This window comes from Bradyrhizobium sp. USDA 4501 (genome assembly GCF_054062115.1).
Map to the genome: position 1 here is coordinate 621,164 of NZ_JBSSEX010000001.1, position 54,898 is coordinate 676,061.

The 54,898-nt window shown below is 65.4% G+C and carries 55 protein-coding genes and 1 riboswitch (2 of these 56 cut by a window edge); of the genes, 21 read left to right on the forward strand and 34 right to left on the reverse strand.

Annotated elements, in window-relative coordinates:
• Both hutH and hutI read right to left on the reverse strand, forming a co-directional pair.
• Positions 1-126: the beginning of a histidine ammonia-lyase gene (gene hutH / locus ACVWZM_RS02945; protein WP_456851792.1), read on the reverse strand. The gene continues 1,434 nt to the left of window position 1, outside the view; only the first 126 of its 1,560 coding nucleotides appear in the window; it begins with the start codon at positions 124-126; the stop codon falls past the left edge of the window.
• A complete protein-coding gene (hutI, locus tag ACVWZM_RS02950) occupies positions 123-1,337 on the reverse strand; it encodes an imidazolonepropionase (RefSeq protein WP_057015915.1) in 1,215 nt (404 codons plus the stop codon). The genes hutH and hutI overlap by 4 nt, the downstream gene beginning before the upstream one ends.
• 85 nt (positions 1,338-1,422) lie before the next feature.
• Between hutI and ACVWZM_RS02955 the strand changes: the two genes are divergently transcribed.
• The 5 genes from ACVWZM_RS02955 to ACVWZM_RS02975 all read left to right on the forward strand — a co-directional run bounded on the left by ACVWZM_RS02955 (position 1,423) and on the right by ACVWZM_RS02975 (position 6,246).
• A complete protein-coding gene (locus ACVWZM_RS02955) occupies positions 1,423-2,781 on the forward strand; it encodes a formimidoylglutamate deiminase (RefSeq protein WP_456851795.1) in 1,359 nt (452 codons plus the stop codon).
• Positions 2,778-3,521, forward strand: coding sequence for a histidine utilization repressor (gene hutC, locus ACVWZM_RS02960; RefSeq protein WP_456851797.1), 744 nt, complete (start codon positions 2,778-2,780; stop codon positions 3,519-3,521). Before ACVWZM_RS02955 ends, hutC begins: the two co-directional genes overlap by 4 nt.
• 146 nt (positions 3,522-3,667) lie before the next feature.
• Positions 3,668-4,612: an ABC transporter substrate-binding protein gene (locus tag ACVWZM_RS02965; protein WP_057015912.1), complete on the forward strand. Its 945-nt coding sequence runs from the start codon at positions 3,668-3,670 to the stop codon at positions 4,610-4,612.
• 78 nt (positions 4,613-4,690) lie between these two features.
• Positions 4,691-5,464 carry an ABC transporter permease gene (locus tag ACVWZM_RS02970; protein WP_456851799.1) on the forward strand — a complete coding sequence of 258 codons (774 nt, stop codon included), beginning with the start codon at positions 4,691-4,693 and terminating at the stop codon, positions 5,462-5,464.
• The gene (locus ACVWZM_RS02975) at positions 5,461-6,246 is read left to right on the forward strand and encodes an ABC transporter ATP-binding protein (RefSeq protein ID WP_057015944.1); all 786 of its coding nucleotides are present in this window, start codon (positions 5,461-5,463) and stop codon (positions 6,244-6,246) included. The genes ACVWZM_RS02970 and ACVWZM_RS02975 overlap by 4 nt, the downstream gene beginning before the upstream one ends.
• 116 nt (positions 6,247-6,362) lie before the next feature.
• On the opposite strand, the gene ACVWZM_RS02980 is transcribed toward ACVWZM_RS02975, so the two are convergent.
• The 7 genes from ACVWZM_RS02980 to urtA form a co-directional block, all read right to left on the reverse strand.
• Positions 6,363-6,710 (reverse strand): FmdB family zinc ribbon protein, encoded by a 348-nt coding sequence (locus ACVWZM_RS02980; RefSeq protein WP_456851801.1) that lies wholly within the window; start codon positions 6,708-6,710, stop codon positions 6,363-6,365.
• 101 nt (positions 6,711-6,811) lie between these two features.
• A complete protein-coding gene (fmdA, locus tag ACVWZM_RS02985; protein ID WP_456755616.1) occupies positions 6,812-8,041 on the reverse strand; it encodes a formamidase in 1,230 nt (409 codons plus the stop codon).
• 28 nt (positions 8,042-8,069) lie between these two features.
• Entirely contained in the window at positions 8,070-8,759 is a 690-nt protein-coding gene (urtE, locus tag ACVWZM_RS02990) for an urea ABC transporter ATP-binding subunit UrtE (RefSeq protein ID WP_050400072.1), read from the reverse strand.
• A gap of 12 nt (positions 8,760-8,771) precedes the next feature.
• Entirely contained in the window at positions 8,772-9,527 is a 756-nt protein-coding gene (urtD, locus tag ACVWZM_RS02995; RefSeq protein ID WP_057015909.1) for an urea ABC transporter ATP-binding protein UrtD, read from the reverse strand.
• 12 nt (positions 9,528-9,539) lie between these two features.
• On the reverse strand, positions 9,540-10,676 hold the full coding sequence (urtC, locus tag ACVWZM_RS03000) for an urea ABC transporter permease subunit UrtC (RefSeq protein WP_057015908.1): 1,137 nt from the start codon (positions 10,674-10,676) through the stop codon (positions 9,540-9,542).
• A gap of 17 nt (positions 10,677-10,693) precedes the next feature.
• A complete protein-coding gene (gene urtB, locus ACVWZM_RS03005) occupies positions 10,694-11,620 on the reverse strand; it encodes an urea ABC transporter permease subunit UrtB (RefSeq protein WP_076833517.1) in 927 nt (308 codons plus the stop codon).
• Positions 11,621-11,791: 171 nt separating this feature from the next.
• The gene (gene urtA / locus ACVWZM_RS03010; RefSeq protein ID WP_057015907.1) at positions 11,792-13,054 is read right to left on the reverse strand and encodes an urea ABC transporter substrate-binding protein; all 1,263 of its coding nucleotides are present in this window, start codon (positions 13,052-13,054) and stop codon (positions 11,792-11,794) included.
• A 169-nt stretch (positions 13,055-13,223) separates the two neighbouring features.
• Between urtA and ACVWZM_RS03015 the strand changes: the two genes are divergently transcribed.
• Both ACVWZM_RS03015 and ACVWZM_RS03020 read left to right on the forward strand, forming a co-directional pair.
• Positions 13,224-16,592, forward strand: coding sequence for a hybrid sensor histidine kinase/response regulator (locus tag ACVWZM_RS03015; protein ID WP_456851803.1), 3,369 nt, complete (start codon positions 13,224-13,226; stop codon positions 16,590-16,592).
• A complete protein-coding gene (locus ACVWZM_RS03020; RefSeq protein ID WP_076833513.1) occupies positions 16,582-17,508 on the forward strand; it encodes a response regulator transcription factor in 927 nt (308 codons plus the stop codon). Before ACVWZM_RS03015 ends, ACVWZM_RS03020 begins: the two co-directional genes overlap by 11 nt.
• A 53-nt stretch (positions 17,509-17,561) precedes the next feature.
• On the opposite strand, the gene ACVWZM_RS03025 is transcribed toward ACVWZM_RS03020, so the two are convergent.
• Positions 17,562-18,557: an AraC family transcriptional regulator gene (locus ACVWZM_RS03025; protein ID WP_057015905.1), complete on the reverse strand. Its 996-nt coding sequence runs from the start codon at positions 18,555-18,557 to the stop codon at positions 17,562-17,564.
• A 131-nt stretch (positions 18,558-18,688) separates the two neighbouring features.
• Between ACVWZM_RS03025 and ACVWZM_RS03030 the strand changes: the two genes are divergently transcribed.
• Both ACVWZM_RS03030 and ACVWZM_RS03035 read left to right on the forward strand, forming a co-directional pair.
• A complete protein-coding gene (locus ACVWZM_RS03030) occupies positions 18,689-19,225 on the forward strand; it encodes a carboxymuconolactone decarboxylase family protein (protein WP_057015904.1) in 537 nt (178 codons plus the stop codon).
• Positions 19,226-19,262: 37 nt separating this feature from the next.
• On the forward strand, positions 19,263-19,769 hold the full coding sequence (locus ACVWZM_RS03035) for a YkgB family protein (protein ID WP_057015903.1): 507 nt from the start codon (positions 19,263-19,265) through the stop codon (positions 19,767-19,769).
• Positions 19,770-20,335: 566 nt separating this feature from the next.
• Here ACVWZM_RS03035 and cobF read toward each other — a convergent pair.
• From cobF to cbiE, 6 genes are read right to left on the reverse strand one after another with little or no spacing between them, the layout of a single operon-like run.
• Positions 20,336-21,085 (reverse strand): precorrin-6A synthase (deacetylating), encoded by a 750-nt coding sequence (cobF, locus tag ACVWZM_RS03040; RefSeq protein ID WP_456851805.1) that lies wholly within the window; start codon positions 21,083-21,085, stop codon positions 20,336-20,338.
• 7 nt (positions 21,086-21,092) lie between these two features.
• Positions 21,093-21,821, reverse strand: coding sequence for a uroporphyrinogen-III C-methyltransferase (cobA, locus tag ACVWZM_RS03045; RefSeq protein WP_057015901.1), 729 nt, complete (start codon positions 21,819-21,821; stop codon positions 21,093-21,095).
• On the reverse strand, positions 21,818-23,128 hold the full coding sequence (locus tag ACVWZM_RS03050) for a cobyrinate a,c-diamide synthase (RefSeq protein WP_456835219.1): 1,311 nt from the start codon (positions 23,126-23,128) through the stop codon (positions 21,818-21,820). Before ACVWZM_RS03050 ends, cobA begins: the two co-directional genes overlap by 4 nt.
• The gene (gene cobM / locus ACVWZM_RS03055; protein WP_076833501.1) at positions 23,125-23,922 is read right to left on the reverse strand and encodes a precorrin-4 C(11)-methyltransferase; all 798 of its coding nucleotides are present in this window, start codon (positions 23,920-23,922) and stop codon (positions 23,125-23,127) included. Before cobM ends, ACVWZM_RS03050 begins: the two co-directional genes overlap by 4 nt.
• On the reverse strand, positions 23,919-24,287 hold the full coding sequence (locus tag ACVWZM_RS03060; protein ID WP_253624102.1) for a cobalamin biosynthesis protein: 369 nt from the start codon (positions 24,285-24,287) through the stop codon (positions 23,919-23,921). Before ACVWZM_RS03060 ends, cobM begins: the two co-directional genes overlap by 4 nt.
• Positions 24,284-25,465: a precorrin-6y C5,15-methyltransferase (decarboxylating) subunit CbiE gene (gene cbiE / locus ACVWZM_RS03065; protein ID WP_076833500.1), complete on the reverse strand. Its 1,182-nt coding sequence runs from the start codon at positions 25,463-25,465 to the stop codon at positions 24,284-24,286. Before cbiE ends, ACVWZM_RS03060 begins: the two co-directional genes overlap by 4 nt.
• On the opposite strand from cbiE, the gene ACVWZM_RS03070 reads away from it, so the two are divergent.
• Positions 25,464-26,213: a cobalt-precorrin-6A reductase gene (locus ACVWZM_RS03070; RefSeq protein WP_076833498.1), complete on the forward strand. Its 750-nt coding sequence runs from the start codon at positions 25,464-25,466 to the stop codon at positions 26,211-26,213. The two genes, cbiE and ACVWZM_RS03070, sit on opposite strands and share 2 nt — an antisense overlap.
• On the opposite strand, the gene cobJ is transcribed toward ACVWZM_RS03070, so the two are convergent.
• From cobJ to ACVWZM_RS03105, 7 genes are read right to left on the reverse strand one after another with little or no spacing between them, the layout of a single operon-like run.
• Positions 26,189-26,923: a precorrin-3B C(17)-methyltransferase gene (gene cobJ / locus ACVWZM_RS03075; RefSeq protein ID WP_076833496.1), complete on the reverse strand. Its 735-nt coding sequence runs from the start codon at positions 26,921-26,923 to the stop codon at positions 26,189-26,191. The genes ACVWZM_RS03070 and cobJ overlap by 25 nt on opposite strands.
• Entirely contained in the window at positions 26,920-27,651 is a 732-nt protein-coding gene (locus ACVWZM_RS03080; protein ID WP_456851808.1) for a precorrin-2 C(20)-methyltransferase, read from the reverse strand. The genes cobJ and ACVWZM_RS03080 overlap by 4 nt, the downstream gene beginning before the upstream one ends.
• A 2-nt stretch (positions 27,652-27,653) precedes the next feature.
• Positions 27,654-28,283: a precorrin-8X methylmutase gene (locus ACVWZM_RS03085; RefSeq protein WP_316396170.1), complete on the reverse strand. Its 630-nt coding sequence runs from the start codon at positions 28,281-28,283 to the stop codon at positions 27,654-27,656.
• Positions 28,283-29,446: a precorrin-3B synthase gene (gene cobG, locus ACVWZM_RS03090; protein WP_456851810.1), complete on the reverse strand. Its 1,164-nt coding sequence runs from the start codon at positions 29,444-29,446 to the stop codon at positions 28,283-28,285. Before cobG ends, ACVWZM_RS03085 begins: the two co-directional genes overlap by 1 nt.
• Positions 29,443-32,691 carry a cobaltochelatase subunit CobN gene (cobN, locus tag ACVWZM_RS03095; RefSeq protein WP_456851812.1) on the reverse strand — a complete coding sequence of 1,083 codons (3,249 nt, stop codon included), beginning with the start codon at positions 32,689-32,691 and terminating at the stop codon, positions 29,443-29,445. The genes cobG and cobN overlap by 4 nt, the downstream gene beginning before the upstream one ends.
• Complete coding sequence (gene cobW, locus ACVWZM_RS03100; protein ID WP_057015891.1) at positions 32,691-33,725, reverse strand: cobalamin biosynthesis protein CobW; 1,035 nt, start codon at positions 33,723-33,725, stop codon at positions 32,691-32,693. The genes cobN and cobW overlap by 1 nt, the downstream gene beginning before the upstream one ends.
• Entirely contained in the window at positions 33,722-34,096 is a 375-nt protein-coding gene (locus ACVWZM_RS03105) for a DUF1636 family protein (RefSeq protein ID WP_456851814.1), read from the reverse strand. Before ACVWZM_RS03105 ends, cobW begins: the two co-directional genes overlap by 4 nt.
• 94 nt (positions 34,097-34,190) lie before the next feature.
• Positions 34,191-34,402, reverse strand: a riboswitch (cobalamin riboswitch).
• Positions 34,403-34,438: 36 nt separating this feature from the next.
• On the opposite strand from ACVWZM_RS03105, the gene cobO reads away from it, so the two are divergent.
• From cobO to ACVWZM_RS03120, 3 genes are all read left to right on the forward strand, one after another.
• A complete protein-coding gene (cobO, locus tag ACVWZM_RS03110) occupies positions 34,439-35,092 on the forward strand; it encodes a cob(I)yrinic acid a,c-diamide adenosyltransferase (protein WP_229193022.1) in 654 nt (217 codons plus the stop codon).
• 11 nt (positions 35,093-35,103) lie between these two features.
• The gene (locus ACVWZM_RS03115) at positions 35,104-36,552 is read left to right on the forward strand and encodes a cobyric acid synthase (protein WP_456851816.1); all 1,449 of its coding nucleotides are present in this window, start codon (positions 35,104-35,106) and stop codon (positions 36,550-36,552) included.
• 136 nt (positions 36,553-36,688) lie between these two features.
• Positions 36,689-37,852 carry an IS4 family transposase gene (locus tag ACVWZM_RS03120; protein ID WP_057015126.1) on the forward strand — a complete coding sequence of 388 codons (1,164 nt, stop codon included), beginning with the start codon at positions 36,689-36,691 and terminating at the stop codon, positions 37,850-37,852.
• Between the two features lie 173 nt (positions 37,853-38,025).
• On the opposite strand, the gene cobD is transcribed toward ACVWZM_RS03120, so the two are convergent.
• Both cobD and cbiB read right to left on the reverse strand, forming a co-directional pair.
• A complete protein-coding gene (gene cobD, locus ACVWZM_RS03125; protein ID WP_456851818.1) occupies positions 38,026-38,991 on the reverse strand; it encodes a threonine-phosphate decarboxylase CobD in 966 nt (321 codons plus the stop codon).
• Between the two features lie 11 nt (positions 38,992-39,002).
• Positions 39,003-39,944, reverse strand: a complete 942-nt coding sequence (cbiB, locus tag ACVWZM_RS03130; protein ID WP_456851820.1) for an adenosylcobinamide-phosphate synthase CbiB — start codon at positions 39,942-39,944, stop codon at positions 39,003-39,005.
• 149 nt (positions 39,945-40,093) lie between these two features.
• Here cbiB and cobU point away from each other — a divergent pair, with 149 nt between their 5' ends.
• The 5 genes from cobU to ACVWZM_RS03155 are packed head-to-tail and all read left to right on the forward strand — an operon-like array spanning position 40,094 to position 42,550.
• A complete protein-coding gene (gene cobU, locus ACVWZM_RS03135) occupies positions 40,094-40,597 on the forward strand; it encodes a bifunctional adenosylcobinamide kinase/adenosylcobinamide-phosphate guanylyltransferase (RefSeq protein WP_057015887.1) in 504 nt (167 codons plus the stop codon).
• Between the two features lie 32 nt (positions 40,598-40,629).
• A complete protein-coding gene (gene bluB, locus ACVWZM_RS03140) occupies positions 40,630-41,262 on the forward strand; it encodes a 5,6-dimethylbenzimidazole synthase (protein ID WP_456856610.1) in 633 nt (210 codons plus the stop codon).
• Entirely contained in the window at positions 41,240-41,584 is a 345-nt protein-coding gene (locus ACVWZM_RS03145) for a hypothetical protein (RefSeq protein ID WP_246786619.1), read from the forward strand. The genes bluB and ACVWZM_RS03145 overlap by 23 nt, the downstream gene beginning before the upstream one ends.
• Positions 41,581-41,793 carry a CbtB domain-containing protein gene (locus ACVWZM_RS03150; RefSeq protein ID WP_057015885.1) on the forward strand — a complete coding sequence of 71 codons (213 nt, stop codon included), beginning with the start codon at positions 41,581-41,583 and terminating at the stop codon, positions 41,791-41,793. The genes ACVWZM_RS03145 and ACVWZM_RS03150 overlap by 4 nt, the downstream gene beginning before the upstream one ends.
• 10 nt (positions 41,794-41,803) lie before the next feature.
• A complete protein-coding gene (locus ACVWZM_RS03155) occupies positions 41,804-42,550 on the forward strand; it encodes a CbtA family protein (RefSeq protein ID WP_229192949.1) in 747 nt (248 codons plus the stop codon).
• Here the strand turns inward: ACVWZM_RS03155 and ACVWZM_RS03160 are convergent.
• Entirely contained in the window at positions 42,533-43,360 is an 828-nt protein-coding gene (locus tag ACVWZM_RS03160; RefSeq protein ID WP_057015883.1) for a dienelactone hydrolase family protein, read from the reverse strand. The two genes, ACVWZM_RS03155 and ACVWZM_RS03160, sit on opposite strands and share 18 nt — an antisense overlap.
• 104 nt (positions 43,361-43,464) lie before the next feature.
• On the opposite strand from ACVWZM_RS03160, the gene ACVWZM_RS03165 reads away from it, so the two are divergent.
• The 3 genes from ACVWZM_RS03165 (at position 43,465) to ACVWZM_RS03175 (ending at position 46,325) form a co-directional block, all read left to right on the forward strand.
• A complete protein-coding gene (locus ACVWZM_RS03165; RefSeq protein WP_456851823.1) occupies positions 43,465-44,391 on the forward strand; it encodes a GlxA family transcriptional regulator in 927 nt (308 codons plus the stop codon).
• Between the two features lie 124 nt (positions 44,392-44,515).
• Positions 44,516-44,743, forward strand: coding sequence for a hypothetical protein (locus tag ACVWZM_RS03170; RefSeq protein WP_456851825.1), 228 nt, complete (start codon positions 44,516-44,518; stop codon positions 44,741-44,743).
• A 214-nt stretch (positions 44,744-44,957) separates the two neighbouring features.
• Positions 44,958-46,325 carry a glycosyltransferase family 87 protein gene (locus ACVWZM_RS03175; protein WP_456851827.1) on the forward strand — a complete coding sequence of 456 codons (1,368 nt, stop codon included), beginning with the start codon at positions 44,958-44,960 and terminating at the stop codon, positions 46,323-46,325.
• A gap of 226 nt (positions 46,326-46,551) precedes the next feature.
• Here the strand turns inward: ACVWZM_RS03175 and ACVWZM_RS03180 are convergent, their stop codons facing one another.
• The 8 genes from ACVWZM_RS03180 to ACVWZM_RS03215 all read right to left on the reverse strand — a co-directional run.
• Complete coding sequence (locus ACVWZM_RS03180) at positions 46,552-47,385, reverse strand: inositol monophosphatase family protein (RefSeq protein ID WP_456851829.1); 834 nt, start codon at positions 47,383-47,385, stop codon at positions 46,552-46,554.
• Between the two features lie 57 nt (positions 47,386-47,442).
• Entirely contained in the window at positions 47,443-48,633 is a 1,191-nt protein-coding gene (gene mmsB, locus ACVWZM_RS03185) for a multiple monosaccharide ABC transporter permease (protein WP_168857111.1), read from the reverse strand.
• Positions 48,630-50,210 carry a multiple monosaccharide ABC transporter ATP-binding protein gene (mmsA, locus tag ACVWZM_RS03190; protein ID WP_456851831.1) on the reverse strand — a complete coding sequence of 527 codons (1,581 nt, stop codon included), beginning with the start codon at positions 50,208-50,210 and terminating at the stop codon, positions 48,630-48,632. The genes mmsB and mmsA overlap by 4 nt, the downstream gene beginning before the upstream one ends.
• A 168-nt stretch (positions 50,211-50,378) precedes the next feature.
• Positions 50,379-51,452 (reverse strand): multiple monosaccharide ABC transporter substrate-binding protein, encoded by a 1,074-nt coding sequence (gene chvE / locus ACVWZM_RS03195; RefSeq protein ID WP_456851833.1) that lies wholly within the window; start codon positions 51,450-51,452, stop codon positions 50,379-50,381.
• 628 nt (positions 51,453-52,080) lie between these two features.
• Entirely contained in the window at positions 52,081-52,683 is a 603-nt protein-coding gene (locus ACVWZM_RS03200) for an HAD family hydrolase (protein WP_456851835.1), read from the reverse strand.
• Complete coding sequence (gene cbbX / locus ACVWZM_RS03205; protein ID WP_456851837.1) at positions 52,680-53,621, reverse strand: CbbX protein; 942 nt, start codon at positions 53,619-53,621, stop codon at positions 52,680-52,682. The genes ACVWZM_RS03200 and cbbX overlap by 4 nt, the downstream gene beginning before the upstream one ends.
• A gap of 109 nt (positions 53,622-53,730) precedes the next feature.
• Positions 53,731-54,156, reverse strand: a complete 426-nt coding sequence (locus ACVWZM_RS03210; protein WP_141339876.1) for a ribulose bisphosphate carboxylase small subunit — start codon at positions 54,154-54,156, stop codon at positions 53,731-53,733.
• A gap of 12 nt (positions 54,157-54,168) precedes the next feature.
• Positions 54,169-54,898, reverse strand: partial view of a form I ribulose bisphosphate carboxylase large subunit gene (locus tag ACVWZM_RS03215; RefSeq protein WP_057015873.1) — the 3' portion only. The gene runs 734 nt beyond the window's last position; the window shows 730 of its 1,464 coding nt (coding positions 735-1,464); the start codon falls outside the window, past its right edge; the stop codon is at positions 54,169-54,171.

Consider the following 54,898-nt stretch of genomic DNA (forward strand, 5'->3'; position numbering starts at 1 on the left):
GGCCGCCTCGACGCGCGGCCAGCACGATAGATCGAGCATGATGGGCGCGCCCGCGAGCACGCGCACCAGGACGTCGAGGCCGACGGTTCCGGGCGTCACGACGACAGGCGCATCCCGATCGCTCATTGCCCCCTCCACACCCGGCTGTGCAGCGGGTTGAAGCCGATGCGGTAGACCAGTTCGGCCGGACGCTCGATGTCCCAGATCGCCAGATCGCACCACTTGCCGGCCTCTAACGTACCGGTCTCGGCGAGCATGCCGAGCGCGCGCGCCCCTTCCCGCGTCACCCCTGTGAGGCATTCGGCGACCGTCATCCGGAACAGCGTTGCGCCCATGTTCATCGCCAGCAGGAGCGAGGTGAGCGGCGAGCTGCCAGGATTGCAATCGGTCGCCAGCGCCATGTTCACACCGTGGCTACGGAACAGCTCGACCGGCGGCTTGTGCGTTTCACGAATGAAATAGAACGCGCCGGGCAGCAGGACCGCGACGGTGCCGGCCTTCGCCATCGCCACCGCGCCGGCTTCGTCGGTGTGCTCGAGATGATCGGCCGAGAGCGCCGAGAATTTCGCGGCCAGCGCCGCGCCGCCGAGATTGGACAGCTGATCCGCATGCAGCTTGACCGGCAGTCCGAGCGCACGCGCCGCCTCGAACACCCGTGCCGTCTGCTCTCCGGAAAACGCGATCCCCTCCATGAAGCCGTCGACGGCATCGGCGAGGCCGGCCTTGGCCACGGCCGGCAGCATCTCGTTGCAGACCAGATCGATGTAACCGTCCTTGTCGCCATTGGCCTCCAGCGGCAGCGCATGCGCTCCGAGGAAAGAGGTGCGGATCGCGACCTGCCGCAGGCGGGCGAGGCTGCGTGCCGCCGCAAGCTGTCGCATCTCGGTCTCGGCATTGAGGCCATAGCCGGACTTGATCTCGACGGTGGTTGCGCCCTCGCCGATCAGCGCGTCGAGCCGCGGCAGCGCGCCGGCGACGAGCTCCGCCTCGGTCGCCTTGCGCGTCGCCGCAACGGTCGAGACGATGCCGCCGCCGGCGCGCGCGATCTCCTCATAGCTCGCGCCCTTCAGGCGCAGCTCGAACTCGTGCGCGCGGTTGCCGCCGAAGACGAGATGGGTGTGGCAATCGACGAGCCCAGGCGTGATCCAGCGGCCGGCACAATCGATCCGATCAACGGCGTCCGCATCCACAGGAAAGTCCGACTGCACGCCGGCATAGACGATGCGGCCGTCGCGCGCCGCGATCAGGCCCCGCTCGATCTCGCCGAGATCAGTGCGGTCGCTGCGCATCGTGGCGAGCCGGGCGTTGTGCCAGATACGGTCGAAGCGCTCTGCCATGCGATCGTCCCCTCGAGGTGGGATGCTTGACTTATATGTCTAGACATATAATCGTGTCCGGGTTCTGTCCAGCCGGCGTGGAAAAATGACACGACTGCATTTCGCATTCGCGCTGCTGCCTTCGGGCTGGGCCAATGACGTGCAGGTCGTCGTTGTCGATGGCGCGATCGCCTCGGTGACGGCGGGCGTTGCGCCTGGCGCCGGCGACGAACGTCACCAAATGGCGGTTCCGGGATTGGCGAGCCTGCACAGCCACGCCTTTCAGCGCGGCATGGCCGGCCTTGCCGAACTGCGCGGCGACACGACCGATACGTTCTGGACCTGGCGTGAGACGATGTATCGCTTCGCGCTGACCATGACGCCGGACGACGTCACAGCCGTCGCGACCCTGCTCTATGTCGAGATGCTCGAGCGCGGCTTTACCCGTGTCGGCGAGTTTCACTATCTGCATCATGATCGAGACGGCGCGCCCTACGCCAATCTCGCCGAGATGGCCATACGCATCGCAGAGGCCGCCGACGCCTCCGGCATCGGGCTCACGCTGCTGCCAAGTTTCTATGCTCACAGCACGTTCGGCGGCGCCGCACCGCATGCCGGGCAACGTCGCTTCATCTGCTCGGTCGATCAGTTCGCCGCGCTGATGGCCGCCTCGCGCGAGGCAATCCGAAAACTTCCCGGCGCCAACATCGGCATCGCTCCGCATAGCCTGCGCGCCGTGGCGCCGGATGAGCTGGCGGCGATCATCCCGCTTGCCGGGGCGGACCCGATCCACATCCACGCCGCCGAACAGGTGCGCGAGGTGGAGGATTGCCTTGCCTGGTCAGGACAGCGGCCGGTGCAATGGCTGCTCGAACATGCGCCCGTCGATCAGCGCTGGTGCCTCATTCACGCGACCCACATGACGGAGCAGGAAGTCAATGCACTCGCCGGCAGCGGCGCGGTTGCCGGCCTTTGCCCCGTCACCGAAGCAAGTCTCGGCGACGGCATCTTTTCGGCGCGCGAATTCCTCGCCGCGGGCGGCCGGTTCGGCATCGGCACCGATTCCAATGTGCTGGTCGGCGTCGCCGACGAGCTGCGCCAGCTCGAATACGGTCAGCGGCTGAAACACCGCGAGCGCAATGTACTCTCGGGGCGTCCCGGCACATCCACCGGCCGCGCCCTGTTCGACCAGGCGCTCGCTGGCGGCGCGCAGGCTCTGGCACAGACCAAGGCCGGGCTTGCGCCCGGCGCGCGCGCCGACATCGTCAGCCTCGACACCGCGCATCCGTCCCTCGCGGGACGGTCGGGCGATGCGGTTCTCGACGGCTGGCTGTTTGCAACCGGCAGCGACGCGATCGATTGCGTCTGGGCCGCCGGCGACAAGGTGGTGGCGGGCGGACGGCATCGGCTGCGCGACAAGGCGCGCGAGCAGTTCAATGCAAGCGTGCGGAGGCTCGTCGCATGAGCCTCGCCTCCGACCAGGCCAAGCCCGGCGCGGCGAACAAGCCGACACTCTACAAGCGCATCCGGCTCGACATCGAGACGCGGATCCTGACCGGCGAATGGCCGCCCGGGCATCGCATCCCGTTCGAGCACCAGCTGATGGCGCGCTATCGCTGCTCGCGCATGACGGTGAACAAGGCGTTGTCGGAACTGGCGCAGGCCGACCTGATCGAGCGGCGGCGCCGTGCCGGCACCTTCGTGCGCCGTCCGCAGCATCTGTCGGCGGTGCTCAAGATCGCCGACATCCGCGCCGAGATCACCGCGCTCGGCCGCAGCTACGGCTATCATCTGATCGAATGCCGGCGCCGTACCGCGACATCGGCCGATCGCGCCCGGCTCGGCGTCAGCACGGCCGGCAAGATAGTCGCGATCGCCTGCCGGCACAGCGCCGACAATGTGCCGTTCGCCGTCGAGGACAGGCTGATCGATCTCTCCACGGTCCCGGAAGCTGCAACCGCGGACTTCGCCCGCGAACCGCCGGGATCATGGCTGCTGCACCATGTGCCGTGGACCGAAGCCGAGCATACCATCAGCGCCGTCGTCGCCGACGACCGCACGGCAAAGGCGCTCGACATCGCGGTCGGCGCGCCCTGCCTCGTGATCGACCGCTACACCTGGCGCAGCGCACGCACGGTGACGGCGGTGCGGCTGCATTATCCAGGCGAGACGCATCGGCTGGTGGCCCGCTTCAAGGGAGGCTGAGGACAGCTTGCGCGGCATATTTCATGCAATGCATCATGGGCCATCGTCCGCCGACATGCTTCATGCGGCAATCCGCCGCGACTGAAGAGATCAGTGACGTGAAGACATCAACTGGGTTCAATCCATCGTTCAAGGGGTCGACAATCATGCGTTCCTTCAAGCTATTGCCCGCAATCGCAGTGTTGCTCGCGTCCACGGGCGCGTTCGCGGATGACGTCAAGGTCGGCGTCGGCATCTCCGGATGGACCGGCTTCGCGCCGCTGACGCTCGCCAAGGAGGCCGGCATCTTCAAGAAGAACGGCCTCGACGTGACCCTGAAGAAGATTCCGCAGAAGGACCGCCATCTCGCGATCGCCTCGGGCGACATCCAGTGCGCGGCCACCACGGTCGAGACCTGGATCTCCTGGAACGCCAATGGCGTCGCGACCAAGCAAATCTTCCAACTCGACAAGAGCTATGGCGCCGACGGCATGGCCGTGCGCAACGACATCGCCGCGATCAAGGACCTCAAGGGCAAGACCGTCGCGGCGTCGGCGCCCGGCACCTCTCCGTATTTCGCGCTGGCCTGGATGCTGAAGAAGAACGGCCTCACGGTGAAAGACGTCACCGTGGTGAATCTGGAGCCGGCCGCCGCAGCGCAGGCCTTCGTCTCCGGCCAGAACGATGCCGCGATGACCTACGAGCCTTATCTATCGACGGTGCGCGCCGCTCCCGACAAGGGCAAGATCATCGCGACCACGCTCGACTACCCGATCGTGATGGATACGTTCGGCTGCACGCCGAAATTCCTGACCGACAATCCGAAGGCGGCGCAGGCGCTTGCCAACAGCTATTTCGAGGCGCTCGACATGATCGCCAAGGACCAGGCCAAGTCCTACGAGATCATGGGCGCTGACGTGAAGCAGACCGGCGAGCAGTTCGGCAACTCGGCAAAGTACCTGCGCTGGCAGGACAAGGCCGCCAACCAGAAATTCTTCGCCGGCGACTTCCTGACCTTCAATAAGGACGCTGCCGAGCTCCTGCTCGAGGTCGGCATCATCAAGGCCGCGCCGAAGGTCGAAGACATCTACGACGCAAGCTTCATCAAGTAACGCAGCAACCATTTGGACCGGTCCCACCTCGCGACACAGGGGGCGGGACCGGCGCATAAGCTACTTCCGGATCATTTGATGCGTCCTCTCGAGCCCACGACATCGAAGCAGCGCGTGGCCTATGGCCTCGCCTTCTTCGTGCTATTCGTCGCCCTCTGGTCCTGGGCAACGTTCGGCGGCCATGTGTCGAGGACCTTCCTCGCCAACCCGCTGACCATGGTGCAGGAGGGCTATGAGCTGCTCGCAAAGCAGGGCTTTCTGTTCGACATCGGGATGACGATCTGGCGCGTGATCGGCGGGTTTGTGCTTGCTGCCGTCATCGCGGTGCCGCTCGGCGTTCTGATGGGCGCTTACAAGCCGATCGAGGCCTTTCTCGAGCCCTTTGTGTCCTTTGCGCGCTATCTGCCGGCATCCGCCTTCATCCCGCTGCTGATCCTGTGGGCGGGCATCGGTGAGTTGCAGAAGCTGCTTGTGATCTTCATCGGCGCAGTATTTCAGATCATCCTGATGGTCGCCGTCACCGTCGGTGCCACACGGCGCGACCTGGTGGAGGCCGCCTACACGCTCGGCGCCCGCGACCGCGGCATCATCCGCCGCGTGCTGCTGCCCTCCGCCGCGCCCGAGATTGCCGAAATCCTCCGGCTGGTGCTGGGCTGGGCCTGGACCTACGTCATCGTGGCCGAATTGATCGGCTCATCATCCGGCATCGGACACATGATCACCGACAGCCAGGCGCTGCTCAACACGGGCCAGATCATCTTCGGCATCATCGTGATCGGGCTGATCGGCCTGATCTCCGATTCCCTGTTCAAGGCCTTCAACGCCTGGCTGTTCCCGTGGAAGCTCGCATGACCGCGCTCAGGATCGATCAGGTCTCGCGAACCTTCCCCGCCCGCGCCGGCAACGCGCCGACGAGAGCGCTCGAGCCGACCACGCTCGACGTCGGCAACAACGACTTCGTCACCATCCTCGGCCCCTCCGGATGCGGAAAGTCCACTTTGCTCCGGATCATCGCCGGGCTCGACCGGCCGACCAGCGGACGGGTCACGCTCGACGGGCGCGAGGTCACCGGCCCCGGCGCCGATCGCGGCATGGTGTTTCAGTCCTACACATTGTTTCCGTGGCTGACGGTGCGGGAGAATATCGCCTTCGGCCTGCGCGAGCGCGGCGTGTCGCAAGCGGAGCGCCATGAGATCGCCGATGCGTTCATTCGCCGGGTCGGGCTATCGGGCTTCGAAAATCACTGGCCCAAGCAGCTGTCGGGCGGCATGCAGCAGCGCACCGCGATTGCCCGTGCGCTGGCCAACGATCCGAAGATCCTGCTGCTCGACGAGCCGTTCGGCGCGCTGGACAACCAGACGCGCGCGCTGATGCAGGAGATGCTGCTGGGGATCTGGGAGCGCGACCAGAAAACGGTGCTGTTCGTCACCCACGACATCGAGGAAGCGATCTTCCTCGGCAGCCGCGTCATCGTCATGAGCGCGCGTCCGGGCCGCATCAAGGCCGAGATCGCAGTCGACCTGCCGCATCCCCGGTCCTACAAGATCAAGACCACGCCCGAATTCGTCGCCCTGAAGGAGCGGCTGGTCGAGGAAATCCGCACCGAAGCCCTGAAGGTCGCCGAACAGGCCTGATGATCAGCCACGCTTCTAGAGCCCTTCCCGTTCCGAGTGAATCGGGACGGGCTCCAGACTCTTGTTTTGACGCGTTTTCTTAACGCGAACCGGTATCCACTTCGCTCGAAAACGCTCTAATGGCTGATCATCCAGGGCCGCGCGGTCGGAAAGCCCTTGGCGCCGCTCTTGGTTTTGGTCATCAGCCGTGTCGGCTTCTTCCTTCCCGTCGAGCAGCAGCCGCAGCCCGGGCCGTGCGCCGCCTTGTATTGATCGAGCGTCTTCGGCGCGTGGCGGCTCTGCTCGTTGGTGGCGTGGGCCTTGCGCTTGTCGGAGGGCATGCAGAAGAACGCCGGCGCGGTCAGGATCACGCGCGGCGACGTCGTCTCGCATTGCGGGCAGTCCTGCGGCAGGTCGCATTCCGCCATCGGCCGCATGTCGGTGAACGGGCCGCAGTCGTTGCAGAGATATTCGTAGATCGGCATTTCCTTCATCCTTGCGCAATCGTGCGTGACATCCGGCGATGGATGCGGGGCGGCCAATACGCAGCCGTCCCGCACCCTTCGCGCAGGGATCACCAAAAGGATCACTTGTCCGGCGAGATTGGCATCTGCACGTCGCCCGTGATGTGCTTGATCGGTCCCGCCGACGACGGCATGACGTCGAAGTCGAAGATCTCCGTCGGCAGCCACAACGTGGCGCAGGCATTCGGCACGTCGACGACGCCGGAGATGTGACCCTGGCACGGCGCGGTGCCGAGGATCGAATAGGCCTGGGCGCCGGAGTAGCCGAACTTCTTCAGATACTCGATCGCGTTGAGGCAAGCCTGGCGATAGGCGATGTGGACGTCGAGATAATGCTGCTTGCCGGCCTCGTCGACCGAGATGCCCTCGAAAATCAGGTAATCCTTGTAGTTCGGCGTGATCGGCGACGGCTTGAACACGGGGTTCTTGATGCCGTATTTCGAGACGCCGTCCTTGATGACGTCGACCTTGATGTGCAGCCAGCCGGCCATTTCGATCGCGCCGCAGAAGGTGATCTCGCCGTCGCCCTGGCTGAAATGCAGATCGCCCATCGAGAGCCCGCCGCCCGGCACATAAACCGGGAAGTAGATCTTCGAGCCGCGCGACAGATCCTTGATGTCGCAATTGCCGCCATGCTCGCGCGGCGGCACGGTGCGGGCGCCCTCGAGGCCGATCTTGGCCTTGACGTCGCCCTTGGCCTGGCCCGCATGGGCGGTCGGCGCGAACGGCGGGTTGGCGAGGCCCGGCACGCGGGTCGGGTTGGTCGCGATCAGTTCGGCTTCGCGCGCGTTCCATGCGGCAAGCATCTTGGCGTCGGGCAGACAGCCGATCAGGCCGGGATGGATCAAGCCGGCGAAGTTCACGCCGGGGACGTGGCGCGACGAGGTGTAGAGGCCCTTGATGTCCCAGATCGACTTCTGCGCCAGCGGGAAATGGTCGGTAAGGAAGCCGCCGCCATTCTGCTTGGAGAAGAAGCCGTTGAAGCCCCACAGGCTCTCCTTCAACGGACCAACGTCGAGCAGGTCGACGACGAGGAGATCGCCGGGCTCGGCGCCCTTGACGCCGATCGGGCCGGACAGGAAGTGCACGATCGACAGATCGATATCGCGCACGTCGTCGGCGGAATCGTTGTTCTTGATGAAACCGCCGGTCCAGTCGACGGTCTCGATGATGAAGTCGTCGCCGGGGCTGACCCACTCGACGATCGGAACCTCCGGATGCCAGCGGTTGTGGATCTTGTCGTTTTCGTAGGCCGACTTGCTGAGATCGACCTTGATCAGTGTATCTGGCATCGCATTGCTCCCCTTGGGTTACTGATAGTTAGACGGACAGGTACTTGGAAATCTGCGCGGCATCGACGCTGGCGCGCGGATCGTCGCGGACGATCTCGCCATTCTCGATGACGAGCACCCGGTCGGCGATGTCGAGCGCGAAGCTCAGGACCTGTTCGGAGACCACAATCGACAGCCCGCGCTCGTCGCGGATCCGCTTCAGGGTGCGCGCCATGTCCTTGATGATCGACGGCTGGATGCCTTCGGTCGGCTCGTCCAGCAGCAGCACCTTCGGCTTGGTCGCCAGAGCGCGGGCGATCGCGAGCTGCTGCTGCTGTCCACCCGAGAGATTGCCGCCGCGGCGGCCCTTCATCTCGAGCAGCACCGGAAACAGCTCATAGATGTCGCCCGGTACCTCGGAGCCGCCTGACACCACGAGCCCGGTCTCGATGTTCTCCTTCACCGTCATCGTGGAGAAGATCATGCGACCCTGCGGCACATAGGCGAGCCCCTTCGCGACCCGCTCGTAGCTCTTCATCGCGCCGAGCTCGGTGCCGTCCATGGTCACCTTGCCGCTCTTGGCCGGCAGGATGCCCATCAGCGACTTCATCAGCGTGGTCTTGCCCATGCCGTTGCGGCCCATGATCGCGACGATCTCGTTGGGCGCGACCGAGACGTTGAGGCCGTGCAGCACCTCGCTCTGGCCATAGGCGACGTGAAGATCATTGATTGCCAGCATCGTCCCGGTTCCTCAGTGGCCCAAATACACTTCGATGACTTTCGGATCGTTCTTGACGTGCTCCATCGTTCCCTCGGACAGGATCTGTCCCTGGTGCAGCACCGTGACCTTGTGCGCGATGTCCTCGACGAACTTCATGTCGTGCTCGATCACCAGCACCGAACGGTCCTTGATGATGCGGTTGAGCAGCTCGGCCGTCTTGGCGCGCTCGGACACGCTCATGCCGGCGACCGGCTCGTCGAGCATCAAGAGGTCCGGATCCTGGATCAGCAGCATGCCGATCTCGAGCCACTGCTTCTGGCCATGGCTCAACTGGTCGGCATAGGTGTTGAGCTTGTCCTTCAGGAAGATCATCTCGGCGACCTCCTCGACCCGCTGCCTGACGGTATCGTCGCGCTGGAAGGTCAACGAGCCGAACACGGTCCGGCCGCGCGGGAAGGAAATCTCGAGGTTCTCGAACACGGTGAGATCCTCGAACACCGACGGCGTCTGGAACTTGCGTCCCACCCCGGCCTGCACGATCTCGTTCTCGCGCAACCTGGTCAGCTCCTGGCCACGGAACTGGATCGAGCCTGACGTCGCCCTGGTCTTGCCGCAGATCAGGTCGAGCACCGTGGTCTTGCCGGCGCCGTTCGGGCCGATGATGACGCGGATCTCGTTCTCCTCAACATAGAAGGAGAGATCGTTCACGGCCTTGAAGCCATCGAACGACACAGTGAGACCGGAGACCGCGAGCAGGAAGTCCTTGGGCTGATGGCCGACGAGCATGATGATCCCTCCTCACTCGGCCGGTGCGCCGTCGGCGATCAGGCCGGCCGCCGATTTCGATTTGCGTGATGCCAGCAGGCGATCGATGCGCGGCTGGACGTGGTCCGCCCAGATGCCGGAGAGCCCGTTCGGGAAGGCGAGCACGACCGCGATGAACAGCGCGCCGAGGCCGAACAGCCAGAGCTGCGGGAAGGACTCCGAGAGGCTGGTCTTGGCGAAATTGACCAGGAGCGCGCCCCAGACTGCGCCGAAGATCGACATCCGGCCGCCGACCGCGGTGTAGATCACCATCTCGATCGACGGCACGATGCCGACGAAGGACGGCGACATGAAGCCGACCTCGAGCGTGAACATGGCGCCGCCGATCGCAGCAAACACCGCCGCGGCGCAGAATGCGAAGATCTTGAAGTTGGCGACGCTGTAACCGGAGAAGCGCACGCGATCCTCCTGCTCCCGCATTGCCACCAGGATGCGCCCGAGTTTTGTCAGGCGGATGAACTGCGCGACGCAGATGCAGCCGAACAGCAGCACAACCTCGACGAAATACAGAATGAACTTGGCGTGATCGGTGCGGATGTCCCAGCCGTGCAGCGTGCGTAAGTCGGTAATGCCGTTGATGCCACCGGTGTAGCCTTGCTGCCCGACAATCAGAATAGTGAGGATCGCGGCGATCGCTTGCGTGATGATGGCAAAGTACACGCCGCCGACCCGACGCTTGAACATCGCGGCACCGATGATCAGCGCGAAGACCGCGGGAACCAGCAAGATCGCAAGCAGCGTGACCGGGAAGCTGTGGAACGGCTTCCAGAAGAAAGGCAGCGAGGTGAGCTGGTTCCAGTCCATGAAGTCGGGGATGCCCGGCGTCGACTGGATCTTGGTGTTCGCGACCGAGGACGCCTCGAGCTTCAGGTACATCGCCATGCAGTAGCCGCCGAGGCCGAAGAACACGCCCTGCCCCAGGCTCAGGATGCCGCCATAGCCCCAGCACAGCACGAGGCCGATCCCGACGAAGGCGTAGGTCAGATATTTGGCGACCAAGTTGAGGCGGAAGATATCCAGCGACAGCGGCAGGATGACAAACAACAGCACCGCGAGCGCAAGGAAGCCGAGCAGTTCGGAGCGATTGAAAAAGCGCGAGTTGATGATCATGACCAGCCTGCTTGTTCTTATTTGCGGACCTTGAGCGCGAAGAGCCCCTGCGGACGCACCATCAGGATCGCGACGATCGTCAGCAGCGTGATCACCTTGGCCATCGATCCCGACAGGAAGAATTCCAGCGTCGATTGGGTCTGCGAGATCGAGAAGGCGGAGGCGATGGTGCCGAACAGCGAGGCGGCGCCGCCGAACACAACCACCAGGAAGGTGTCGACGATGTAAAGCTGGCCGGCGGTCGGCCCGGTCGAGCCGATCATGGTGAAGGCCGAGCCGGCGATCCCGGCGATGCCGCAACCCAGGCCAAAGGTGTAACGATCGACCTTCTCGGTGTTGATGCCGACGGCGCCCGCCATCACGCGGTTCTGCACCACGGCGCGCACCTGCTTGCCCCAGCTTGACCAGAACAGCACATAGGCGACCGCGATCGTGATCAGGATGGTCAGCGCCATCACGAACATGCCGTTGATCGGTATCTGGATGGAGTCGGTCGCTTGCCAGGAGCCCATCATCCATTCCGGCAGTTCGACGCCGACCTCGCGCGCGCCGAAGACCGAACGATAGGCCTGTTGCAGGATCAGGCTGAGGCCCCAGGTCGCCAGCAGCGTGTCGAGCGGACGCTTGTAGAGATGGCGTATCAGCGCCCACTCGACCAGCATGCCGAGCGCGCCTGACGCAATGAACGCGAGGATCATTGCGATGAAGAAGTAACCGGGGAACAGCCAGGGCGCGACGTGCTGCACGGCGTTCGACGTCATCCAGGTGACGTACGCCCCCAAGATCATGAACTCGCCGTGGGCCATGTTGATGACGCCCATCTGGCCGAAGATGATGGCAAGGCCCAGCGCCATCAGCACATAGACGGAGAACAGGATGAGCCCGGCAAATCCCTGCATCGCAAGGATGGCGCCGAGATCGCTGATCGAATAGTCGCCGAACATCTGGTCCTCCGTCATTCCAAGGGGCACGCGCCGCCGGTCAAGCGACGCTCGTTCCGCGGCGTGGACGATGACGTCCACGCCACGAGGCGTTGTGGAGCTTCGTAGCCCGGGTGAGCGGGTGCGATACCCGGGACGGTCCCGCATATCGCCCCGCTCATGCGGGCTACTGGCTCACTGGTAGCCCTTGGGGAACGGATCCGGCTCGACGAGATCGGCGGTCTCGTAGATCAGCTCGTACTGGCCGTCGGCCTTGGCGCGTCCGACGCGGGTCTTCGACCAGAGGTGATGATTCTCGTGGATCCGGACGTAACCTTCCGGCGCGCCCTTGAACTCGACGCCGGGCGACGCGGCCGCCACCTTGTCGATGTCGAAGGAGCCGGCCTTCTCCACCGTCAACTTCCACAGCCACGGACCGAGATAGGCAGCCTGGGTGACGTCTCCGATCACGGTCTTCTCGCCCCACATCTTCTTGAAGGCGGGCACGAAGGCCTTGTTGTTCGGATTGTCGAGCGACTGGAAGTATTTCATGCAGGCATAGGCGCCGGCGATGTTCTCGCCGCCGATGCCGTCGATCTCGTCCTCGGTGACCGAGATCGTGAGCAGCGTCTGCTTGGACAAGTCGATGCCGGCCGCCTTGAGCTGCTTGTAGAATGCGACGTTGGAGCCGCCGACGATGATCGCGTAGATCACGTCCGGCTTGGTCAGCTTGATCTTGTTGATGACCGAGTTGAACTGGGTCGAGCCGAGCGGGAAGTATTCCTCGCCGACCACCTTGCAGCCCTGCAGATGGTTCTCGATGTGCTTGCGCGCGATCTTGTTCGAGGTGCGCGGCCAGATGTAGTCCGAGCCGAGCAGGTAGAAGCTCTTGGCGCCCTTGGTCTTGTTGACCCAGTCGAGTCCGGCGATGATCTGCTGGGTCGCCTCCTGCCCGGTGTAGATCACGTTCTTGGACTGCTCGAGGCCTTCATAGAAGGTCGGGTAGTACAGCATGCCGTTGTACTGCTCGAACACCGGCAGCACCGCCTTGCGCGAGGCCGAGGTCCAGCAGCCCATCACGGCCGCGCATTTGTCGTTGACCAGCAGCTTCTTGGCCTTTTCCGCGAAGGTCGGCCAGTCGCTGGCGCCGTCCTCCTGGATGAACTTGATCTTGCGGCCGAGCACGCCGCCGGCGGCATTGATCTGCTCGATCGCGAGCTTCTCGGCCTCGACCGACCCGGTCTCGGAGATCGCCATGGTGCCGGTGACGGAATGCAGGATGCCGACCGTGACTTCGCTATCGGTGACTGCAAGACCCGTGGTATTGACCGCAGAGGTTGCAGGAACGTCGGCAAATGCCGGACGGCCCAGCATCGAAACGGCCGGCAATGCCGCCATTCCCATCAAGAGCTTGCGCCGGAGCGGAGACTTCAGGCCTGGTTTTGGTTCGTCTGACATGAGCACCCCATCTGGTTCGAGAACGCTTATTGATCAGGCGAGGATTGCTCACTTTTGTGCAGCGCACTGATACGTGAGATCGCGTATACTGCACCGCAAAATAGCGACGTAGGTTTTTGGTACGGGATTTGCCCGCGATCAGCGCATCGTGGACCAGGAGTTCAAACGAGTGGCAGGGCGGCAGCGGATAGACCGCGTCAGGCGCCAGTACAATCAATGGGTCGCCAACCAGACGCTGGAAGACTACGCGCTGCGCTTCACCGCCAAGAGCGCGCGGCGCTGGTCCGCCGCCCGCGTCGCCAACACCGCGCTCGGCGCGATCTCCTTCCTCGCGCTGGAGGCGATCGGCGGCACCATCACCCTGAACTATGGCGCGATGAACGCCTCCGCCGCGATCCTGGTCGTCAGCGTCATCATCTTCCTCTGCGGACTGCCGATCGCCTACCATGCCGCGAAAAGCGGCATCGACATCGACCTGCTGACCCGCGGCGCCGGCTTCGGCTATATCGGCTCGACCATCACCTCGCTGATCTACGCCTCCTTCACCTTCATTTTCTTCGCGATCGAGGCGGTGATCCTGGCCAGCGCGCTCGACATGTGCTTCGGCATCCCGCGACCGATCGGCTATTTGATCAGCGCAGTCGTGATCATTCCGCTGGTCATCTACGGCATCACGCTGATCAGCCGCTTCCAGCTCTGGACCCAGCCGCTGTGGATCATCCTCCACATCATGCCGTTCGCGGCGATCGCCTGGGCCAATCCGCATTCCTTCACCGAGTGGCGCAAATTCGCCGGCGATCACGGCGATCCCGCAGGGACTCTCGACCTGCTGCTGTTCGGCACCGCCGCCTCCGTCGTGTTCGCGCTGGTGGCGCAGATCGGCGAGCAGGTCGACTTCCTGCGCTTTCTGCCGCGCGACCGCCGCACCTCGCGCAAGGCCTGGTGGATCGCGCTGCTGAGCGCCGGTCCCGGCTGGATCGTGCTCGGCGCGCTCAAGCTGCTGGCCGGTTCGTTCCTGGCCTTCTTCGCGCTCAGCCACGGCGTCTCGGCCGAGCACGCGGCCGAGCCGGCCAACATGTATCTCGAAGCCTTCCGCTACGTGCTGTCGCAGCCGGATCTGGCAATGGCGCTGACCGGGACATTTGTGATCCTGTCGCAGGTCAAGATCAACGTCACCAACGCCTATGCCGGCTCGATCGCCTGGTCGAATTTCTTCTCCCGCCTCACCCACTCGCATCCGGGCCGCGTGGTGTGGCTGGTGTTCAATGTCGTCGTCGCGCTGCTGCTGATGGAGATCGGTGTCTACAAGGCGCTGGAGCAGACGCTCGCGCTCTACTCGAACGTCGCGATCGCCTGGGTCGGCGCGCTGGTGGCCGATCTCGTCGTCAACAAGCCGCTCGGCCTGCGGCCGCAGCACATCGAGTTCAAGCGCGCCCATCTCTGCGATATCAATCCGGTCGGCGTCGGCGCGATGACGATCGCCACCGTGGTCTCGATCAGCGCGTTCTATGGCCTGTTCGGCCCGACCGCGAAGGCGCTGTCGGCCTTCGTTGCGCTTGCGGTCGCGTTCGTCACGGCTCCCCTGATCGCCTGGGCCACCGACGGCAAGTACTACATCGCCCGCAAGCCGAAGCGGAGCTGGCAGAACATTGAATCGATCCAGTGCTGTATCTGCGAGCATGCGTTCGAGCCCGAGGACATGGCCTCCTGCCCGGCCTACGCCGGCCCGATCTGCTCACTGTGCTGCTCGCTCGACGCACGCTGCCATGACCTCTGCAAGCCGCATGGCCGGATCGGCGCACAGGTCTCGGACGCGCTGGGCAAGGTGATGCCGCAGCCGATCTACGCCCGCATCAATTCACAGCTCGGGCATTACCTCGGCGTGTTCGCCGTCTCAGCCGGCCTCGTGGCGCTGGTGCTCGGCCTGATCTACCTGCAGACCACGGCGGCCGTGCATGCCAATGAATTGCTGGCCGACGTGCTCTGGAAGGTGTTCTTTGCGCTGACCCTCATCATCGGCGTGGTCGCCTGGCTGTTCGTGCTGGCGCAACAGAGCCGGCGCGCCGCGGAAGCGGAAACACGCCGCCAGACCACGCTGCTGATCCAGGAGATCGACGCCCACAAGCGCACCGACGCCGAACTGCAGCGCGCCAAGGAAGTCGCCGAGTCAGCCAATCTCGCCAAGAGCCGCTACGTCGTGGGCCTCAGCCACGAGCTTCGCTCGCCGCTGAATGCGATCTCCGGCTACGCGCAATTGCTGGAGCAGGACGATAGCCTGCAGGTGCGGCCGCGCGAGCAAGTGCGCGTCGTCCGCCGCAGCGCCGATCATCTGTCTGGGCTGATCGACGGCATCCTCGATATCTCCAAGATCGAGGCCGGCCGGCTCTACCTGTCGCGCGACGAAGTGCGGCTGAACGATTTCCTCGAGCAGCTGGTCGGCATGTTCCGCCTGCAAGCCGCAGCAAAAGGCATCGACTTCGTGTTCAAACGGCCTGCCGTGCTGCCCGTCGTGGTCTATGCCGACGAGAAGCGGCTGCGTCAGATCCTGATCAACCTGCTGTCGAACGCGATCAAGTTCACGCAATCCGGCCAGGTCCAGTTCGTGGTGTATTACCGCAGCCCGGTCGCAGAGTTCGAGGTGATCGATACCGGGCCGGGCATCCAGCCCGACGACCTCGAGCGGATCTTCGCGCCGTTCGAGCGCGGTGCGCTCGGCGTCACCCAGCCGCAGACCGGCACCGGGCTTGGCCTGACCATCAGCCGCCTGCTCGCGGGCGTGATGGGCGGCGACATCAAGGTCCTGAGCACGGTCGGCACCGGCAGCACCTTCCGCGTCAAGCTGCTGCTGTCGGAGGTCACCAATCCGCGGCGCGATGCACCGGTCGATGCTCCCGTGTACGGCTATCACGGTCCGCGCAAGACCATCCTGATCACCGACGACGACCCGACCCACCGCGATCTGTTGCGCGAGATCCTGACGCCGCTCGGCTTCATCCTGCTCAGCGCGCCGGACGGACCGGGCTGCCTTGCCCTCGCACAGCATTGCCGGCCGGACTTATTTCTGCTCGACATCTCGATGGCGGGCATGGACGGCTGGACGGTCGCCGAAACCCTGCGCTCCGAAGGCCATCACCAGGCGCGGATCCTGATGATCTCGGCCAGCGCGCTGGAGGCTCATGGCGCGCCGCTGGCGCAGCCATTCCATGACGGCTACCTGATGAAGCCGATCGACATTCCGCGGCTGCTCGAGACCATCCGCCAGTTGCTCAAGATCGAGTGGCAGTATGAGGCCGAGCCGGCCCCGCCTCCGCAATGGAAGCCCGAGAGCGGTTCGCGGCCGCCGGTGAAATATGTCGAAGAGCTGATCAGCCTCGGCCAGCTCGGCTATGTCAGGGCGATCCAGCTCAAGCTCGACGAGATCGGCAATGAGTGTCCCGAACATGCCGATTTCGTCGGCCAGATGCGCACGCTGATCGACCGGTTCGATCTCGATCAATATATGGCGACGTTGAAGACATTGCACAGCTATGACCATTGAACAGAAGAAGCGCGACGTCGCGCTCGTCGTCGACGACTCTCCGGAGACGTTGCGCCTGCTTACCGATGCGCTCGACGGCGCTGGCATGACCGTGATGGTCGCGCTCGACGGCGCCTCGGCGATGCGCATCGTCGAACAGATCACGCCCGATATCGTGTTGCTCGATGCCGTGATGCCCGGCATGGACGGTTTCGAGACCTGCCGGCGGCTGAAGCGCGACGCCGGGCTCGACGGCGTGCCGATCATCTTCATGACGGGCCTCGCCGAGACCGAGCATATCGTGCGCGGGCTGGAGGCCGGCGGCGTCGACTATGTCACGAAGCCGATCGTGGTCGAGGAGATGCTCGCGCGCATCCGGGTCCATCTCGCCAATGCGCGGATGACGCAAAGCGCCCGCGCGGCGCTCGACGTCTCCGGCCGCTATCTGCTCGCCGTGAACAGCGCCGGCGCGCTGCTGTGGGCGACGCCGCAGGCACAGCGACTGCTGTCGGATACGCTCGCCGACGCCGCCGACAATTTCGCGCTGCCGGACCCGATGCCGCAATGGCTCGAGCAGGCGCAGAAGGGCGGCACGGGAAAGAAGACAGCGACCGTGGCGTCGTTCCCCGGCAACGAACAGCTTCGGCTGCAATATATGGGCAAGCTCGGGCCCAACGAATTCCTGCTGCGGCTCGCCAAGGACACCAGCGGCGACATGCCGGCCGAGTTCTCCAGCGAGCTCGGCCTGACCACCCGCGAGGGCGAGGTGCTGTCCTGGCTGTCCAAGGGCAAGACCAACCGCGACATCGCGCAGATCCTCGGCCTCAGCCCGCGCACCGTCGACAAGCACCTTGAGCAGATCTACGCCAAGCTCGGGGTCGAGAACCGCACCGCCGCCGCCGCGATCGCGGTCAACGCAAGGCATCGCAAGTCTTGATCGAGCGCCCTCTGCGCCTCGCGCACCGAAACGTACGCGAGGCACGGAGGACGCTAAGCATCCACAGTCGGCGAACTGCCTTTCCGATCAGCCGGCACGGCAGATTCCGACGACACGTCCTGTTCCGGCGGCTGCGTCTTTCGCCACTGCGCCGGCGTCACGCCCATGTGGCTCTTGAAGGCGCGCTGAAAGGCAGCCTCCGATTGATACCCGACCATCTCTGCCACGGCGCCCGTCGAAAGCGATGATCCCTTCAACTCGTTCGCCGCAAGTGTCATCCTGATATCGGTGAGCAGATCGCTGGCCGATCGCCCGAGCTTGTCCTGGAACTGCCGTGCCAGCGTCGCGCGCGACATGTTGCAAAGCCGTGCGAGCTCCGGCAGCGACCACGCGCGCGCGGGCTCCTTGAACATGGCGACCACGGCCGGCGCGAGCCTGGGATCACCGACCAGGGCGAGAAGTCCCCGTGACGTTGCATCGGTCTCGCTGGCAAGCCGCAGCACAAGCGCGAACATTGCCGTGGATAGCGCATTCAGCATGGCGTGGCCGCCCAGATGATCGTCGGCCGTTTCGCTGCGCATCAGCGACACGAGCCCGGCGAGCTGTGCAGCCGTTCCCTTTCCCGCACGCGTGCCGGCATGCACGACAAGGCGCGGCGGAAGATAACCGCGCAACAGACGGTCGTGTGGCGGTGCAATCGCGAAGTGCCCGCACAACAGGTCAAGCCGTTCGTCCGATCCGAGGTTTTCGCTGATCGTGAAATTCTCCGCCGCCCGGTTGCGCGCCGGCAGCGGTGTCGCCCCGCTTCCGTCGTGCATCACGTGTCGCGGGTTGCCGGGAAGCAGGAGGATGTCGCCGGGCTTCAGCAGCAACGGCCGTCCGCCCGCGGCGTCGTCCAGGATCGCCGAGCCGGCAAGCACCGCATGATAGGGGATTTCGCTGGTTACACCCGGTCCCTGCTCGATACGCCAGGGCACGCTGTAGCTGCAGCGCAGGTCGAGCCGCCCGCGCACCGGCATCATCTCGAACAGCCGGCTCAGCCAATCCATAGCCAAATTCCCCTGAAGCAGTTCATGAGACGATGGAGCATATAAACGAGCAATATTAACATTCAATGTCTCAAATCTCGATCCTATTGTCACTCCGCAATCGTTCACCACCCCAAACAAGGAGTGCCACCATGTCTCGCCTCTCAACCCCCAATCTCGAAACCGCTACCGGCCCGTCCGGCCAGATCTACGCCCAGATCAAGAAGGCGATCGGCGCCGTCCCGAACACCTACGCGGCGATTGCCGCCCACGGTCCGGCCGCGCTCAAATCGATCCTCGCGGCCGATGCCGTCCTGACTGGCGGCAGCCTGCCCCGGCGCGACCTGGAGATCGTCAAGCTCGTGATCAGCGCTGCCAGCGGCTGCGATTATTGTGTCGCCGCGCACTCGCATCTCGCCAGGCTCGCCGGCGTGAATGCCGATGTGCTCAAGCAGATCCGCGACGGCGCGCCGACCGGTGACGCCAAGCGCGATGCGCTTGTGCATTTCGTGCGCAAGCTCGCGCAGTCGAGCGGCACCGTCAGCGACGAGGATTTCGCCGCGATCAAGTCCGCCGGCTACAGCGACGCGCAACTGGTCGAGATCAGCCTGGCGTTTGCGACCACGGTCTTCACCAACGTCTTCAACCGCATCAACGACACCGACATCGACTTCCCGGCAGTCGCGTGAAGCGACCGGGCGATGTCATGCGAAAAGGATCACGACCATGACCACGCTTGCCAACACCACACAAAATCCGCTTGTCCGCGCGCTTCATAGGTCCGGCCTGCTCGCGGAAGATCTCGACTATCACGTCGTCCGGGCTGCGATGGTGATCATGTTCCTGTTCTTCGGTTACCAGAAGTGGTTTCCGTACGAGTTCGAACGGCTGGTCCCGTTCATCAGCAACGGGCCGCTGATCTGGTGGCTGTATCCAGCGTTCGGCCACGCCGGCGCCAGCTACTTCCTTGGCGCCTCTGAGTGGACGTTCGGTTCGCTGCTGCTCGCGGGCTTCTGGGACAAGCGGCTCGGCGTGCTCGGCGCCCTCGGCTCGACAGGCACCTTCATCGCGACGGTCACCATCATTCCGTTCATGCCCGATGGCTGGGACGTTGCCGCCGGTGGCTTCCCCGCGATGACCGGTAACGTGCCCTTCCTGATGAAGGACGTCGTCCTGCTCGCCGTCTCGCTCTACCTGCTGCGACAGGACGTGGTTCGTCTGATCAGGCAATAGCTGATCGCGATTGATCGCCGGTGGGCCTCGGGCGTGCCGGCGATCGCGCGTGGTATTGAGCAGACGCAGCATTTCTCTCGAACACAACGACATGGCAGTCACTATTGCTGCACGGTCCAGCGGCCCATGCTCTTTAAGAGCCGAGCCATAACCCATTGCCGAACTTGCATAACGCGTTGAAAATCGGCTCCGCGCGATCGGCTGCGCTGTCGCCCGCTCGACGACGCACCGCCGCTTCCATGCACGAATGATCCGGTAGCTCTCCGGCCATGAACATAGTTCCGCCGCGCGGTCTGGGCTAAAAGGAGCGCCGGTGTTGTTCTGGGGTGAGTTGATGAAGAAGGACGACGTCACATGCCCGCGTTGCGGGGCTGGATTCCGACGCCTTGAGCTGGCATCCGGGTCAGGAAGTGAGGGCGAGTATCGCTGCCCGGTTTGCGAGACGCCCCTCGAGCAGTTCGATGGCGACAAGCTTGTCGCTTACCGCCTGACCATCCAACCATCGATTCGCGGGTTGAAGACCTAGCGGCCCCGCTGCATGGAATGCCCCCGGAGCAAAATCTGGATCACGAACTCCGCTTCAGGACATAGCTGTCCATGATCCAGCCGTGCCGCTGGCGTGCCTCGCGTCGCGCGGCGACGATGCGAGGGCCCACCACTGCCAGTTCCCCCGCCATGACGATCTGATCGGGCATGCCGAGATAGGCGCCCCACCAGATTTGCAGTCCGGCAGGATCCAGCGTCTGGAAGGCGGCGCCGCCGTCGAGCATCACGACCACGGTGTCGAGGCCGGGCGGCCAGCCGCCATCGCGCAGCCGCCGGCCGGTCGTCACGAGGAACGGCTCGCCGATCTCATTGAGCGGCAGCGCATGCGCCGCGCACAGCGCCTGGATCGACGTGATGCCCGGGATCACCTCGATCGATGGCAACGGATCGAGCCGTCTCGCAATCCGCAGGCTCGAATCGTAGAGCGAGGGATCGCCCCAGATCAGCAGGGCGACGCGTCCCTCCCCGCCGAGATGGCGCGCGATTTCCTGCGACCACGTCGCGGCGATCGCATCGTGCCAATCGTCCACACCCTTGCGATAGTCCTCCTCACCGGCGTCACGCACCGGCAGGTCGAACTCGGCAATGCGTGTGCAGTCATTGCTCAACGCTTCTGCGCAGATGGTGCGACGCAACTCGGCGAGATCCGACTTCGCCGTCCCCTTGCGCGGGATCAGGATCAGGTCGGCGGCATTGATCGCGGCGGTCGCGGCGAAAGTGAGCTGCCGGGGATCACCACAACCGATGCCGATCAGGGACAGCGTCAACATGGCCGCGTCACCCTTGTTCCGGCGCCAGCGCACCGAACAGGATAACGGCAGCCGCCGTGGCCGCGCCGGCATGCGTGAGCTGTTCGGCCAGCGCTGCGATCGTGGTGCGAAGCAGCCGCTCGTCGGTGTGCCCGAGCGATTCCGCCAGCAGTGCGGGCGTGTCGGGCGCGAGGCCGTGCGCGATCAGCCTTGCGGCCAATGCCGGGAAGGTCCGCCGCCCCATGTAGACGACGGTGGTCGCTTCCGGATCGGCCAGCGCCGCCCAGTTCAGATCCGCGGGCAATTCGCCCGTCACATCGGCGCCGGTGACGAACTGGACCCGGCGCGAGGTCAGCCGACGCGTCAGCGGAATGCCGGCCTGCGCGGCGGCAACCGAGGCCGAGGTCACACCGGGAATGATTTCGTAGCCGATGCCGGCCGCGCGCAGCGCTTCGATCTCCTCCTCGAGCCGTCCAAAAATACCGGCGTCGCCGGATTTCAGCCGCACGACCCGCACGCCGGCGGTGGCATAATCGACCAGCAGCCGGCTGACATGGTGCTGCTTCGCCGACAGGCGGCCGGCGCGCTTGCCGACCGCGACGAGGTTGGCGCCGGCGCGCGCGAGATCGAGGATCGCGCCCGAGGCAAGATCGTCATAGAGCACCACATCGGCCTTGCGCAGCCGCGCCGCTCCCTTCATGGTCAGGAGTTCGGGATCGCCGGGACCGGCCGAGACGAAGGAAACGAATCCGCTCACCGGTCCTCCGCAATCAGATGGAAGAATGTACCCGTCGCACAGCCGCGCCGCGATCCGGTCTCCGCAACGATCGTACCGGTCGCATCACGCACCACCGCGAGCGGCGTGTCGGGCTGCGCGATGATCGTCGAATAATGAAACTCGTGGCCGCGCAGCCGTGCGCCCGGGCCGTGGCCGGGCATCGGCGCGGCAAGCTCGGCGAGCCGGTAGCCCAGATGCATGCGGCGCTTGGCATAGCTCGTCTCAAGGCCGAGCAGGCCCGCCATCTCGTGGCGCACGCCGTCGGCGTCGGTCAGCGCGGCGCCCAGCACCATGTAGCCGCCGCATTCGCCGTGCACCGGCCGCGTCGCGGCGAAGGCGCGGAGCCGCCCGAAAAATCGCCTGTTGGCCGAAAGCCGGCCGGCATGCAGTTCGGGATAGCCGCCGGGCAGCCAGCACACATCGGCGTCCGCGTCGGGGCCTTCGTCCGCAAGCGGCGAGAACGTCACGATCTCAGCGCCGGCCGCGCGCCAGGCTTCCAGCATGTGCGGATAGACGAACGAGAATGCGGTATCGCGCGCCAGCGCAATGCGCTGGCCGGGCGGCGTGATGTCCGGGCTGGGCACGGCGGATTGCGGCGACCAGACCTCGGCCGATTTCAGCACGGCGTCGAGATCGACATGCTCGGCGACGAAGCGTGCGGCTTCGTCAATCAGACCGTCGATCTGAGCCTGCTCTTCGGCCTGTACCAGGCCCAGGTGACGCTTCGGCAAGGCGATCTCGGCGTGGCGCGGCAGCGATCCCAATACCGGAATGCCCGCGCCCGCCATGGCACTGCGCACCAGCGCTTCATGCCGCGCGCTCGCGACGCGATTGAGGACGACGCCCGCAAGCCGAACGCCGGCGCGAAAATCACGCAATCCAGCCGCGACCGCCGCCGCGGTCTGCGCCTGACCGGAGGGATCGATCACCAGCAACACCGGCCACTCCATCATCTCGGCGATGTCGGCGGTGGCGCCGGTCCCCGAGACGCCCCGCGCGGCGACGCCGTCGAACAGTCCCATCGAGCCTTCCGCCAGCACGAGATCGGTGTCCGCGCCGCGGCCTGCCAAATGCGCGATCGCTTCGCGCGCCATCGCCCAGCTATCGATGTTGACCGACGGGTGTCCCGTGGCGACCGCGTGAAAGGCGGGATCGATGTAATCAGGCCCGCTCTTGAGGCATTGTACCTTGAGACCACGATTGCGATAGGCGCGCGCCAACGCCAGGGTCAGCGTCGTCTTGCCGACACCGGATGCCGGCGCAGAGATGACGAGCGCCGCGGTCATTGCGATGATTCCGGCGACGATTCCGGAAAACGCGGCGCCGCCCCGACCGGACGGTAGCGACGGTCATAGTCAGCTGCATAGAGACGGCTCTCGGCGAATTCGTCCGCGCCGAGCGTCTTGCCGACCAGAATGAGCGCAGTGCGTTCGAGCTCGGGGCCGACGGCGGTATCGAGCGTCGCGAGCGTGCCGCGCACGATGCGCTGGTCCGGCCAGCTCGCGCGCCAGACGATCGCAACCGGGCAATCCGCGCCGTAGTGCGGCGTGAGCTCGGCCATGACCTTGTCGAGCAGATGGATCGAAAGATGGATCGCCAGCACCGCGCCGGTCGCGGCAAAGGCTGCGAGCGTCTCGCCATCCGGCATCGCGCTCGCCCGGCCCGGCGTGCGCGTCAGCACCACCGATTGCGCAAGGCCCGGCAGCGTCAGCTCGGCCTCCAGCGCCGCCGCAGCCGCCGAGAAGGCTGGCACCCCGGGCGTGACCGAATACGGAATCTGCAACGCGCGCAGCCGGCGCAGCTGCTCGCCCATCGCCGACCAGACCGAGAGATCGCCCGAATGCAGCCGCGCAACGTCCTTGCCCTCCGCATCCGCGGCAGCGATCTCGGCAATGATTTGGTCGAGCGACAGCGACGCGGTGTTGACGATGCGCGCATCCGGCGGACAATGCGCCAGAACATCCGGTGGCACCAGCGATCCGGCATAGAGACAAACCGGGCACGAGGCGATGAGATCGCGCCCGCGCAGGGTCAGCAAATCGGCAGCGCCAGGCCCTGCGCCGATGAAATGCACCGTCATTCGCCGTCTCCTTCCGCGATCGCCGCGATGGCCATCCGATCCCGTGACGCGGCCCTGACCGAGATCAGGCGCGCACCGCGCCCTGCTGCAGCGATCGCCGCAGCCTCGGCGACCGAGCCCGTTCCGAACCTCGCTTTGATAAGCTCAGATTGCGTTGCAGTCTTTATTTCAGCCAGGACCCCGGCGGGAATACTCCGGACCGGCAGCCCCAATTCCCGCGCCAAGTCCCTCAATGCCGCCGCATCGGCCTTGTCACTCACCGTTGCAATTGCCGCAAGGCCTTTGGGCCCGCCGGCCGCGTCGAGGGCGCCGCGCAAGGACGCGACACTGGCATTGCGCCTGAATCCGAGACCAGCGACCTTCATCGGAGCGCGCTCCATTGCACGATCGGCCGCGCGGCCTTCCAGCCGCGATAGCGGCCCAATGGCTCGGCCTGCGCGATCTCGAGGCGCATCAACTCGCCGCCATGACGCCGGTGCAGATCGCAGAGCAGCGCCTCTGTCTCCAGGGTCACCGCATGCGCGACCAGCCGCGTGCACGGCGCGATCTGCGACCAGATCGCATCGAACATATCAGCGTCGAGGCCGCCGCCGATGAACACCGCATCGGGCGCCGCGAGGTCCGATAAAGCGCCGGGCGCCTCGCCCTCGATGACGGTGATCCGATGCGTCAAGCCGAAGCTCGCCGCATTGCTGCGGATGTTGGCGGCGCGTTCGGTGCGGGCTTCGACGGCGATCGCCGTCCCTCCACACAGCGCCCATTCGATCGAGATCGAGCCCGAGCCCGCGCCGACATCCCACAGCCGCTCAACGGGCCGCGGCGCAAGCGCCGACAGCGCAAGCGCGCGGACCGGCCGCTTTGTCAGTTGCCCGTCATGCACAAAGAGCGCATCGGCAAGACCTGAGCTGCGTGCGATTCCCTGCGCTCCCCGCGCCTCCAGCGCGATCGCGACCAGGCTCTCGCCTGAATCACCCGCATACGAGTCGGCGCGATGCTGCGTGATGCATTCACGCGGTCCGCCAAGCGCCGCAAGCGTCCATATTGCCGACGCCCCCCAACCACGCTCCGTCAGCCAGCGCGCAAGGTCGGAAGCTGCCTTGCCGTCACGCAGCAGGCAGATGATCCGCGCATCGCGCACGAGATGCGGCAACAGCCGCTCGAACGGCGCGGCATGAAGACCGAGACAGACAGCATTCTCGATACGCCAGCCCAAACGAGCCGCCGCCAGTGAGAACGTCGACGGCGCGGAGTGCGCGACCCACTCACCGGCCTGCAGCTTCTCGACAAGGCTTCCGCCGACGCCATGCCAGAACGGATCGCCCGACGCGAGCACCGCCGTCGGACGGCCGCGACAGCTCAGCACGATGTTCGCATCGAACGGCACCGGCCAGGCACGGCCGCGGTCGGTGATGCCGACGAGCGCGAGGTGCCGTTGGGCGCCGAAAACTGTTTCGGCTTCACGGAGCGCCTTTCGACTTGCATCGGAGAGGCCGGCAAGGCCATCTTCGCCGATGCCGATGATGGTCAACCAGGGATTATCCATGATGCGCGCCCTGATCCTGGGCGGAACGGCCGATGCCAATCTGCTCGCCGCTGCGATCGCACGCGCGGGGATCGATGCGGTCTATTCCTATGGCGGCCGCACCCGCACGCCAGCCGACCAGCCGCTGCCGACCAGGATCGGCGGCTTCGGCGGCGTCGACGGTCTTGCCGACTATCTCCACCGCGAAGCCATCACGCATGTGGTCGATGCGACGCATCCCTTCGCCGCCGAGATGAGCCGCAACGCCATCGCGGCCTGCGCGCAAACCGCAACGCCCCTGCTCGCGCTTGAGCGCGCGCCTTGGGACAAAGCCGCGGGCGATCGCTGGATCGAAGTCGCGGACGTCGTCTCCGCGGCCGCGGCCTTGCCGGACAGCCGCGCCAGCGTGTTCCTCGCGATCGGCCGCCAGCACGTCGCGCCGTTCGGCGCCCGGCCGCAGCATGCCTATACGTTGCGGTTCGTCGACCCGCCCGAGCAAGCGCTTCCATTGCCCGATGCCGACGTCATTATGTCGCGCGGCCCCTTCACGCTCGAGGGTGAGCTCGCGATGATGCGCACGCGTCGCATCGAGTGGATCGTCGCCCGCAACTCCGGCGGAACCGGCGCGCGCGCCAAGATCGACGCCGCCCGCGTGCTCGGCCTTCCCGTCATCATGATCACGCGGCCACTGCTGCCCGAGAGGCCGCGGGTGGAAAGCGTGAGCGAGGCGATGCAATGGCTCGGTCATCGGACCTGCCTCGGCGCATAGACCCAGCGGCCGACCCGCCGTGTCGCCGAATTGCCGACGATCACGAGCGTCCGCATGTCGGCCATGTCTGGCCTTGCGTCGCGCAGTTCGACCGTCTCGATCCGCTGCTCGGGCGTGCTGACGGAGCGCGCGAACACCACGATCCGCTCGTCACAGCCGGCCTCGCGCAAGATCTCGAGCGCGCGCCCAAAACCTTCCGGCCGGCTGGCCGAGCGCGGATTGTACATCGCGATCGCGAAATCCGCTTCGGCCGCAAGCCGCAGGCGTTTCTCGATCAGCGGCCAGGGCTTGAGATTGTCGGAGAGATTGATCGCGCAGAAATCATGACCGAGCGGCGCGCCGGCGCTTGCCGCCGCCGCCAGCATCGCCGTCACGCCGGGCAGAACGCGAATCGGCAGGTCGTGCCATTGCGGCGCGTCCTCCAGCGCTTCGAACACGGCCGATGCCATCGCAAACACGCCGGGATCGCCTGAGGAAACCACGACGACGTGGCCTCCTTCCGACGCGAGCCGCAGCGCGTCAGCGGCGCGCTGCGACTCCACGCGATTGTCCGAGGGATGCAGCGTGAGCCCGGCGCGCGGCGGCACGCGCGTCACATAGGGCGCATAGCCGACGATGTCGGTCGCGGCCGCGAGCGCAGCAGCGACCTCCGGCGTGATCAGCGCCTCGGCGCCCGGTCCGAGCCCCGCGATGGTCAGCGTGCCGGTCATTGCGCGACCTCCCTGCGCCGCCCCTGCCCGTGCACCAGCACGATCGCAAAATACGGACAATCGACCTCGCCGACATCTGCAAGCCGTGCGACGCGCTGATCCGGCATGGTGCCGCGTTCGACCAGCCACGCATCATCGAGGCGCCCCGCGGACGCCAGCGCGCGGCGAATCTTCGGAAGATTGCGACCGGTCTTCATGACGACCAGCGCGTCGGAGCTGCGCATCCGCTCGGCGAGCTCCGCCTCCGGCAGCGTCCCCATCAGAACGGTCGTCACATCGTCGGCCAGCGCAATCGGCTGACCCACCGAATTCCAGCAGCCGACCATGCCGGGAATGCCGGCGATCACCTCGATCTCGACACGCCCCTGCAGCCGTGCATGCAGATGCATAAATGAACCATAGAAATAGGGATCGCCCTCGCAGAGCACGACGATGTCGACCGCGCGCGCAAATCGCGCCAGGCGCTCGGCCCATTCGTCATAGAAGTCGGCAAGCAGCCGCGCATAGTCCGGACTGTCGAACGCGATCTCCGTGGTGACCGGATATTCCATCGGATATTCGCTGACGTCTGCGGCGAGCAAGCCTTCGACAATGCGGCGCGCCTGCCCCGGCTGGCCCTTTTTGCGAAAATAGGCGACGTGCTTCGCGGCACGCACAACGCGGTCGGCGCGCACGCTCATCAGGTCCGGATCGCCTGGGCCGAGGCCGCAGCAGATGATGCGTCCCATCGCTATTCGCTCCGGCTCGCCAGCGCATTGACGGCGGCAACCGTGATCGCCGAACCACCGAACCGTCCCTCGACCGTCAGCGCCGGCACGGGCGGCTCAGCCATCAATGCCGCCTTGGATTCCGCCGCGCCGACAAAGCCGACCGGACAGCCGATGATCGCCGCCGGCCGTGGGCAATCCGGATCCTCCAGCATGTTGAGCAGATGAAACAGCGCCGTTGGCGCGTTGCCGATCGCGACGATGGCACCGGCCAGATGCGGCCGCCACAGCTCGAGCGCCGCCGCGGAGCGCGTGTTGCGCATCGATTGCGCGAGCGCAGGTACCTTGACATCACCGAGCGTGCAGATCACGGCATTGCCGGCCGGCAGCCGCGCGCGCGTGATTCCCTCCGACACCATGCGCGCGTCGCAGAGGATTGGCGCGCCCTCCTGCAAGGCGGCTCGCGCGCGCGCAGCCATGCCTGATGTGAAGCGCACATGCGCTTCCAAGCCCACCATACCGGCGGCATGGATCATGCGCACGACCACCGGCTCTTCGTCTGGCGTGAAGCGGGCAAGATCGGCCTCGGAGCGGATGGTGGCAAAGGACTGGCGATAGATCGCCGCGCCATCGGTCTCGTAGACGTGCGGCATCAATGGCCTCCCGTCAGCACGGTAGGATTTGCAACGAGGTACGTACTGCTCAATCCTCGGAGGACCGGCGCATCCCGCGTCGTGCCGCGGCGGATCAGATCAAAGCCCTCGTCTGTCGCAACGAGGGTAACATCCGCAGAACCGGAATGGGCGCAGCCCTTGGCGCAGCCGGAGACGTGAAGCCGCGCATCGGATGGAATATGCCGCGCGAGCGCCGATGCCAGCATACGCGTGTCCGCATGCGCATCGCCGCAGCGCGGTGCGCCGCTGCAGGCGACCACACGAAGCCTCGGATCGCCGGCATCAGTCACGAGGTCCGCCCCACCGGGCATCTCGCGCATCCCCTCCACCAGCATCATCCGCCACGGCGTCATGCGGAGAGCCCGCGCGCAGCCGGCGAGATCGTTGAGCGTCTGGTGCGGCATCTGCCCGAAGGCGACGCCAACCATCGCGCCCATTGGATAGATGCCCGGCACGGGACTCGACGATTGGCCGACGGGTTCGGCATCACCGCGAAGCGACTGCGGCAGGCTCGCGCCGCCGGCGAGATGAGCCGCCATCCGTCGCCGCTCACCCCTGGTTCCGCCGGAGGTGACAAACCATTCGGCCAGCGCCAACGCGACCTGAACGGCCTCGCTCCGCATGACCGAAAGCCCGCGCTGCGCGCCATCGGCCCGCACCAGCAGTCCCCGGCCGCGATCGCGCTCGATCCTGATATCGGCGGACGCATCCGCCAGCATCCGCGCATTGCCATCATCGATTGCGAAGCCGAACTTGGTTGGAAGATCAAACGAGGCACCGGCAAGCCCCTGCTCAAGCTCGGTCGCAAGCGAGCGCGTCTCGTCGGCGACAGTCCAGAACGGCGTCACCAGAATGTTTCGCTGCGCCTCGGTATTCGAGTCCGTGTCCAGCAACCCGAGTTCAGCGAGCCCATCGACCAGGGGCGGATAAGCTTCATCGCTGACGCCGCGAACCTGGAGATTGGCGCGGCTGGTCAGGTCGATCAGGCCGTTGCCGTATCGCGCCGCCAGCCTGCCGATTCCCGCTGCCTGCGCCGCGTCCAGCCGTCCGCCGCGCGGGCGAATGCGCACCACGAGGCCATCGCCTGACTGCATCGGCCGCAGCGCGCCTGGACACCAGCCCTTGACCGCAACCGCGCTCATGAGGCCTCCTGCAGCGCAGCCGCGATCGAATTGCGCCGCGTCTGCCAGAGCGAGGCTTCATGCAATCTCGCGAAGCAGGTTTCGATCGCAGCCAGCGCCGCCGGGTTCTCGCGCGCCATGAAGCCGCGAACCTCGTCATTGCCGAGCGTCGCATCGTAGTAGAGATCGAACAGATGCGGCGGCACCGCGCCGGCAAGATGGGCGAACGCCGCCATGTGCTCCAACGTCGCTGTGATTTCGGCGGCACCACGGAAGCCATGGCGCATCATGCCCGCGATCCAGGCAGGGTTGGCCGCGCGCACCCGCACCACCCGTGAGATTTCCTCGGTCAACGCGCGGGCATGAGGCTGATCCGGCCGCGTCGCATCGAGGTGATAGAGCGATGGGGCTTTCGTGCCAAGGCGCCTCGCCGCCGCCGCGATGCCCGCCTCGTGCGCGGCGTAGTCGGCCGCCAGCAGCAGATCGGTCTCCGGCAGATCCTGGGTGTGAACAAAACTGTCCGCAGCCGCGAGCCGCGCCTCGATGCCGGCGCGATCGGGCCGCATCTCGCCGTCGGATGCGAGAGCCCACGACGATGCCGATAGCCATGCTTCGCCGGCCGCCTCGCGCGCCTCCGGTGTGAAGACATCGGGGACCGACGAAATACCAACACCATAATGTCCGGGGCGAGGACCGAACACGCGCGCGATGCGCTGCCGATAGGGATTCTCGTCCGCCTCATCGCTGCGTTCGGACAACGCCTCCGCCGCGGCTTCGAACAACTGGGCCAGCCCAGAAAAGACGTCGCGGAACAGCCCCGACACCCGCAGCGTGACGTCGATGCGCGGCCGGCCGAGCTCCGCCGGCGCGATGATGTCGTAGCCCGACACCCGCCCAGATCCATGATCCCAGCGCGGCGCGATGCCGGCGAGGTGCAGGGCCATCGCAAAATCCTCGCCCGCGGTGCGCATCGTCGAGGAGCCCCAGAGGTCGACCACGAGTCCCTTCGGCCAGTCGCCGTGATCCTGCAAATGACGGCGCAGCAGCTCTTCGGCAAGCTTCACGCCTTGGGCATGCGCCGACGGCGTCGGCACCGCGCGCGGATCGACCGCAAACAGATTGCGCCCGGTCGGCAGCACGTCGCGGCGTCCGCGATAGGGCGAGCCCGACGGCCCCGGCGCCACGCGCCGACCCGCGAGCGCATCGCGCAGCGCCGCCCTCTCCGCCTCGCCGCAAGCGCCCCGTCCGAACACATGCAAGCCGTCGCCGAACTGGCTTTCCTTGAGGTCGCAGACGAAACGATCGATCTGCGGAATGGCCTCGGCCGCCGAGACCGACGCGGCGAGACCGAGATCGTCTTCCAGCCCGGCGATGCGTGCTTCCTCGCGGATCGCGGCGATCAGGCGCTGCCGCCGCGCCGGATCGAGACCATCGGCGGTCGAATACTCATCGAGCAAGCGCTCGAGATTGCGCAAGCCTTCCGGCACCGCAGCCTTCGCGAGCGGCGGCGGCAGATGACCGATCGTCACGGCACCGATCCGGCGCTTGGCCTGCGCCGCCTCGCCGGGATCGTTGACGATGAAGGGATAGACAACAGGCAGATCGCCGATCAGCGCCTCCGGCCAGCATGCGGGCGACAGCGCAACCGACTTGCCAGGCAGCCATTCCAGCGTTCCGTGCGCGCCGATGTGGACGACGGCATCGATGGCCTGCTGCCTGAGCCACAGATAGAACGCGACATAGGCGTGGCGCGGCGTGCGCGCGAGATCGTGATAGTCGGCGTCGCGCTGCCCCACCTCACCGCGCTCCGGCTGAACGGCGATGACCGATTTGCCGCAGCAGATCGCCGCGAAATGAAATGCGCCGTCACGGCAATCGGGATCATCTTCCGGCGCGCCCCATGCGCGGCTGAGATCGTCCTGCAGCAGCTCGGGAAGGCCGGAAAGCGCCGCACGATAGTCGGCGACGTTCCACGTCAAATTCCTGCGCAAAAGAATGTCGCCCAGCGACTCCACCGGCTCAAGGTCAAATCCCGCGCCCGCGAGATCAGCCAGCATCGCCCCGACCGACGCCAGCGCATCGAGTCCGACGGCATGCGCGATCTGATGCGGCCGGCCGGGATAGTTCGAGAGCACCAGCGCAAGCCACTTCTCCTGTGCCGGCTTGCTGGCAAGCCGATGCCAGGCGGCCACGCGTGCGGCAATTGCAGCGACGCGCTCGGCATCCGGTCGATGCGCAAGATGCGCGAATTGCAGCTCGGGATCGCGCTCACCGGGCGATTTGAAGCTCACGACCCCTGTGAACAGGCGGCCGTCGACCTCCGGCAGCACCACATGCATCGCGAGATCGCCGGGCGAGAGCCCGCGGAGCGACAAGGACCAATCCTCGCGCCTCGCGGTCGACAGCGCGACCTGGAACACCGGGCATGATGCAGCGTCGAACGGCGTCGTGCCGTCGTCACCGGCCGTGGAAAACGCGGTCGCATTGACGATCGCCGCTGGAGCGCATTGCGCAATCTGAACGCGCAGCCAATCGGCCACGCCCGCCGCCTTCAGCGAGGTGACGAACACGCCATGAGCATCAAAGCCCCTCTCACGCAATGCATCGATCAATGCATCGACCGGCGCCGTGTCGCCGGCCGCGAGGTAGGAACGATAAAACGTCACCAGCACGCGCGGCCGGCCGTCCGGTGCCGGCAACGCCGTGATGGCACCGCGCCGGGAATCGTAGACGCCGATCTCGGGAAGATCGATCTCGCCGACCACCGGCCCGGCATAGAGTCCGGACGCGAGCGCCAGCTGCGCGATCACGGCCTGCGCGGCAACAGGACCGCCCTTGTCGCACAGCACCTTGAGGCGGCGCAGCGTCGAGATCGGCAAGGTCGAGAATTCATCGAGTCGCTGATCGTCGCGGCCATCGGCCGGCAGCACGACCAGGGCAATGCCGCGCTCCTTCGCCAGCCGATGCACCGCGGCCAGCCCGTATGACCAATAGGGCTCGCCGCCGATCAGCCGCACCAGAATGCCGCGGGCGTGCGAGAGCGTCCGCTCGATATAGGTATCGACCGACAGCGGATGGCGCAGCTCCGCGAGATTGGCGAGCCGCAGCGACGGCAGCGCAGCACGGCCGCGCCGCCAGCCGGCCGCGAAGGCAGCAAGATCGCTGTCGGAAAACGACAACACCACGAGATCGGCCGGATCCTGGCCGAGGTCCCTTGGCGTCGCGGTCTCCTCAAGGCCGCGGCTCTCGCGGAAGACGACGTGCATCAGACACCAAGCCGTGCCCTGATCGCGGCTTCATCGATGTCGGCATGTTCGCCGATCACGACGAGCTTCGACTGCCGCGCCCGTGCACCCCAGGGCATGTCGAACTGATGCCGCACCCGCTCGCCGACCGATTGCACCAACAGCCGCATCGGCTTGCCTTCGACCGCGATGTAGCCCTTGGCGCGCAGCACGTTCTGCTCGCGCGCCAGCCCCTTGATCGAGGCGACCAGCGCGTCGACATCCGAAACTTCCGGAAGATCGATCACGACGGAATTGAAATCGTCGTGCTCGTGTTCCTCCTCGCCATCGTGATGCGACGGCCGCGCCGCGAGATCGCTTTCCGCCGCCGCCCCGAGCCCGAGGATCACGCGCGCGTCGATCGTGCCGTCGACGACGGGCAACATCGGCACCTCGCGCGGCATCTCGGCCGCGATCACCTCTTTCGCTGCCTTGATCCCCTCCGCCCCCGCGAGGTCCGCCTTGGTCAGCAGCACGATATCGGCACATGCGATCTGGTCCTCGAACACTTCCGACAGCGGCGTCTCGTGGTCGAGATTGTCGTCCGCCGCACGCTGCGCATCCACCGCGGCCGGATCAGGCGCAAAACGGCCGGCGGCGACGGCCTCGGCGTCGGCGAGCGCGATCACGCCGTCGACCGTGATCCGCGAACGGATCTCCGGCCAGTCGAACGCTTTCAGCAGCGGCTTCGGCAGCGCGAGCCCGGAAGTTTCGATCACGATGTGATCGGGCTTCACGTTCCGCGCCAGCAACTGCTCCATCGCCGGGATGAAATCATCGGCGACGGTGCAGCAGATACAGCCATTGGCGAGTTCGACGATGTTCTCGGCCGGACAATTGGCGTCGGCGCACGACTTCAGGATGTCGCCGTCGACGCCTTCGCTGCCGAATTCGTTGACCAGCACCGCGAGCTTCTTGCCGTTGGCATTGCGGATCAGATGCTGGATCAGCGTCGTCTTGCCGGAGCCGAGAAAGCCGGTCACGACGGTGACCGGAATTTTGGCGAGCGTGGTCATTCTGCGGCCTCCGGCACGACGGGAAGAGGTGGAATGCGGGCGAGCGATTGCTTGCGGAAGATTTCCGGACGGCTGCGCCACGGCACGATGCCGTCGGGCGCCGCCGCATAGGCGGAGGCACCGGCGATCACATCCGCGGCATTATCAGCGGACAGTCGGCCGTAGACATAGGACCAGCGCCCCGGCGCGCTGAGCGCGACCGAGCAACCCTGGCTGCAGGCCGACAGGCATGCGACGGGAACCAGATTGACGTCATCAGGCACGCCGGCCTCGACAAGCGCGGCATGCAGGCGTGCACCGGGCGCGAGCTCACGTTCCGCCGGCGTCCGGCCGGCGCGGCAGGTGATGCAGACATGAAGTGTAACGCTCATCGCCCTTCCTGGATTGACAGCGGGAAGCGATGAGGCACACGAACCGATTTTGGACAGGTTCGTTCCCCGTCGCGGAACACCCCGTCCGCCGGTTTCACAACATGCTGCGTTGGCAGGTCTCCCGGCTTGCGGAGCAGGTTTTACCCTTCGATGCCCACCTTCCCGACTCCGTATGGAATCAGTGGCTTGGGCATCTCTCCGGTCACGGTCGCGGGGGCGGCTGCGCTTCGGGCCCGATTTAGCGGAGCCCTATCGCATTCCCTCTTCGCCTGTCGTAGGACAGGAACCAACGCAGGACCACCATTCGTCCAAGCCTCGCACTTGTCAAGCCGAAGGAATGTGATGACTTCTGATGGAAAGGACGCTGAAGACGGCGCCGTCGGCACCGATCTTTCGCCGGATGCGCGCCACGCGGACAAGATGGCGAAAAAGAAGGCCGCCCGCGACCGCATCATGGCGACCAAGAGCGGTGAAAAGGGCCTGATCATCGTTCATACCGGCGCCGGCAAAGGAAAATCGTCCTCCGCGTTCGGCATGATCGTGCGCTGTGTGGCGCACGGCTTTCCCTGCGCCGTGGTGCAGTTCATCAAGGGCGCCTGGGATACCGGCGAGCGCCGCCTGCTCACCGGGCATTTCGGCGATCTCTGTCAATTTCACGCCATGGGCGAAGGCTTTACCTGGGAGACGCAGGATCGCGCCCGCGACATCGCGGCAGCGCAAGCCGGCTGGGAAAAGGCCAAGCAGCTGATCGCAGACCCGAGCCTGCGCATGGTCGTGCTCGACGAGATCAACATCGCGCTACGCTACGACTACCTCGCGATCGCCGATGTCGTCGACTTCCTGACCACGTCGAAGCCGCCGATGACCCATGTCGTGCTCACCGGGCGCAACGCCAAGGAGGAGCTAATCGAGATTGCCGATCTCGTCACCGAGATGACGCTGGTAAAGCATCCGTTCCGCTCCGGCATCAAGGCCCAGCCGGGCGTCGAGTTCTGACGGGCATCACGATGGCGCGCGCATTGATGATCCAGGGAGCCGGCTCGGACGTGGGCAAATCGCTCATCGTCGCCGGCCTCGCCCGCGCCGCCAGACGGCGCGGCCTGCGCGTGCTGCCGTTCAAGCCGCAGAACATGTCGAACAACGCCGCCGTGACCGTCGATGGCGGCGAGATCGGCCGCGCACAGGCGTTGCAGGCGCTCGCCGCCGGCGTCGAGCCGCACACCGACATGAACCCGGTGCTGCTGAAGCCCGAGACCGATGTCGGCGCCCAGGTCATCGTGCACGGCAAACGGATCGCCACCGCACGCGCGCGCGAATATGCCGGCATGAAACCATCGCTGATGGGCGCGGTGCTGGAGAGTTTTGCGCGCCTGAAGCAGCGCGCCGATCTGGTGCTGGTCGAGGGCGCCGGCAGTCCCGCCGAGGTCAACTTACGCAAAGCCGATATCGCCAATATGGGGTTTGCACGCCGGGCCAACGTGCCCGTGGTGCTGGTCGGCGACATCGACCGCGGCGGCGTGATCGCGCAACTCGTCGGCATCAAGACGGTGATCGACCCTGATGATGCCGCGATGTTCCAGGGCTTTGTCATCAACAAATTCCGCGGCGATCCGACATTGTTCGACGACGGCTATCGCCTGATCGAAGAACGCACGGCGTGGCGCGGCTTTGGCGTGCTGCCCTGGTTCGTCCGCGCCGGCGAGCTTCCGGCGGAAGATGCGCTCGGGCTCGGCGAGGCGCGCAAGCCCGGCCAGCACAAGATCGCATTCCTTGCGTTGTCGCGGATCGCCAATTTCGACGACCTCGATCCCCTGAAGCTCGAGCCCGGCGTCGATCTCGTGATGGTACGTCCGGGCGAAGCCATCCCGGGTGATGCGAAGCTCGTCATCCTGCCCGGCTCGAAATCGACCCGCGGCGATCTCGCCTTCCTGCGCGCGCAGGGCTGGGACATCGACCTCCTCGCGCATCATCGCCGCGGCGGCCATGTCCTCGGCCTGTGCGGCGGATACCAGATGCTTGGACACAGCGTCGCCGACCCTGAAGGGATCGAGGGGCCCGCCGGCGAAACACGCGGCCTCGGGCTGCTCGATGTCACGACCACCATGACCGAACACAAGACGCTGACGCGCGTCAGCGCGGTGCATGCTGCGACCAGCCAGCCGATCAACGCCTATGAAATCCATATCGGGCGCACCGACGGCCCGGATCGCGCGCGGCCTTTTGCATCACTCGACGGTACGGCTGAGGGCGCGGTTTCCGCAGATGGGCGCGCTCACGGCAGCTATCTGCACGGCCTGTTCGCCTCGGACGAATTTCGCAAGGCTTTCCTCGCGCAACTCGACATCGCGGCGGCTGATCAGCCCTACGGCGCCAGGGTCGAGAGCGCGCTCGACGCGCTTGCCGAGCACATCGAGACCCATCTCGATGTCGAAGGCCTGCTCGCGCTGGCGCGTTAAAGCGAGATGATTCCTTCTCACCTCGCCCCGCGTGCGGCAGGGGTGTCCGGGGAATGATTCACTGTGTCGCGGTGCATGCTCGGCAGGACCGAGGCAAATCGGTCTTTTCTGGTTGTCGAGACACAGAGGGCCGAGCATGCGATATCGCGGTAGCATTTTTGGAAGGCTGCTTGAACCGATCAATCGACGGCAGTTTCAGACGGTTGTGGATCGTCTGGACGGGGATGCCTACGACAAGTCGTTCAGGAGCTGGGATCATCTGGTGGCGCTGATCTATGCCCAGCTTAGCGGCAACAGCAGTCTGCGCGGGGTGGTGACTGGCTTCAACGCCAATTCGCAGCATCACTATCACTTGGGAACCGGCAAGCTGTCGCGCTCGACGTTGTCCGATGCCAATGCCCGCCGTCCGATCGGCATTTTCGCGCAAACCTTTGCGGCGCTGTCGGCGATGGCGCGTCGCCAGCTGCGGAGTGAAGGCATGGAGATGGTGCGTCTGATCGACGCCAGTCCGATCCCGCTCGGCAAGGTCTGCAGTTGGGCGACGTGGAACGGCCGCATCCGCGGCATGAAGCTGCATGTCGTCTACGACCCAAGGAGCGATGTCCCGACCTGCGTCGAGATGACGGCCGCGAACGTCAATGACATCGAGATCGGCCGACAGACCCCAATCCAGCCCGCCACCACCTATGTGTTTGACAAGGGCTATTGCCGTTTCGACTGGTGGCAGAAGATCAATGATAGCAAGGCTTTCTTCGTTACCCGGGCGAAGACGAGCATCCGTCTTCGCTCGCTCAGGCATCGCGCCATCCGCAAGCGTAACGGGGATGGCTTCGAAATCCTTGCCGATGACGAGGTGAAGCTCACCAGCAAGGGCGATTCGCGCCTTCCAATCCCGCTCCGCCGCATCAAGATCAGACGCGAGAAAGGCGGCAAGATCACACTCCTGACCAACGACCTTGCCCGTAGCGCCGTCGAGATCGCCGCCCTCTACAAGAGCCGATGGCAAATCGAGCTGCTGTTCCGCTGGATCAAGCAGCATCTCGATATTCGCAAGTTCCTCGGCGCCAACGACAACGCGATCCGCCTTCAGGTGCTCGCTGCGATGATTGCCTACCTGCTGCTGCGCATCGCCGCTCACACCAACTGCATCAAAATGCTCCCGCTCAGGTTCGCCGAACTCGTCGGCCAGCTCCTGCTCACGCGTCGATCCCTCGCTGCCATCGACAAACCTCCGCCCATCAACCCCAGCCGTCGGAAATCAACCATCTCACCTGACCAGATGGAGCTCCGCTATGCCTGAATTTCCCCGGACACCCCTGCCGCTTGCGGGGAGAGGTCGGAACGCATCGCTAGATGCGTTCCGGGTGAGGGGGAGTCTCCGCAACCGCAGCTGTCGCCGAATATGCGGATGCGGCCCCTCACCCCAGCCCTCTCCCCGTAAGAACGGGGAGAGGGAGCGCAGCGCCGTCGCAATCAGCGCGACAACACGGCGGAAAGGCGCGACCACTCGGGCTCACTGCCCGGCAAGCCGAGGCGCAGCCATCCCGGTTTCTGCTGGAAGACCCGCGACCAGATCTGCGCACGGGCAAGTTTCTCCTGCGCAGCCAATGCATCGCCCGTCTGGTAGAGCCGGAACAGCAACGTGCCACCGAGCAGCGTCCAACCCTGCGATCGCGCTATTGCATCGAGCCTGACGCAGTCGTCCGCGAGCCGCGCGGCCGTGGCCTTGGCCCAGTCGTGATCGAGCAACGCGCGCCGCCCGATCGCGATTGCTGCTCCCGAAACCGGCCATGGGCCCGCCCTCGCCGCAAGCGCGGCGACGTCCGCCTCGCTGCCGATCGCGAAGCCGAGGCGCAAGCCGGCAAGTCCGTAGAACTTGCCGAATGAGCGCAGGATCAGCAGCCCCGCGTGTCCTGCTTCCGGTGCAAGGGACAGGTCAGGAACGGCGTCCGCAAAACTCTCGTCGATGACGAGCCGGCCAACGCGCGGCAGCAGTGCCAGCAACTCGCGCCGGTCATGGCGTCGTCCGTCGGGATTGTTCGGATTGACGACGACGGCGATGTCCGCTTCCGCCAGCGCGGCGAGATCGGACACCTCGGCGACGTCCCAGCCGGCGGCCGACAACACCGCGGCATATTCATTGTAGGTCGGCGCCAGAATCCGCGCCCGCCCCTTGAGCGCCAGATGCGGCAGCAACTGAATCGCGGCCTGCGCACCACCCATCGCCACGATCGGCGCCTTGGTGACATAGGCCTGCCGCGCAGCGTCGTGCAGCGATTCAAGATCGGATCGCGACGGCAACGCGCTCCATTGCCGCGGCTCGACATCGACCAAGGGATACGGCACCCGATTGATCCCGGTCGACAGGTCGATCCAGTCGTCCGCGGCGCCGCCGAAGCGCTGCTGGGCGACATCAAGGTTCCCGCCGTGCTCACGCATGCGCCGCACCTTCACGCCCGCGCCAGGGCGACAAACGCCGCAGCCAACAGCACCATGGCGTAGCGATAGAGTTTCAACCCGGTGAGGACATCAGCTGCAGCCGGATCGCGCGCCCCCTCGTTCAGCCAGGGCTCATCGGCGACGTGCCCGTGATAGATGCGGGGACCGCTGAGCCGCACGCCGAGCGCGCCGGCCATCGCAGCTTCCGGCCAGCCGGCATTCGGCGAGCGATGCCGGCGCGCATCGCGCAACATGCATGACCACGCCTGCGAACGGTTCGGCGCGAGCAGCACGAACAGAACACCCGTCAACCGCGCCGGAATGAGATTGGCGAGATCGTCGATCCGGGCGGCTGCCCAGCCAAAGGCTTCGTGCCGCTCGGTGCGATGACCGATCATGGAGTCCAGCGTGTTGATCGCCTTGTAGCCAAGGATTCCCGGCAGGCCGAACAGCGCGCCCCAGAACACCGGCGCCACGATGCCGTCGGATGCATTCTCGGCGAGGCTCTCGATGGTGGCGCGCGCGATGCCGACGTCGTCGAGCGTTGCCGGATCTCGCCCGACAATCTGCGCGACCGCCGAACGTGCGGCCGTGATGTCGCCGGATACCAAGGGACTTGCCACCGCGGCGACATGGTCATGCAGCGAGCGCGCGGCAACCAGCGGCCACGCTAGGACGCCGACAAGGACAATGCGAACCCATCCGGATGCGAGCACGGACTGAACGGCCCAACCGAGCGCAATCACCAGCGCGATCACCAGGATCGCAGCCGCAATGCCAGCCACGCGACGAAACGCCGGCGGGTCCGAGGCGCGGTTCCAGGCGCTATCGACAAGATTGATCAGCCGGCCGAGCCAGGTCACGGGATGGCCGATGCGGGCAAACAGCCACGCCGGCCAGCCGATCAGGGCATCCACCGCCATCGCCACCGCCATCGCTCCCGCAAAACCCACGATAATCCTCTCCGCGCCGCGGTCCCCCTGATGCGCAAGACATCGGCCGAGTGCAAGCCCTCCGTGACGGATTTCGGCTTTGTCTTTCTCCGCGATTGGTGGTTAGAGCGTTTGTGAACGACGTGCGTACCGGTCGCACAGGAGATGATATGGCCGTCATTCTGATCACGGGGGGAGCGCGGTCCGGCAAAAGCCGGCGCGCCGAACTTCGTGCGCGCAGCTTTCCGGGACAGCCGGTCTATATCGCGACCGCCGAGGCGCTCGATGCGGAAATGGATGAGCGGATCGCCAAACATCGCGCGCGGCGCGGCAGCGACTGGATCGAGCGCGAGGTGCCGCTCGACCTGGTTGAAGTGCTGTCCGGGACCGATGGCGCTGGTGCAAGGCTGGTCGATTGCCTGACGCTCTGGCTATCCAATCTGCTGCATGCCGGGCGCGACTGGTCGCAGGAAGTGACGCGGCTGGCGGATGCGCTGTCGCGCCAGCACGGCCCGGTCGTGCTGGTCACCAACGAGGTCGGCCTCGGCATCGTGCCAGACAATGCATTGGCGCGGACGTTCCGCGACGCCGCAGGAATCATGAACCAGACTATCGCCGGCATCGCAGACGAGGTCGAGTTCGTCGTTGCGGGCCTGCCGATGAAGCTTAAATGAAATCCGAGATCGATCCTGCCAAAGGCCCCGCAATGGTCTCATTCGACGATACGTTTCGCCGGCAGCTGCACGATCTGTTCGTGTGGCGGCGCGACGTGCGGCGGTTCCGAACCGATCCGCTGCCGGATGGCACGATCGAGCGGCTGATCGAGATCGCCTGCCTGTCGCCTTCGGTCGGCCTGAGCCAGCCCTGGCGGTTCGTCATTGTCGACGACGAGACACGACGCCGCGCTGTCATCGACGACTTCAAGGCCTGCAACGCCGATGCGCTGCGGTCCTATTCGGGCGAGCGCGCCACAAAATACGCCGCGTTGAAATTATCGGGCCTCGAGGAGGCGCCGGGACATCTCGCCGTGTTTGCCGAGAAGACCGACCGGATCGGCGCCGGTCTCGGCCGCGCGACGATGCCGGAGACGTCGGAATATTCCGTGGTGGCCGGGATCTGCTCGATGTGGCTTGCCGCGCGCGCCGAAGGCATCGGCATCGGCTGGGTATCGATCCTCAATCCAGAACGCATTCATGGCGTTCTGGAAATCCCGGCCTCCTGGAAATTCATCGGCTATCTCTGCATCGGTTACCCCCAGACCGAGTGCGACCGTCCGGAGCTCGAACAGGCCAAGTGGGAATCGCGGCGAGGTCCGGATGAATTCACCATCCGACGCTGACCGCCCCCCTGCTGGCGACGGCACCTTGAGCTGTGACGCGCACTGGCGCGCCGACATCGCCTCGCTGGTCTTTCCCGTGCCGGAGCACCGCGCTATCTGCGCGGTGCATCGGGGCGCCTTTCGCACGCTGCTGGGCACCGATCCGACGGTGGACGCATGTCTCGCCCATTTCAGGCGGTTTGAACCAGCCTTCAAGGCAGCCGCACGCGCCAAGATCGAGCGCAAGCGCATTCCCCCTGGAACAAATTTGCATCTTACCAGTCGCGACATCACCCGAAAGCTGCTAGAAGCCGATCAAATCGAATGTGGAGAACGACCATGAGCCAGTCCCAGACCGCGCAAACCCAGGTTACTCAAGCTCAGGTCACGCATCTGCCGATCGCCACCCGACAGGTCGGACGGCTTGCACAGTCGTTGATGGCCATGACGCTCGGCCTGTTCATCGTCGGCGTGGTCGGCTTCTCGCACATCGACGTAATCCACAACGCCGCGCATGACGTGCGCCATTCCAACGCCTTCCCCTGCCACTGATCTCCTTGGCATGAGCACGTTTCGCTCGATCGTCTTCTCGTCGGTCATTGCCGGATTCATCGTCGGCCTGATCGTCACGGCGGTCCAGCAGTTCGGCACCGTTCCCCTGATCCTCAGGGCCGAGGTCTACGAGAAGGCGGCCGCGCACAAGCACGAAGCCGCCGCGCCACCGCAGGCGATCCTCGTCCATGATCATGCGGATCATGATCATGGCGCGGAGGCCTGGGAGCCGCGCGACGGTTTGGAACGCAACGTCTATACCGCGGGGGCGAACATCCTGACCGCGATCGGCTTTGCGCTTCTGCTCTGCGGCTTCCTCGCGGTTCGCAGCGGCGCGACCGGCGAGCAAATCTCGTGGCATGAAGGCTTGATGTGGGGCCTCGCCGGTTTCGCCGTCTTCACCATCGCTCCGGGCCTCGGACTGCCGCCTGAATTGCCGGGGGTCCCCACCGCTCCATTGCTCTCGCGCCAGATCTGGTGGGTGACGGCGGTGCTGGCGACCGCAGCGGGCCTCGGGCTGATCGTGTTCCGGCGCTCGATGCCGGCCGCCATTGCCGGCGTGGTCCTGATCATGCTGCCGCATCTGATCGGCGCGCCCGAGCTGGAGCACGTCGAGACCAACGTGCCTTCGTCGCTGTCGCACCAGTTCATGGTCGCCGTCACGCTGACCAGTCTGGTGTTCTGGTCCCTGCTGGGCAGCCTGACGAGCGCCGCATTCGCCTATTTCGACCAGCCGAACTCATCCGCTCGCGGGTGACAGCCGCTGCCTGAAAAACGCCAGGATCTCATCGCGGGCCACGATGGTCGGCTGGCCGGCCTCGTCGATCAGATGCACAGTCACGACGCTGTGCGGTGTCGTGACGAAATTCCGGAAGAACGGCGGCACATCGCGGTTCGCCGCGCTGTCGGGAAGCACTCGCCCGATGAAGCGGTCGCCGAGCGCCTCGCGATAGGCCGCAAAGCGCTGCGCCATGCAGAACTTGTCGCCCTCAAAGCGATAGGCCAGCACGGTCAGGTCTTCGCGCTCCAACCGCTCGCGCACCGCCCTGACCTCTTCCGGCGCGATCTCGATGCCCGCCGGATCGTTCAATGGCAATGACGGCTGCGAAAGCACCGGCGCCAGCATCGACGGCTCCAGCATCATGGTGAGCGCGAAATTGCCGGTAAAGCACATCCCGATGGCCCCGACACCGGGACCGCCGCATTCGTCATGGGCAAATCGCGCCAGCGCGCGCAGCCATTGCGTCACGGGACTGGACTGGTTTGCGGCCATCGCGCGAAACTCGGCGCTGACGCAGGCGCGCTGAAACACCGCGGCGCCCTCCTCTGCGCTCGCAATAGCGCCGTCACGGCCGAACAGCGATGGCATATAGACGGTGAATCCGGCATCGCGAACCCAGCGGGCGAAGCGCGCCACATGCGGGCTGATACCCGGCATCTCCGCCATCACGATCACCGCAGGACCGCCGCCGCCAACATGGACGGTCTTGCCGGCACCATCAAGGGTGATCTGGCGGCGCTCGAAATCCTCGAGCGGATCGTCCTGGGTCATCGGCCGGTTCGGCATCGGCGGTCCTCCTGATCGAGATCGGCAGCGTCTCGGCGTCAGAGTTGCGATTTTCCGGCCCGGCAGCTAGTGTCAAAAATGACATTGATCGCGGATTTTATGACATGACCAGGATTGCGGTTGTCGAGATCGACGGCTGCCTCGCGTCAGCGGCCGCCATCACCCACGACGTGCTGGCCACCGCCAACCGGATCAGTACGTCGAAGCGCGCGCCCTTCGAGGTGACGACGCTGCGTTATGGGCCGAGGCGGCGCGCCGCCCGATTGCGCGGCGCCGACCTTGTCATCGTTCCGGGGCTCGGCTCGGCGTCGGCCGATGCACTGGAGCGGAAGCTGGCGACACCGGCATGTCGGCACGCCCGCGACATGCTGGTCACGGCGTTCGCGAGCGGCGCGATGCTCGCCGCGTCCTGCGCCAGCAGTTTCCTGCTCGCGGAGACCGGCCTGCTCGACGGCAAGCGAGCGACCACGACATGGTGGTTCGCGCCGCAGTTTCGGCAACGCTATCCGAATGTCGAGCTGATGACGGAGCGGATGGTGGTGGCCGACTGGCCGATCGCAACCGCCGGCGCGGCGATGGCGCAGATGGACCTGATGCTTGCGGTGATCACGCGTCTCGGCAGCCCGGCGCTGGCCAAGGGCTGCGCCAATTACCTGCTGCTTGGCGAGCGGCATTCGCAGGCGCCGTTCATGGCAATCAATTATCTTGCCAGCCAGGACCTCAAGATCGCCAGGGCCGAGAAATGGGTGCGCAGTAACATCGCGCGCGACTTCACGATCGGGGACGTTGCCGCTGCCGTCGCGCTGACGCCGCGGACATTTGCCAGACGGCTCGAGGCGATCTGCGGCGTGTCGCCCATTCAATTCGTGCAACGCATCAGGATCGAGACGGCTCGGTCGTTGCTCGAGACCACGCGCCTGTCGGTCGAAGAGATCGCGGGCAAGGTTGGATATGCCGAGCCCTCGACCCTCCGCCGGCTGATCCGGCGCGAAACACGGCATTCGCCGCGGCATTTCCGTTCAGGCGGTTGATCCGCAACGACGCCACATCCGCGATGAAATCATCACGCCGAGAGCCACGCGAAGGCGCGGCGCAAGAATGCCGGCGCATCCTTTTCGACTGGCGTGCCATGTGCTTCCACTCGGCGAGGAACAAATGATGCAGCGAGTTGGGCGCCACGATGTGCCTGACCTGGCCGAGTGCGTCGACGCCGGCCTGCATTTGCTCGGTCAACCGGACCGGCGACCAGATGAAAAGGGCACCGTCCGCCAGCCTGACGATGGCCATCCGGGTCGGATAGTGAAACCCGGCGACCGCAAGGTTCGGTCCCCCGGCAATCCAGATGTCGTGGCCAAACTGCTGCAATACCGCCATTCGCGATGAACCTTGACCGTCGGGCTCCGCGTCCAACCCCGCACGCTGCCGCCGGCGTTGCGGGTTCATTTACCATGCCCGGCGTGACAGGCCGCGGACAAGGGCAATGTCGATCATCGGTTCCGATTGCGCCGCGGCCAATTGCAACGATCGGGTTTACGCAACCTTAGACGATTTGATCCAAATGTTGCGCGTGCACGACGCGATTGGGATGAAGCGGCCGATGTCGCAAAAGTCGGACCTCGAGGGACACAGGCTGCCCTTCGCTGATGACGCCGCGCGTCACCTCGCAGCGGATGACGCAGGTCGTGACGCTGTGATGCCGCGCGCGACCATCAGCCCAACCTCGAATACGTCCACAGGTCAGCCGCCGGTGGCAATCGCGCATTCACGGCAGTCCGGCGCGGGCGTGCTGGTCTCCGCGCTGCGTGAGGCCGACTGGCTCACGGCTGACCGTGTCACCGCCTTCACCCGCGTATTTCTCGTCCTGTTCATCGCCTGCATCGCGATCATCCCATGGGCTGTGCCGACGATGGATGTCGGCCATGATTTCGCGGCGTTCTGGACCGCGGCGAAGCTCGCGCTCAAAGGCCGCGCCGGCGACGCCTATGGCGACGCGGGCCGCGCCGCTGTAGCCGCCGTGCTCGGTCAGAACACCTACGCACCGTTCTTCTACCCGCCGACGTCGCTGTTGTTCTGGCTGCCCTTTGCACTGGTTCCCTTTGCAACGGCGGCCGTCGTCTGGATCTTCGCGACCGGCGCCGCCTATGCAGCCGCGGTGAGAGCCATGCTCGAGCGCGGCTCCGTCGTTTCAGCGCTCGCCTTTCCCGCCGTGTGGGTGTGCGCGCTATTCGGACAGAATTCGCTGTTCTCGGCGGCTCTGCTCGGCGGATCGGCCGCCACGCTGGACCGCTACCCGGTGATCGCCGGCGCGCTGCTCGGGTGCTTCAGCTACAAGCCGCAGATCGCCCTGCTTGCGCCGCTGGTGCTGATCCTGACGCGTCGCTGGCTCGCGCTGGCTGCTGCGGCCGCAACGACGCTCGTGCTTGTGCTGGCGGCCACCGCCTTCTTCGGGATCGACCCGTGGATCAAGTTTGTTGCCGTTCTGCCGGAGGCAAGCGCCTGGAGCCTCGGCGGCGGACCCGGTTTCGAGAAGTTCGCCAGCCCCTATGCCGCGGTCAGGCTGGCCGGCGGATCCAGCAGCACGGCCTGGCTCGTCCAGGTGACCGCGGCCGCGATCGCGATCGCCGTCCTGATCCTGGTGCTGCGAAAACGTCCCGGCGGCGCCGCCGAGATCGCGCTGATGGTGGCGATGACCGGCCTGTGCGTACCATCGCTCGGCAACTATGAGGTCGTGATCCTGGCGATCCCGGGCGCGTGGCTGATCGCGCAGGCGCTTGCGCAGGGTTGGCTGCCCTATGAACGCATCGCCGTCGCGGCGCTTTATTTGACGCCATTCGCCATGGTGCCTGCGGGCGCCAACGGCCTGCAACTGGCACCAATCGCCGCTGCGGCAGTTGCCGTCCTTGTCGTGCGCCGCATCAGGCATCTGCCACTCCGGGATGCTCCGGCCGAAATCGCCAATCACTGATTTGCCCGACGTGGCAAGTCCCTTTGCGAAGACGCGAGGCGGACGGCGAAATCGTGCAGGCCTGACGCCCTAAGCGAAGGTATGACCCACAAACGACGACCCATATTGGGTGTCGTCCCTGCGAAAGCATGCTTTCGCAGGGACGACACAAGCTGTTTGGCAGTTGAATCCGAAAACCAATGTGGCCCATAACCGCCAGCAACGTGACGAACCGCACCTTCTGCTTCTATCCAGCCGGCATCAGGATCGCCTCTCGCGCCGCGTGCCAGCTCGCCTCATCGGGTGCGCACAGCACGCCGCCGGTCAGATTGACCGGCCGGTAGGGTGATCCGTCGAAATGCGCGCTGTAGCCGCCGGCCTCGCGATGCAACAGCCAGCCCGCGGCATGATCCCACGGCATCAGCTTGTTGTAGAACAGCAGGTGGCAATGTCCGGACGCTGCCATGCGATATTCATGCGCGGCGCATCTGAGCCAGGCGCTGCCGCCGAGCCTGGAAAGATTGCCGGCGACAATCGTGCGCAGCGGCTCGGGCAGGAAATTGACGCCGACGATCGCATCCATCTGCTTGACCGGCACGGCGGGAGCCACTTTCAGGTCATGCCGCCGGCCGTCCGGCATCGCGAGCCAGGCGCCCTCGCCGCGCAGCGCGAATGCGGTGTCGTTGCTGACCGGATCATGGATCGCGCCGAGCACGATCTCGCCGCGCATGGTGGCCGCCACCATGGTGCCGAACAGCGGCAAGCTCGAGGTGAAGTTCCGCGTGCTGTCGATCGGATCGATGATGAAGGCAAGCTCCGCGGTTCCGACCTGATCGAGCGCGGCCGGATCACGCGCGGTGCCCTCCTCGCCGATCACGACCGCATTCGGAAACGCCCGCAGCAGCGCCGCCGATATCGCCTGCTCGGCCAACTCATCGGCTTCGGTGACGACGTCGAATGCCGATGTCTTGGTGCGGACCTCGATCTCCCGCACGCGGCGGAACCGCGGCATGATCTCGCTGCGGCCGACTTCGGCAATGATGGCTCCGATATCAAGCGCGTCGGCATGGGACAGTTTCACGCGGCATTCTCCTGCGTTGCGCCGGCATCCTATCGTGGAATTGCGACTGCGTGGCGGTCAGCGGCGCTGGTTGTAGACATCGATGCAGACGGCGCCCAGCAGGACGAGGCCCTTGATCACCTGCTGATAATCGATGCCGATACCGAGGATCGACATGCCGTTGTTCATCACGCCCATGATCATGGCTCCGACCACCGCGCCACCGACCCGGCCGACGCCGCCATAGGCCGACGCACCGCCGATGAAGCAGGCGGCGATCACATCGAGCTCGAAGCCGAGGCCGGCCTTCGGCGTCGCGGTGTTGAGCCGGGCTGCGAACACCAGCCCGGCGAGCGCGGCCAGCACGCCCATGTTGACGAAGGTGAAGAAGGTGAGCCGTTCGGTCTTGACGCCCGACAGTTTCGCCGCCTTGGCGTTGCCGCCCACCGCGTAGATCTGCCGCCCGATCACCGTCCGCCGCGTGACGAAGCCATAGAGCGCGATCAGGACGGTCATGATGACGAGCACGTTGGGCAGGCCGCGATGCGAGGCGATCAGGTAGGTAAAGTAGAGCACCGCGCCCGCCAGCGCGATGCTCTTGACAATGAAAAACGCATACGGCTCGACGGCGATACCGTGCGCCTGCTCGCGCGCCCGGCTCCTGGCGGTCGCCAGCACCAGCACAAACGCCAGGACGATGCCGATCGCGAGCGACGTCGGATAGAGCGTGCCGGCGCTCGGGAACAGCTCAGGGATGAAGCCCGACGACAGCTTCTGGAAGGTCGGCGGGAACGGCCCGACCGACTGGCCCTGCAGGACAGCGAGCGCGAGGCCCTTGAACACCAGCATGCCCGCCAGCGTCACGATGAAGGACGGAATGCCGAAATAGGCCACCCAGTAGCCCTGGGCCGCACCGATCGCGGCGCCGACCAGGAGGCAGGCGACGAAGGCGATCGGGTAGCTGACATGGTAGCGCACCATCAGCACCGCCGCGACCGCGCCGACGAAGCCCGCGACCGAGCCGACCGAAAGATCGATATGCCCGGTGACGATCACCAGCAGCATGCCGAGCGCCATGATGACGATGTAGCTGTTCTGCAGCACAAGATTGGTGAGGTTGAGCGGCTGCAACAGCGTGCCGTCGGTCACGATCTCGAAGAACAGCATGATCGCGAGCAGCGACAGCAGCATGCCGTAGTTGCGCAGATTGTTCTTGATGAAGCCGGAATGCCTGGGGGCCTCGGGAAGCGATACCGTCTTGTCGGTCATGGTGCCCCTCCTCCGGCGCGTGCCGCCCTTTCGTCGGCGCCGCGTCCGGACATTCTGTCATTGCGCATGATGGCGCGCATGATCTTCTCCTGCGTCGCATCGTGGCCTGCGAATTCGCCGACGAAGGCGCCGTCATTCATCACGCAGATCCGGTCGCAGATGCCGAGCAGCTCGGGCATCTCCGAGGAGATCACCACGACGCCCCTGCCGGCCTCCGCCAGCTCGTTGATAATGGAGTAGATCTCGTATTTCGCGCCGACGTCGATCCCGCGCGTCGGCTCGTCCAGCAGCAGCACCCTCGGATCGGTCATCAGCCATTTCGACAGCACGACCTTCTGCTGGTTGCCGCCCGAGAGGTCGCCGGTCGCCTGGTAGACGTCGGAGCAGCGGATCCGCATCCGGGTGCGGTAGTCGCTCGCGGCCTTCAGCTCGGCGACATCGTCGATCACGCCGCGATCCGACACCTGGCGCAGGCTCGCCACCGTCACGTTCTTGCGGACGTCGGCGGCAAGGATCAGCCCGAGCTGCTTGCGGTCTTCGGTGACATAGGCGATGCCGGCATCGATCGCGGCCGGCACGCTGGACAGATCGGCCTCGCGTCCATCGAGGCGGACCTTGCCGGAGACGTTGGTGCCCCAGGCGCGGCCGAACAGGCTCATGGCGAACTCGGTGCGGCCGGCGCCCATCAGGCCGGCGATACCGACTACCTCGCCGCGGCGCAGTGTGAAGTCGACGTTCTTGATCACCTGCCGCTCGGTATGCAGCGGGTGATACACTGACCAGTTCTCCACCGTCATCACGGGTTCGCCGATCTCCGCCTTCCGCTCGGGAAAACGATGCGCCAGATCGCGGTCGACCATGCTGCGGATGATGCGGTCCTCCTCGATGCGTTCGGTGCGGCAGTCGATGCTGTCGACGGTGCGGCCGTCGCGCAGCACCGTGATGCGGTCGGCGACCCGCGCAACCTCGTTCAGCTTGTGCGAGATCAGGATCGAGGCGATGCCCTGCTCGCGGAAGGCCAGGAGACGCTCGAGCAAGGCGGCGCTGTCGGCCTCGTTGAGACTGGCGGTCGGCTCGTCGAGGATCAGGAGGCGCACCCGCTTGGACAGGGCCTTGGCGATCTCCACGAGCTGCTGCTTGCCGACGCCGAGGTCGGTGATCAGCGTGTCCGGCGGCTCCCGCAAGCCGACCTGCGCCAACAGTTCGGCGGTCCGCCGATGCACCGCGTTGCGGTCGATGACGCCGAACCGCGACGGCGGATGCGACAGAAAGATGTTCTCGGCAATCGACATCAGCGGGATCAGCGCCAGCTCCTGATGGATGATGATGATCCCGAGCGCCTCGCTGTCGTTGATGTCGCGGAAGCGCCGCTCCTCGCCGTCGAACACGATCGATCCATCGTAGCTGCCGGCCGGATAGACTCCGCTCAAGACCTTCATCAAGGTCGACTTGCCGGCGCCGTTTTCGCCGACCAGCGCATGGATCTGCCCAGCCTCGACGGTGAAGCCGACGTCGCGCAACGCCTGCACGCCGGCAAAGCTCTTGCTGACGCCGCGCATCTCAAGCATTGCCGTCATCGGATCATGTCCTGCAGCGTCAATCGCCCCCGGCCCGGCTCGCCGCCGCTTGCCCGGCGATCCGCCCTGAAGCCTATTCAGTTCCGATTAAATCGGAACGGGGCTCCAGATTCTAGTTTTGACGCGTTTTCCTCACGCGAACCGGTACCCGCTTCGCTCGAAAACGCTCTAGTCGAATTGCGAGCGCTTGTAATAGCCGCTGTCAATCAGGACTTTCTCCCAATTGGTCTTATCCACCACGACCGGCTTGAGGAGATAGGACGGAACCACCTTGACCCCGTTGTTGTAGGTCTTGGTGTCGTTGACGCTGACCTCCTTCTTGCTCAGCACAGCGTCGACCATGTCGGCGGTGACCTTGGCGAGGTCGCGGGTGTCCTTGAAGATGGTCGAATATTGCTCGCCGCGCAGCATCGCCTTGATCGAGGGGACTTCGGCATCCTGCCCGCTGATGTACGGCATCGGCTGGTCCTTGCTGCCGTAGCCGACGCTCTTCAGCGAGGAGATGATGCCGATCGACAGGCCGTCATAGGGCGACAGCACCGCGTCGACGCGCTTCTTGCCGTAGAACGCACTGAGCAGGTTGTCCATCCGCGCCTGCGCGGTCGCACCGTCCCAGCGCAGCGTCGCAACCTTGTTCATGCCCGTCTGGCCGCTGCCGACCACGAGCTTGCCGCTGTCGATATAGGGCTTCAACACCGACATCGCGCCGTCGTAGAAGAAGTACGCGTTGTTGTCGTCGGGCGAGCCGCCGAACAGCTCGATGTTGAAGGGCCCCTTGCCCTCCTTGAGCCCGAGCGCGTTCTCGATCGACTGGGCTTGCAGCACACCGACCTGGAAATTGTCGAAGGTCGCGTAATAGTCGACGCTGGGGGTGTCGCGGATCAGGCGGTCATAGGCGATCACCGTGATGCCCTGTGCCTTGGCCTGCTTCAGGACATCGGACAAGGTGGTGCCGTCGATGGCCGCGATGACCAGCACCTTGGCGCCCTTGGTCACCATGTTCTCGACCTGGGAGAGCTGGTTCGGAATGTCGTCTTCGGCATATTGCAGATCGGTGCCGTAGCCGCGCTCCTTCAGCACCTTGACCATGTTGTTGCCGTCGTCGATCCAGCGTGCCGAGGACTTGGTCGGCATCGCGATGCCGATGGTCGGCTTGCTTTGGGCGAGCGCGTCGCGATCCGACACCGTCGCGGCAAGGCCGGCCAGCGCAAGCGCGAACAAGGTGGTCTTCAATTTGAACATGCTTCACTCCCTTGCTTTTTTGAGTTGGGATTCCAGTTGCCGTGGACAACGTCAATCGACGGCGATCGCTCGTGGGCCGGCCTCAGATTCTACGGCGATGTCGGATCGGCGCCGGGACCGTCACGAACCGAAATTGCGGAATGTCGATCGTACCCGTCAACAGCGCCAATGCTCGCTACGCATGGTCGGTCATGTCGATCCCGCAATGCCGGGTTCAGCCGCGAGCCATGTCGTTGGACGAACGAGGCGCAGGAATGACGTGGAGGATCATGAGGCGCCGGTCTCCTGGAATCGTTGGCGAGCGCCAGCGTCCGACAGGACGTCTGGCGGTGCGCTGCCGTTTTCTGCACCCTTTGGTTGATGTTGCCGCTGCAATGTGGACGCAAGCGCCGACTGGCCATTTATTTAATTATCCGAAGAAATTGATCGGAGACGCGGAGGGTCGCAGGGGTACTGTCCGGAATCGCTGGCAAGTCCCATCGCCTCCCAGGTGGTGCAGCACCGCTTCTGGTAACCTTTGGCCGGATTGTGCCTTCACCCTGCTATGGATGCAAGCGCCATTTATTTCATCATCTGAATAAATTGGCCTGAGCTGCCGGCCGGCGGCAGCGATCTTCAGGCGTCGATGTCAGAGAGATCTGTCAACAACCAGCAATGCCTCGGTGAAATCGTCGTCGCTGAAATAGGTGCTGCGGGTGATGACCACGGGGATGCCGGCGCGCGCCGCGGCGGCGAGGCCGTTGCCGGCAACGATCGCCTCGAACTGATGGGCCCAGTCCAGCCCCAGCGAAATCGAAAGCAGCGCATCGATATTGCCGTGCGAGGTGGTCGTTGCGATCGCCAGGCGCTGGCCGCGGCTGCGCGCGCCGGCGAGCCAGGCCCTGACACCCGGCCGCAATGGGCAGCCGCCCGAGGCAATCAGCGCGGCGTAGCGCGCGGTCTTGATCCTGTGCAGGTCGGCGATCTCGGCGAATGTAAGCATTGGGACCGCGTTGCGCTGGTCGAAGGCGCGGATGCGCTCCTTGCCTCCGGCCACCCGAAGCAGCCGCGCATAAGTGACCTGGTCCCAGAACCAATCGAGGCCGGCTTCGGCAAAGGCTTCATTGAAGGCGCGGCGGTGCACCTCCTCGGTTTCGGCAAGCGTACCGTCGACATCGAAGATCAGGGCGCGGGCGCTCGCGATGATGTCGCGCATCCCGGCGGACCGGATCACGGCGAGCGCCTCGTTCATCGTCCCTCGCCCGGCGCACCGGCGCCTTTGACGAACACCCGGCTAGCGAGCACGTCGCCGGCCTCGATCGACATCACGTCGTCGGCGGTGAGCGTGCGGTCGAGCTTCGCCACGATCCGGTTGGCCTGGCGCAGCCGGATGCGATCGAGCGCATTGCGGATCGAGCGTGCATTGGAGAACAGCGGCTGTTCTTTGCGCACGGCGATGTAACGGATGAAGGCCTCGCGGGCTTCCGGAGAGAACCGATAATTCTGTTGCTGCAACATCAGATCGGCGATCCAGAGCAACTCGCCGTCCGAATAGTCCGGGAAATCGATATGATGCGCGATGCGGGAGCGGAAGCCTGGATTGCTCTGGAAAAATTTCTCCATGCGGTCGCCATAGCCGGCCAGGATCACCACCAGATCCTCGCGCTGCTGCTCCATCACCTGGAGCAGGATCTCGATCGCCTCCTGCCCGTAGTCGCGCTCGTTTTCGGGGCGATAGAGGTAGTAGGCCTCGTCGATGAACAGCACGCCGCCCATCGCCTTCTTCAATATCTCTTTCGTCTTCGGCGCGGTGTGGCCGATATATTGGCCGACGAGGTCGTCGCGCGTGACGCTGATGACGTGGCCGCGGCGCACGAAGCCGAGCTTGTGCAGGATGCCGGCCATCCGCAGCGCGACCGTGGTCTTGCCGGTGCCGGGGTTGCCGGTGAACGACATGTGCAGGGTCGGAAACGTCGTCGCCAGCGCCATCTTCTGCCTGATGCGTTCGACCAGCAGCAGCGAGGCGATCTCGCGGATGCGGGTCTTCACCGGCCTCAGGCCGATCAATTCGGAATCGAGCTGGTCGAGCACGTCGCCGATGCCGAGGTCGGCGAATTCATGGCGAAGGTTGATGGTCTCGAGCGGGGTCTCGCGGATTTGTTCGCTGATCTGTTCTTGCGCTTGCGTCATTGTCCTCTCGCCTGGAAAAGCTCCGTCGCCGCGGCGGCGACGACGGAGAAGTGCATCCGGACCAGGACGGTCGAGGGAGCAACCCGCCTGGTTTGCAAGCCGGACGCGGTCAATGATCGGTGTAGCGTTCGCCTTCAGGGCGGCCCGCTGCATAGGAATGGGTCGCGTACCGCAGATTGCGTCCGGCCGCCTCCTGGCGGTCTAGCCGGAAGCCTGGCTCCGCCTGCGGCCGGTTGACGATGAAGGAGATGCGAACCGACTCCCAGCCCGGGCTGGAATCAAAGCCGGAGATCCGGATATAGCGGTCGCCATAGACCCGCCGGCAGTCGGCGAGCTCCTTCATAATGCCCGCCGCGTCGCGCAGGTCGAACATCGGCAGGCCCCACATATCCCAATAGGTGTTGCGGGGATGCGGATCGTCGGTGAACTCGATGTTCACCGCCCAACCCTTGTCGAGGCAGTATTGCACCTGCGCGGCGATCTGCTCGTCGGTGAGATCGGGCAGGAACGAGAAGCAGCCTTGGGTAACGCGCATGAGTATCTCCTCTCAGACCGCCATGCTCGGCGTGGGAACGAAATCGGGGGCGTCGGTCGACTCGTAGTTGAAGGTGACGTCCTTCCAGACGTCGAGCGCCTCGCGCAGCGGCGTGCAGGTCTGCGCCGCCTTGGCCAGGATCTCCGGCCCCTCATGGACGTAGTCGCGCCCCTCGTTGCGGGCGAGGATCATGGCTTCCAGCGCGACGCGGTTGGCGGTGGCGCCGGCCTGGATGCCGCGGGGATGGCCGATGGTGCCGCCGCCGAACTGCAGCACGACGTCCTCGCCGAGCAGATCGAGCAGCTGGTGCATCTGGCCGGCATGAATGCCGCCGGAGGCCACCGGCATGAGTTTGTTGAGGCTCGCCCAGTTCTGGTCGAAGAACACGCCGTGCTCCAGGTGCAACGGATTGAAGTCCTCGCGGCAGATGTCGTAATAGCCGCGGGTGGTGTTCGGATCGCCCTCGAGCTTGCCGACCACCGTGCCGGCATGGATGTGATCGACGCCGGCGAGCCGCATCCATTTCGCGATCACGCGGAACGAGACGCCGTGGCTGCGCTGCCGCGTGTAGGTCGAGTGGCCGGCGCGATGCAGATGCAGGATCATGTTGTTCCGACGCGCCCACTTCGCCATCGACTGGATCGCGGTGTAGCCGATCACAAGGTCGATCATGACGATGTTGGAGCCGAGCTCGTGAGCGAACTCGGCGCGCTCGTACATGTCCTCCATGGTCGCCGCGGTG

What these genes read in the sequence shown, in the direction of transcription:
- urtD (WP_057015909.1), bottom strand. Translation starts at nt 9,527, where the DNA reads ATGCTCGTCGGCCATCAGCCCAAGGACTTCCTGCTCGCGGTCTCCGGT.
- mmsB (WP_168857111.1), bottom strand. Translation starts at nt 48,633, where the DNA reads ATGACCGACAAGACGGTATCGCTTCCCGAGGCCCCCAGGCATTCCGGC.
- ACVWZM_RS03150 (WP_057015885.1), top strand. Translation starts at nt 41,581, where the DNA reads ATGAGCCAGTCCCAGACCGCGCAAACCCAGGTTACTCAAGCTCAGGTC.
- fmdA (WP_456755616.1), bottom strand. Translation starts at nt 8,041, where the DNA reads ATGCCAGATACACTGATCAAGGTCGATCTCAGCAAGTCGGCCTACGAA.
- urtB (WP_076833517.1), bottom strand. Translation starts at nt 11,620, where the DNA reads ATGTTCGGCGACTATTCGATCAGCGATCTCGGCGCCATCCTTGCGATG.
- ACVWZM_RS03080 (WP_456851808.1), bottom strand. Translation starts at nt 27,651, where the DNA reads ATGGGACGCATCATCTGCTGCGGCCTCGGCCCAGGCGATCCGGACCTG.
- ACVWZM_RS03105 (WP_456851814.1), bottom strand. Translation starts at nt 34,096, where the DNA reads ATGAGCGTTACACTTCATGTCTGCATCACCTGCCGCGCCGGCCGGACG.
- ACVWZM_RS02975 (WP_057015944.1), top strand. Translation starts at nt 5,461, where the DNA reads ATGACCGCGCTCAGGATCGATCAGGTCTCGCGAACCTTCCCCGCCCGC.
- ACVWZM_RS02955 (WP_456851795.1), top strand. Translation starts at nt 1,423, where the DNA reads ATGACACGACTGCATTTCGCATTCGCGCTGCTGCCTTCGGGCTGGGCC.
- ACVWZM_RS03155 (WP_229192949.1), top strand. Translation starts at nt 41,804, where the DNA reads ATGAGCACGTTTCGCTCGATCGTCTTCTCGTCGGTCATTGCCGGATTC.
- ACVWZM_RS03175 (WP_456851827.1), top strand. Translation starts at nt 44,958, where the DNA reads ATGTCGCAAAAGTCGGACCTCGAGGGACACAGGCTGCCCTTCGCTGAT.
- ACVWZM_RS03030 (WP_057015904.1), top strand. Translation starts at nt 18,689, where the DNA reads ATGTCTCGCCTCTCAACCCCCAATCTCGAAACCGCTACCGGCCCGTCC.
- cobW (WP_057015891.1), bottom strand. Translation starts at nt 33,725, where the DNA reads ATGACCACGCTCGCCAAAATTCCGGTCACCGTCGTGACCGGCTTTCTC.
- ACVWZM_RS03115 (WP_456851816.1), top strand. Translation starts at nt 35,104, where the DNA reads ATGGCGCGCGCATTGATGATCCAGGGAGCCGGCTCGGACGTGGGCAAA.
- ACVWZM_RS03200 (WP_456851835.1), bottom strand. Translation starts at nt 52,683, where the DNA reads ATGAACGAGGCGCTCGCCGTGATCCGGTCCGCCGGGATGCGCGACATC.
- ACVWZM_RS03120 (WP_057015126.1), top strand. Translation starts at nt 36,689, where the DNA reads ATGCGATATCGCGGTAGCATTTTTGGAAGGCTGCTTGAACCGATCAAT.
- ACVWZM_RS03170 (WP_456851825.1), top strand. Translation starts at nt 44,516, where the DNA reads ATGATGCAGCGAGTTGGGCGCCACGATGTGCCTGACCTGGCCGAGTGC.
- ACVWZM_RS03210 (WP_141339876.1), bottom strand. Translation starts at nt 54,156, where the DNA reads ATGCGCGTTACCCAAGGCTGCTTCTCGTTCCTGCCCGATCTCACCGAC.
- cbbX (WP_456851837.1), bottom strand. Translation starts at nt 53,621, where the DNA reads ATGACGCAAGCGCAAGAACAGATCAGCGAACAAATCCGCGAGACCCCG.
- ACVWZM_RS03070 (WP_076833498.1), top strand. Translation starts at nt 25,464, where the DNA reads ATGATGCGCGCCCTGATCCTGGGCGGAACGGCCGATGCCAATCTGCTC.
- ACVWZM_RS03165 (WP_456851823.1), top strand. Translation starts at nt 43,465, where the DNA reads ATGACCAGGATTGCGGTTGTCGAGATCGACGGCTGCCTCGCGTCAGCG.
- urtC (WP_057015908.1), bottom strand. Translation starts at nt 10,676, where the DNA reads ATGATCATCAACTCGCGCTTTTTCAATCGCTCCGAACTGCTCGGCTTC.
- ACVWZM_RS03085 (WP_316396170.1), bottom strand. Translation starts at nt 28,283, where the DNA reads ATGCCGCACGTCTACGAGACCGATGGCGCGGCGATCTATCGCCAGTCC.
- cobU (WP_057015887.1), top strand. Translation starts at nt 40,094, where the DNA reads ATGGCCGTCATTCTGATCACGGGGGGAGCGCGGTCCGGCAAAAGCCGG.
- ACVWZM_RS03025 (WP_057015905.1), bottom strand. Translation starts at nt 18,557, where the DNA reads ATGGATTGGCTGAGCCGGCTGTTCGAGATGATGCCGGTGCGCGGGCGG.
- urtA (WP_057015907.1), bottom strand. Translation starts at nt 13,054, where the DNA reads ATGTCAGACGAACCAAAACCAGGCCTGAAGTCTCCGCTCCGGCGCAAG.
- mmsA (WP_456851831.1), bottom strand. Translation starts at nt 50,210, where the DNA reads ATGACGGCAATGCTTGAGATGCGCGGCGTCAGCAAGAGCTTTGCCGGC.
- ACVWZM_RS03160 (WP_057015883.1), bottom strand. Translation starts at nt 43,360, where the DNA reads ATGCCGAACCGGCCGATGACCCAGGACGATCCGCTCGAGGATTTCGAG.
- hutI (WP_057015915.1), bottom strand. Translation starts at nt 1,337, where the DNA reads ATGGCAGAGCGCTTCGACCGTATCTGGCACAACGCCCGGCTCGCCACG.
- cbiE (WP_076833500.1), bottom strand. Translation starts at nt 25,465, where the DNA reads ATGGATAATCCCTGGTTGACCATCATCGGCATCGGCGAAGATGGCCTT.
- ACVWZM_RS03060 (WP_253624102.1), bottom strand. Translation starts at nt 24,287, where the DNA reads ATGAAGGTCGCTGGTCTCGGATTCAGGCGCAATGCCAGTGTCGCGTCC.
- ACVWZM_RS03050 (WP_456835219.1), bottom strand. Translation starts at nt 23,128, where the DNA reads ATGACCGCGGCGCTCGTCATCTCTGCGCCGGCATCCGGTGTCGGCAAG.
- ACVWZM_RS03020 (WP_076833513.1), top strand. Translation starts at nt 16,582, where the DNA reads ATGACCATTGAACAGAAGAAGCGCGACGTCGCGCTCGTCGTCGACGAC.
- ACVWZM_RS02980 (WP_456851801.1), bottom strand. Translation starts at nt 6,710, where the DNA reads ATGCCGATCTACGAATATCTCTGCAACGACTGCGGCCCGTTCACCGAC.
- cobN (WP_456851812.1), bottom strand. Translation starts at nt 32,691, where the DNA reads ATGCACGTCGTCTTCCGCGAGAGCCGCGGCCTTGAGGAGACCGCGACG.
- cobF (WP_456851805.1), bottom strand. Translation starts at nt 21,085, where the DNA reads ATGTTGACGCTGTCCCTGATCGGCATCGGTTGTGGTGATCCCCGGCAG.
- cobO (WP_229193022.1), top strand. Translation starts at nt 34,439, where the DNA reads ATGACTTCTGATGGAAAGGACGCTGAAGACGGCGCCGTCGGCACCGAT.
- urtE (WP_050400072.1), bottom strand. Translation starts at nt 8,759, where the DNA reads ATGCTGGCAATCAATGATCTTCACGTCGCCTATGGCCAGAGCGAGGTG.
- cobD (WP_456851818.1), bottom strand. Translation starts at nt 38,991, where the DNA reads ATGCGTGAGCACGGCGGGAACCTTGATGTCGCCCAGCAGCGCTTCGGC.
- ACVWZM_RS02970 (WP_456851799.1), top strand. Translation starts at nt 4,691, where the DNA reads ATGCGTCCTCTCGAGCCCACGACATCGAAGCAGCGCGTGGCCTATGGC.
- chvE (WP_456851833.1), bottom strand. Translation starts at nt 51,452, where the DNA reads ATGTTCAAATTGAAGACCACCTTGTTCGCGCTTGCGCTGGCCGGCCTT.
- cobG (WP_456851810.1), bottom strand. Translation starts at nt 29,446, where the DNA reads ATGAGCGCGGTTGCGGTCAAGGGCTGGTGTCCAGGCGCGCTGCGGCCG.
- ACVWZM_RS03035 (WP_057015903.1), top strand. Translation starts at nt 19,263, where the DNA reads ATGACCACGCTTGCCAACACCACACAAAATCCGCTTGTCCGCGCGCTT.
- bluB (WP_456856610.1), top strand. Translation starts at nt 40,630, where the DNA reads ATGGTCTCATTCGACGATACGTTTCGCCGGCAGCTGCACGATCTGTTC.
- cobJ (WP_076833496.1), bottom strand. Translation starts at nt 26,923, where the DNA reads ATGACCGGCACGCTGACCATCGCGGGGCTCGGACCGGGCGCCGAGGCG.
- ACVWZM_RS02965 (WP_057015912.1), top strand. Translation starts at nt 3,668, where the DNA reads ATGCGTTCCTTCAAGCTATTGCCCGCAATCGCAGTGTTGCTCGCGTCC.
- hutC (WP_456851797.1), top strand. Translation starts at nt 2,778, where the DNA reads ATGAGCCTCGCCTCCGACCAGGCCAAGCCCGGCGCGGCGAACAAGCCG.
- ACVWZM_RS03145 (WP_246786619.1), top strand. Translation starts at nt 41,240, where the DNA reads ATGAATTCACCATCCGACGCTGACCGCCCCCCTGCTGGCGACGGCACC.
- cobM (WP_076833501.1), bottom strand. Translation starts at nt 23,922, where the DNA reads ATGACGGTGCATTTCATCGGCGCAGGGCCTGGCGCTGCCGATTTGCTG.